The sequence below is a fragment of the Methylobacterium sp. Leaf399 genome, assembly GCF_001424525.1.
Taxonomy (GTDB): domain Bacteria; phylum Pseudomonadota; class Alphaproteobacteria; order Rhizobiales; family Beijerinckiaceae; genus Methylobacterium.
This window is the reverse complement of sequence record NZ_LMQK01000030.1, coordinates 56,852-111,837: the sequence shown is the minus strand read 5'-3', so window position 1 is coordinate 111,837 and position 54,986 is coordinate 56,852. Positions and strand designations below refer to the sequence as shown.

Here is a 54,986-nt window from a genome sequence, read left to right as displayed (position 1 = left end):
CGATCTGGATCGACCTGAACGACCCGAGCGCGGAGGAGGCCAGGGCCGTCGAGGAGGCCACCGGCATCCGCGTGCCGTCCCGCACGGCACTCAGCGAAGTCGAGAACTCGAGCCGCCTGCGCCGGACCAAGGCCGGGCTGTCGCTCAGCACTCCGATGATCACCTTCGACAAGGTCGATTCGCTCTTGAAGCCCCTCGGCTTCGTGCTGACGCGCGACCGCCTCGTCACGGTGCGGTTCCACGACCTGCGCGCCTTTTCCGAGGTCAAGACGCGCATCGCCGAGCAGGACGGCCCGGCGGCCACGAGCACCGAGATCTTCCTTCTCCTGATGGAGGAACTCGTCGACAGCCTCGCCGACGCGCTGGAGGAGATGGGGGCCGACCTCGACACCCTCTCCACCCGCATCTTCGATTTCGACGTGAGGGGCGGCGGCACCGCCTCCGGGGCGGTCGTGCCGCGCCGTCGCGATCTCGCCCTGCGGCGGATCCTGCGCAGCATCGGCCGGCGCGGCAAGGCGCTGGGCAAGATCCGCGCGACCCTGCTTGGCCTCGAACGCATCCTGCCGTTCGTGGCCGGCGAGTGCGAGGGCGTCCTGGGCGTCGAGCAGGTGCCGCGCTTCGAGACGATCCGACGCGACATCGCCTCCCTCGCCGAGTTCGAGATCCGGCAGTCCGAGAACGTTCAGTTCCTGCTCGACGCGACCCTGGGGCTCATCAACATCGAGCAGAACAACACCTTCCGGGTGCTCACCGTGGTCTCGGTGGTGGGCGTGCCCCCGACCCTGGTCGCCTCGATGTACGGCATGAACTTCAAGCACATGCCGGAACTCGACTGGATCTACGGTTATCCCTACGGCCTGTCGCTGATCGTGATCAGCGCCCTGCTCCCGCTCCTGTACTTCTGGCGGCGCGGCTGGTTTTGAGATCCAGTTGCGGAGTGCTCGGGCTATACACCGACGATCTCGCAACTTTTAAGGGCGAACTCCAGGGCCTCCCACGCTTGGAGGGCTGCCTCCCGCGGTGTCAGGGCCCGGTGTTGAACTGCAAGTTGCAGAACCGCCAGATTTGCGCCACAGATTCGGGCCGCATTGAGGCTGACTTCGCCAGCCAGCGTTCTCTGGAGTAGCTCGCGTTGAAATAGTTCGACAAGGGTAGCGCCTTGCTTGAAATGATTATCCGACGAGAACATTTGTCGATACCTTCGATAAGGCGTGGCAATAGATATGTGCGTTTTATTTTGATCAATAATTTGCTGTGTTTTATTGCTATTCAGATAAATATAATTATCTAAAAATATTATATCGATATCATATTTCATTCATTGATGAAAATAAAACAACAAGATTAAAATTTATAGGTGATGATTACTGGACTAGAACGGCCTGATCGCAGCGGGTGCCGTCGACGGTGACGTCGGCGTTCCCGAGGCGGAGACCGAGCGTCCGCAGGGTGCTGTTGAGAACCCCGTCGAGAGCTGGGGCGACCGTGCCGAGGACGGTCGCGACGGTGCCTGTGAGGAGACCCGGCGTCAGGATGCCGATGCCACTCACAGAGAGGTCCAGGTTCTGAATCAAGCTGGTGACGGCCGATTGCGTGAGGCCGTTCGAGCTCACGGTCTTCACCGTATGCCGTGCGATGTCGTCTTCGCCGAAGGTCACCGATTGGGCATACGTGCTTCCGATGGAAAGCGAGGAGCGGCCGCTGACAACGAGGCTGGGCGCCACGCGCAGGAGGGTCGCCGGCTGCGAAAAACTGGGCGTTGCGGCCGTCGGATCGATCGAGGCCTTGGGGATGGTGGCGACGGCCAGGTCGGCCAGTCCCGGCTGCGCGTCGAGGACGACCTGGCGCTGACCTTGATCGGACCATGGGCAAGTGGTGGAGCGCAAGGTCGCCTTGGCCTGGGCCGCTTGAACGTAGATCGGCAGGGTCAGCGAGCCGAGATTGAGGGGAAGCGTGATGTCCGCCTCGATCAATAGGCGCACCTGTGCGGTCGTCACCGTCGCGGCGGCGCTACCCGGCCGGACGTACCCCGAACTCTGCCGGCGTTCGCCGATCGCGAGCGTCAGCTTCGTCCCCGTCACTCCGGGGATCGATGCACCGATGTTCACGGAGACCTGGCGTTGCCCGTTCGCAATGACGACGGCATCGGACAGCGTATTCATCAGGTCGATCGTCGGGCCCCGCGAGCCGGCGCCCGGATTGAGCGTGCCCGCATCCCCCAGGTCGACGATCTGATCGACCCGGATCGGCATCCCGCTTCGCAGGCCCGAGGCGATCTGACGGAGGGCAGAGGCGGCGACCGCGCCGTTTGCGGTTCCGTCGGCTGTCGCTTTCAGAGCCAAGACGACTTGCTCGATCGTCGCCGTGGACCGGACGATGTCCTGATAACTGCCGGCCTGAAGAGCGAGGCTCGGCGCCAGGGCATCGAGAAAACGGAAGGCGTCCACCCGCGTGGAAAGGATGGCGTTGTAGTCCATCACCGACAGGCTGACCGGCTTGCCGAGCATGGCGGTCAGAATGGCGTTGGCGACACCCGGATTTAACGAGGCCAAGCCTGAGCCAACGGTAAACGCGGCAAACTGCGCCGAAGCTGCGGTTCCCCTGACCGTGATGTCGACCTCGCGGTTCAGGCCCAGCGCCGGTGCGAAGAAAGTCGGCGTCGAGGTTGTCATGGCGACCCGCACGGCACTGGCGAGCGCCGAGTCGGCACTGAACCGTGCATCGAGGGAGACTTTGGCGTCGGCGGAGTAGCTGCCGGGCTGCACCGTGATGAGGGCCGACGCGTAACCGTTGTCAGCGAGGGACCGGCGGGCCACGGGGTCGGCCTTGGCGGGGTTCGCGGCGGCAAGAGTCGCGGCGAGATCGACGGCGCCCTGTGCCTTGCGCCGTGCCAGGACCATGGAACCGAGATCGATTCCCACGGCCGCGGCGGCCATCAGGACCGTGAGGCCGAGGGCCGTCAAGACCGCCACTGCCCCATGCCGGTCTCGACCGAACGAGCGACCGTGCATCACAGGCCTCCACGGCGGACGGTGACCTTGCTCGTGATCAGGTCTGGCGGGATCGGGATGAGGCCGGACAGACCGGAGAACCCCAGGGACTTGGTGTCGAAGCTCAATGTCACAGTATAGATATTGTTATCGTCCGGGTCGGCCCCGACCTTTACATCCACTGTCCCCGGTTTGAACATCGCGTTATCAGCGAGGGCGCTGTTCACCCGCTGGAATGCCAAGTCGGCTCGCTCCTGGTCGCTCAGGCCGGCGATCGACGCCCGTGCCGCTTCGGACGCAATCTGGCGAAGGTTGTGACAGGCTCCAAGATAGATCCCGAACACGACGATGCCCGAAAACAAGGCAAGGAGGACAGGCACGACAAGTGCAAATTCGACCGCGGAACTCCCTTGCGCGCAATCTACAATCTTCGTGATGTTTTTTATGCGATTTAGTACAAATGTCATGAAATCAATCCTCCTAAGAATTGAGTCTCATCTAGGCTTACAAACATATGTTGGCGCCGACTCTCTAATGGAACGTTTAAGTGAATACAAAATGCTGATATATGATCGTGGTATACCAATATAGAATCGATTTTGGGACCCTTGTCGTTGCGCTGAACGCAACCCCGCGGACAACGACAGTGCGCGTGCGGTAACGGCCTCTGCGGGCGCGTTCGATCAAGCGTCGGATTTAAATTTCCCGCTCTGTGCTCGCTGCGGTCTTGATCCGTGTCGGGCGGATGGCTCGAAGTTCATGAAACCGGGCGCGAGAGGGCGGCATTAGCGGAATCTTCGCACCGCGCGCCTAGACCGGGACGGTCGCGCGGGTTCGGGGCAGGGAGCCATGGCCGTCATCGTCGCCTTCCTGCTGAACGCCGGCCTCAACTTCGTGGTCGGCCTCTTGGTGGCCAAGCTGCTCGGGCCGGCGCAGTTCGGCGTGTTCGCCCTGGCCTCGGCTGGTGCTGTCGTCCTCAACACCCTGCTGTTCGAATGGCTTCGCCTGTCCGCGACCCGGTTCTATTCCGGCCGGGTGCGGGTGGAGGAGCCGTGGATCCGCCAGGGGCTCGACCGGGCCTACGCCGTCCTGGCGCTGGCCATGATCGGGCTGGCACTCCTCTATGGCGGCCTCGACCTCTGGGGCGGCAACGCCCCCCAGAGTCGGGCCGCGGTCACGGCCGGAGCGGCCCTGGTCGCCGTGGGCATCGGCCTGTTCGACTACCATGCCGCCCTGGCGCGGGCGCGGTTCGACGGCGGCCTCTACCTGCGCCTGGTCGCGGTCAAGAACGTCCTCACCTTCGTGAGCATGTCGGCCGTCGCTTGGTTCTACCCGGAGCCGGTCTACGTTCTTCTGGCCGGCGGCCTCAGCCAGGCCGTGGCCGTCCTCGTCCTGCGCGAGCCCCTGCGTGACGCCCCGGCACCGAGGCAGCGCCTGCGCCTGTCCGAGACCCGGCGCCTGTTCCTGGTCTACGGCCTGCCCCTGATCGCGGCCAACGGCCTCTACCAGCTCCTGCCCTTCCTCAACCGCTGGTCGATCGCCGATCAGGCCGGCTTCACCGAGGCCGGCTATTTCTCGCTGGCCGCCGACGTGGCCTCGCGCAGCCTCGGCACCCTCGGCACCGCCCTCGACCTGCTGCTGTTCCAGCTCGCCGTCCAGGCCGAGGAGCATCAGGGCCGCGCCGCCGCGGAAGCGCAGATCGGGCGCAACGCCGCCATCGTGGTGGCCCTGATGCTGCCCTGCGCGGCCGGCTTCTGGGTGGTGCTGCCCGCCCTCCAGGACCTCGTCGTGCCCGAGGCCTTCCGGGGGCCCTTCGTCACCTATGCCGCCATCCTCATCCCGGGCCTGTTCTGCCTCGCGCTCACCAATTTCGCCCTCAACCCGGTCTTCCAGATCAGGCGGCGCACCCTGCCGGTGATCGGCGCGGCGCTGCTGGGGCTCGCGGTGAACGGGGTCGGCCTCGTCGTACTGCCGCGCCTCGTCGGGCCGGCCGGGGTCGCCATGGCGCAGAGCCTCGGCATGGCCGCGGCGATGCTGGTCCTGGCGGTGCGGGCTCTGACCGGGCGGGACCGGATCGCCCTGCCGTGGCGCGACATCCTGGCGGCGAGCGGCGCCAGCCTCGCCATGCTGGTCTGCCTGCTGCCGCTGCGGCCGCTCCCGGCCTGGCAGGCCCTCGGCCTGTCGGTGCCGGCCGGGATCCTGCTCTACGCCGGCCTCGTCTGGGCCTTCGACATCGCTGGCCTGCGCACCATCGCGGTGGAGCGCCTGCGCAACCGCGCGCCGGTGCCGGCCGGCTGAGGCATCGCCCGCGAAACCCGGATGCATTCCGGCCGCAAGCCTTTTAGAACGGTCCCAAGGATGCGCGGCCACAGCGCACGCCAGGGCGGGAAGCGATGCGTTCATACGAGCCTCACGACGAGGATGCGGCTACCGACGTGGTGCGCGACGCCGCTGGCCGCGGCGAGCGGCTGCGCCTTGTCGGCGGCGGCACCAAGGCCGGAATCGGCCGGCCGGCGCAGGACGAGGCGACGCTCTCGGCCCGCGGGCTCACCGGGATCACGCTCTACGAGCCGGCCGAGATGGTGGTGGCCGCCCGCGCCGGCACGCCGCTGGCCGAGGTCCAGGCGCTGCTCGCCGAGCGCGGCCAGATGCTGCCGTTCGAGCCGGTGGACTACCGCCCGCTGATGGGCTCGGCCGGCGAGCCGACCTTCGGCGCCGTGGCGGCGGCCAACACTGCCGGCCCCCGCCGCATCAACGCGGGGGCCGCCCGCGACAGCCTGATCGGCGTGCGCTTCGTCAACGGGCGGGGAGAGGCGATCAAGTCCGGCGGCCGGGTGATGAAGAACGTCACCGGTCTCGACCTCGTCAAGCTCATGGCCGGCTCGTGGGGGACGCTGGGTCTCCTCACCGAGGTCACCTTCAAGGTGCTGCCGGTGCAGGAGCGCGTCGCCACCCTGGTCTTTGCCGGCCTCGACGACGCCCGCGCCGTCGAGGCGCTCGCCACGGCGCTCGGCTCGCCCTTCGAACTGACCGGTGCCGCCCACCTGCCGGCGGGCGTCCACGGCCCCGAGCCGCGTACCCTGATGCGGCTCGAAGGCTTTTCCGTCTCGATCGACTATCGCCTGGGCGAACTGCGCCGCCTCCTCCAGCGTTTCGGCGCGCCGACGGTGGTCGAGGATGCGCAGGGCGCCGCGCTCTGGTGCGCGGTCCGCGACGTCGTGCCCCTGGCCGAGCCGCGCGAGGCCGCGGTCTGGCGGATCTCCACGGCGCCGAGCCACGGCCCCGCCGTCGCCGCGGCCATCGCCGAGCGACGCGAGGCCCGCTGGTTCTACGACTGGGGCGGCGGCCTGATCTGGCTGTCCACCCCCGCCACGGGCGATGCCGGCGCCGAGGCGATCCGCGCGATCCTCAAGGTCCACGGCGGCCATGCCACCCTGGTGCGCGCCCCCGATCCTTTGCGCGCCGCCGTCCCGGTGTTCGAGCCCCTGTCCGAGCCGCTGATGCGGATCACGGCAGGCATCAAGGCGGCGCACGATCCGGCCGGGGTGTTCAACCCCGGGCGGATGTATGCGGGGGTGTGAAGGGAGCGGGAAGCGGCTTCAGATTTCCTCGGCCGGTCCCGTGGGCAGACCGTCCAGGCTGCGCGTGTTCTTGAGCTTTCGGTAGGCCTCGATCTCCTCGTCGGTCTTCGCGTTCGCCCAGCGATCGAGGGAGTCGCGTTCGCCGACGAAGTCGAAGAGCGGCACCCCGAAGCCGCAGGAGGTCTGGACGAGGTCGACCGCGAGCCGCACGATCTGTCGCGCGCCCCTCGGCTCATCGCCGCCGAAGGCTTCCGCCAGGAGCGTGCGATAGGGCGCGCCATGGCGGGGCAGCACCTCGCCCCGCCCGTAGAGCCGCAGGATTCGCGGCGCCCCCTCGAAGGCGCAGAACATCACGCTGAGGCGCCCATCGGCGAGAAGGTGGGCCGCCGTCTCGTTGCCGCTGCCGGTCCGGTCGAGATAGGCCACCGCGTTCGGTCCGAGGACCCGGAAGGCATCGGTGCCGCGCGGCGAGAGGTTGACCCGCGTTCCGTCCGCCGCCGATGCCGTGAAGAAGATCCGCTGGCGCGCGATGAAGGCCTCGTGCGCCTCGTCGATGCGGTCGAACTGCTTGCCCACGCCCTCGTCTCCTTCGCTTCCGCCTGCCCCGGTAACCCGCGAGGCCCGCAGCCGCCTCCTCGCACGAATTTTGGTGTAGAGGTACGTCAGGGAAGAAACGAAAAAGAGCTCCGGGACAACGCCGTGCAAACCAGTTTCACAGCCACCCAGCTCGCCGACCCGGCGATGGCGACCTCCGAAAAGATCCTGCGGACCTGCGTCCATTGCGGGTTTTGTACCGCGACCTGCCCGACCTACCTGCTGCTGGGCGACGAACTCGATAGCCCGCGCGGACGCATCTACCTGATCAAGGACATGCTGGAGGGCGGCAAGCCGGCGACGCCCGAGGTGGTCAAGCACGTCGACCGCTGCCTGTCGTGCCTGTCGTGCATGACGACCTGCCCCTCGGGCGTGCACTACATGCACCTCGTCGACCATGCCCGCACGCATATCGAGGAGACCTACCGGCGCCCCCTGAGCGACCGCCTCCTGCGTAGCGTGCTCGCCTTCGTCCTGCCCTATCCGAACCGGTTCCGGCTGGCCTTGCTGGGCGCCAAGATCGGCGGGCCGTTCCGGCCCCTCGTCGCCCGCCTGCCGCGGGTGGGCAATCGCCTGGCCGCGATGCTGGACCTCGCGCCCGCGCTCCTGCCCAACCGCAACCCCTCCGACCGGCCCGGCACCTTCCCCGCCGACACCCGCGCGCGGGAGGCGAGCGCCCTGCTCCAGGGCGAGCCGATGCCGGGCAGGGCCGGCCGCGTCGCCCTCTTACGCGGCTGTGCCCAGAGCGTGCTGCGGCCGGACTTCAACGAGGCGGCCATTCGCCTGCTGACCCGCCACGGGGTCGAGGTGGTGCAGGCGCAGGGCGAGGGCTGCTGCGGTGCCATCACCCACCACATGGGCAAGGCGGACACGGCGCACGCCACCGCCAGGCGCACCATCGACGCCTGGATCGCCGAGATGGACGGGGCCGGCCTCGACGCCATCGTGGTCACGGCCTCGGGCTGCGGCACCACGATCAAGGACTACGGCTTCATGTTCCGCGACGACCCGGCCTATGCGGCCAAGGCGGCGCGGGTGTCGGCCATCGCCAAGGACGTCACCGAATACATGGCGGGCCTCGGCCTGATGCCGCCGATCGTCACGAGCGACCTCGTGGTCGCCTACCATTCCGCCTGCTCGATGCAGCACGGCCAGGGCATCCGCACCGAGCCGAAATCCCTGCTCAAGACGGCGGGCTTCACGGTCAAGGACGTGCCGGAGGGCCACATCTGCTGCGGCTCGGCGGGTACCTACAACATCCTGCAGCCGGAGATCGCTGGCCGCCTGCGCGACCGCAAGGTCGCCAACATCGAGCGGATGCGCCCCGACGTCATCGCCACCGGCAACATCGGCTGCGCCACGCAGATCGGGAAGGGCACCGCGATCCCCATCGTCCACACGGTGGAACTGCTGGACTGGGCCACCGGCGGCCCAAAGCCCGCGGTGCTCGAGGAGGCGCATGTCCTCCACGCGGCCGAGTGATACCGCGTCCGCGCGATTCGCGCGGGAAGCGTGTCACCGAGCCCGCGCGGTGCCCGAAGATGACCGACATCCGCACGGCGAAGCCACCAACGGATGTCGTAGGATCACGGGTCGAGCTGGTAGCTGACGGGAATCCAGCGGTACCCCGTCCCCATGGCCACGACGTAGCCGAGGGAGGGAAACGAGGTGTGGTAGCCGGCCACCAGGATCTCGTCGGCCGCCGCCATGCCGTAGAGGTCGCGCCGTGTCGCGGCACCCATGGCCTTGTCCATGTCGAACAGGGCGTGCCAGTCGGGGCGGGCGAGGGAGGCGACCTCGTGATGGGCGCAATCGCCCCAGATGAGCATCCGCCGGCCCGCACTCTCGACGTGATAGGCGAGATGGCCCGGCGTATGCCCCGGGGCGGCCACCGCCGCGATGCCGGGCACCACCTCCTCCCCCGGCCGGATCGTGCGGATCCGCGCCACCTGGGGCACGAGGTGGCTGCGCACGACGAGCGCCGACGTGTGCTCGTTGCCCTCCGGCGCGGAACCGAGGCGCGCGTCCTTCGTCCAGAAATCGAGCTCGGCCGCTCCGACGGCGATGGTCGCGTTCGGGAAGGCCGGGCGTCCGGCCTCCATCAGGCCGCCGATATGGTCGGTGTGGCAATGGGTGAGGACGACGTGGTCGATGCCGCCGGGGTCGTGGCCGGCCGCGCGCAGCCGCTCGGCGAGGCGCCCGCCCGCCGGCCGCTTCACGAAGCCGACCTCGCCGTTGCCGGTGTCGAACAGCACGCGCTCACGGCCAGTGTCCACCAGGATCGGCGTGAACCCCGGCTTGAAGCGGTCCGGCGGCAGCCGGTTCTCGCGCATCAGCGCCTCGACCTCGGTGCGCGGGCGATCCTCGCCGACGATGGGCCAGGGGCCGTCGATCATCGCGGCGGCATCGAGGATCGCCGTGACGGTGAAGGCTCCGAGGGTGAAGCGGTAGAGGCCGGACGTATCGGACGGATCGCCGGACAGCGGCGCCGCGCCGGCATTGCGCAGGAGGGCGGGAGCGGCCAGGATCGCTACGCCCGATGCGGCGAGCCGCCGCCGTGTCCATCCGGTCATGTCCAGGGTGTCCCTTATCGCCGGGCCGGATCACGACGAGCCGTGCCGGCCTCCGATGGCGGTAGCATCCGGGGGAGCGGGTCCGCTTGTACGAACGTGCTGACCCTCGGCCCCTCGGTCCCCTCTGGCACGTGCAGGGGGCGCACACCTTCTTCGCCGGGCCGTTGTCGTACAACGCCAGCCACCGGCACGGGGCGCCGGTCTATCTCGCCGGGCTCTACGACCGCTTCCGGATCCGGGTCGGCGAGGGCGCATGGACCGCGTGCCGCACGGCGATGATCCCCGCGGGTGTCGCCCACGAGCTCGACGTGCGCGGCGACCCCATCGCGGTCCTCTACCTCGAACCCGGATCGGGCGGCGCGCACGGGCTGTCGCCGCTGGTGGACGGCGGGCAGGAGGCCGGCGGCGTGCTGCTGGGCGCGGGCGGGGAGATCCGCGCTTTTCGCGATCTCCACGAGAGCCGGGACGGCGTGCGCGAAGCCGGTGCGGCGCTCGCCGATGTCGTGCGGTTCTCGTGCGGACGCGCCAGGCGGTCGGTCGATGCGCGGATCGCTCGTGCCGTGACACTCCTCCACGACGACCCGGCGATGGGCGCGGGCGCCCTGGCCGCCGCCGTCGGGCTGTCGTCGTCGCGGTTCCAGCACCTTTTCACAGCGCAGGTCGGCGTGCCGTTCCGCCGTTACCGCGCCTGGCTGCGCATGCGGCGGGCGATCGCCGCCGTCACCGCCGGCGACAGTTTCACGACGGCGGCCCATGCGGCCGGCTTCGCCGACCAGCCGCATTTCGCCCACGACTTCCGCAAGACCTTCGGCGCACCCGCCTCGGGCAGCCTCCTGGGCCTGCGGCGCTGAGGATCCGCAGGAGGCGCCCGGTCACACGACGAAGATGACGTCAGCCGAGAGGGCGGCCCTGTTCTCCAGGATGGCGAACTGCACCGCCGCCAGGGCGCCCGATCCGTCCGCGTCGTAGGCCAGCCCGCCCGTGGCCCCGTCGTAGAGGATGCGGTCGTCGGCATCCACGGCCTGGGTGCCGATCACGAACATGCTGGCCGAGAGCGCGCCGGGCTGCGTGCCCGACGCGGTGGTCAGCATCGTGAACACATCCTTCTCGAGGTAGATCAGGTCGAATTCGTTCGCCGCGAAATCGGCGATCCGGTCGACGTTGCCGGCCCCGAGGGCGGCGGTGAAGGAGAAGGCGTCGTTGCCGAACCCCCCCACGAGCAGGTCGGCGCCGCCACGCCCGTCGAGGAGGTTGCCGGCGCCGTCTCCGGTGAGCGTGTCGGCGAAGGCCGAGCCGGTCACGCCCTCGATCCTGACGAGCGTGTCGGCTCCATCGGCTCCGGCCGCGGTCCCGGTCGCGAGGTTCACCGTCACGCCGCCTGCGGCCACCTCGTATTCGGCGAAGTCGAAGCCGCCGCCGCCGTCGAGGCTGTCGTTGCCCGTCAGACCGTCGAGGATGTTGGCGCCCGCATCGCCCGTCAGGACGTCGCCGAAGGAGGAGCCGACGAGGCCCTCGATGTTGCGTAGGGTGTCGGTCCCGTCCGCACCGCTGGAGGTTCCGGCGGCGAGACTGACGGTGACCGCGCCGACGGCGTTGAAGTAGAGGGCGAAATCGAGGCCGTCGCGGCCGTCGAGGATGTCGTTGCCGGCGAGGCCGGTCAGGTAGTTGGCACCGGCGTCGCCCGACAGCGTGTCGCCGAAGATCGAGCCGGCGACGCGCTCGAAGCCGACCAGGATGTCGGCGCCCGCGGCCCCGCTCGACAGGCCGGTGGCGAGGTCGACCGCCACCGCCCCCGTGGCCTCGCCGTACCAGACCGTGTTGAGTCCGGCGTCGCCCGTGAGCGTATCGGCGAAGGCCGAGCCCTGCACGCTCTCGATGCCGACCAGCGTGTCGTTGCCGTCCGCCCCCGAAGAGGTGCCGACGGCGAGGTTCACGCTCACGGCCGCGAGCGCGAGGTGATAGCTCGCCACATCGTCGCCGGCGCCGCCGTCGAGGCGATCGTCGCCGGTGAGGCCGGTGAGGACGTTGGCGACCGCGTTGCCCGTGAGCGTATCGGCGAAGGCCGAGCCGACCACGCCCTCGATGCTCGTGAAGGTGTCGGCGCCCGCGGCCCCGCTCGCCCTGCCGGTGGCGAGGTTGACGGCCACCGCGCCGAGCGCTGCGGCATAGGAGAGCTGGTTGAACCCGGTGCTGCCGGTGATCGTGTCGGCGAAGCGCGAACCCTGCACGCCCTCGATGCCGATCAGGACGTCGTTGCCGTCGGCACCCGTGGCCGTGCCGGCGGCGAGGTTGACCGAGACCGCGCCGGTGGCCGCGCTGTAGTCGGCGAAGTCGGAGCCGGCACCGCCATTGAGGGTGTCGTTGCCGAGGCCGCCCGCCAGCTGGTTGACGAAGGCATCGCCGGTGAGCGTGTCGGCGAAGGCCGAACCGCGGACCGCCTCGATGGCGCGGAGGGTGTCGGACCCGGCGGCCCCGCTCGCCGTACCCGCGGCGAGGTCGACCGTGACGGCGCCCGCGGCGGCGGCATAGCTGGCCTCGTCGAACCCGGCCCCGCCGTCGAGGGCGTTGGCGCCGGCATTGCCGACAAGGACGTTGTGGAACGCGTTGCCCGTGAGGCCGATCGCCGTCGTGCCCGCCGCGCTCGCCGTCTCGAGCCGCTCGATCTCCTGGCCGGCCGCCAGAGTGTAGGTGACGCTCGTCAGCACCCGGTCGGTGCCGCCGCCCGCCGCCTCGATCACCCGGTCGCCGATGTCGTCGACGCCGTAGGCGTCGTTGCCGAGCCCCCCGATCATGGTATCGGCGCCAACGAGGCCGTTGAGGACGTTGGCGGCCGCGTTGCCGGTCAGCACGTTGGCGAGCGAGTTGCCGGTGCCGTTGAGGCTCGCGGTGCCGGTGAGGGTCAGGTTCTCGAGTGCGGAGCCGGCCAGCGAGTAGCTCACCGAAGCGTAGACGAGGTCGGTGCCCGCGGCACCGTTGAGCTCGATCGCCCTGTCGCCGGCATCGTCGACGTAATAGGTGTCGGACCCGGCCCCCCCGATCATGGTATCGGCGCCGGTCAGGCCGTCGAGGACGTTGGCGGCCGCGTTGCCGGTCAGCACGTTGGCGAGCGAGTTGCCGGTGCCGTCGATCGCTCCGGCCCCGGTGAGGGTCAGGTTCTCGAGCTCCGAGCCGGCGAGCGCGTAAGTCACCGTGGCGTAGACGAGATCGGTGCCTGCGGCGCCGTTGGCCTCGATGGCGCGGTCGCCGACGTTGTCGACGTAATAGGTGTCGGACCCGGCCCCGCCGGACATCGTATCGGCGCCGCCCAAGCCGTTGAGGACGTTGTCGCCGCTGTTGCCGGTGAGAACGTTGGCCAGGGAGTTCCCCGCGCCGTTCAGGTTTGCGGTGCCGGTCAGGATCAGGGTCTCGAGTTCCGATCCGCCGAGCGCGTAGGACACCGCGGCGTAGACGCGATCGGTGCCGGCGGCGCCATTGGCCTCGATGGCGCGGTCGCCGACGTCGTCGACGTAATAGGTGTCGGATCCGGCCCCGCCGATCATGGTGTCGGCGCCCACCAGGCCATTGAGGACGTTGGCCGCGGCATTGCCGGTGATCACGTTGGCCAGCGCGTTGCCGAAGCCGTTGATCGCGGCCGTGCCGGTGAGCGTCAGGTTCTCGACGTTGGCCGACAGCGTATGGCCGGCCGAACTGCGCACGAGGTCGGTCCCGGCGTTCGCCGCCTCGATGATCCTGTCGCCGCCATCGGTGACGTAGGTGTCGCTGCCCAGCCCACCGCTCATCGTGTCGGCGCCCGTTCCGCCGTTGAGCACGTCGCCCAGGCCGCTGCCCACCAGGGTGTCGGCGCCCGATCCGCCGATCACGGTGCCGATCACCGTGCCGAGCGCGATGGCGATGTTGTTGACGAGGCCGCCGGCGCTGCTGAAGGTTCCCGGCTCCAGGGAGACGGTCGCTGCCTGGGTGTAGCCCGAGAGGTCGAGGACGTTGCCGAGCCCCTTGTTGTACAGGGTCACGATCGGCGCCGTGTTGGCCGTGAAGTCGAAGAACTCCCTGAGGACGCCCGTGACGGTGGTGTTGAAGCCGTAGGTCTGGCCTCCGGCGAAGGTGGCGGTCTTCGAGGTGCCGTAGAGCTGCTGGATCGCTTCGATGTCGGCCATCATCGCGGTGTGCGGCGCTTCGCGCATCGCGCCGTCGGCGCTCGACCCCCAGTTCGTGCCGGGGAAGGGATTGGCGGCCCGGTACTTGGCGGTCCCGTTGATCCACGAGAGGTAGGACATGATGCTGTACTGGCCGTCGTCGAAGGCGCTGAACTGCTGGGTCGCCGGGTCGACCTTGCCGTTGTAGTTGCCGCTGTGCCCGAGCCCGATGGCGTGGCCGATCTCGTGGATGATCGTCGACAGTCCGTAGCCGCCGGCGACTTCGAACGAACCGGAGAGGTCGAAGCCGGCGGCCGACGTCTCCATGTTGATCATCGACTGCCCGGTCACGCTGCCGAGGCTGCTGCCGCTGCCGATCGTCTGGGGCGTGTTGGCGAAGGCGCCCGAATTGGTCTCGCCGCGTACCAGCGTAATGCCGCGGATCGTCGTGCTCAGCGTGAAGGTCACGTCGGCGATGGCCGACCAGATCGCCAGGGCCTTGACGAAGGTCGCCTTCTCCTGGGCCGTGAACGCGGAATCGACGTCGAAGGTGTAGCCGATGGTGGCGCCCGTGCCGGCGGTGGACGACCCCCACTTGAAGGCCGAGCCTTCGTTGAAACCCGCGAACGACTCGTCGGACAGCGTCCCGTCCGGGTTCAGCCCGCTGATGAAGGTCACTTCCTGTGCGAAGGTCGGCCCGGACGAGGAGACGGGAATGCGGTGGGCGGGCATTGATGCGGATGCCTTCTGCGCCATCATCATCGGCATGCCGGCGCCGAAGTCCTCGTCCTCGTTACCGAACCGAATCGCCATGACTGCCCATCTCCGATCAACACGGAGTGCGCTACTGCAGGCCGGTTACTAAACGGTCAAGGTTGCAGTCTCGGGCCTTTGTCGCGACGGATCCAGCAGGTCATCGGTGCCGTCGCGAGGCTATGGTTGCCCGATTGAGCAATCCCCCCGTACGGCGTCGAGGACGAAAACCCGGATCGCCGAGGACAGGTTCTGGGCACCGCGCACAGCGTCGATCTCGCCGATCAGGGCCTGGACCGATCGCCGGCGCGCCCCGGCGATGTCGCGCAGGGCGGCCCAGAACGGGTCCTCCAGCGAGACGCTGGTGCGATGGCCGGCGATCATCACGGAGCGTTTGGTGATGCCGGTGCTCATGGCGAGGACGTCTCATGTCCTCGTCGCGGGTCGTTTCTTCGTCGCGGGTCCTCTCCTCGTCGCGGGTCTTTTCCTCGTGGCAAGGTATCGACGTCACACATCCGGCGATCCTCGCGACCCGGAACGCGCCACCGACAGGGGCGGAGACGGGGTCGTCATCCCTCCTCGTCCCGCCCCACGAGCTTGTGGCCCTCGTGGCGGGAGACCTCGATGGCCTTCTTGGCCTCCGCCAGGGTCCTGGCCTTCTTCGGGCGGCCGAAGAGGATGCGGTTGCCCTTGGCCGTCTCCTCCTTCTCGCCGCGCGCCTTGGCCTTGCGCGCGGCCCGCAGGTTGATGATCTCGGCCATGGTTCACTCGGCGCCGGGTGCCAGCATGGTTTCGGGGCGCACCACGCGCTCGAACTCTTCCGCCGTGACGTAGCCCAGGCGCAGGGCCTCCTCCTTCAGGGTGGTGCCGTTCTTGTGCGCGGTCTTGGCGATCTCGGCGGCCTTGTCGTAGCCGATCGAGGGAGCCAGCGCGGTCACCAGCATCAGCGAGCGGCTCATGAGGTCCGCGATCCGGTCCTCGTTGGCCTTGATGCCGACCACGCAATTGTCGGTGAAGCTCACGGCGGCGTCGGCCAGGAGCCGGATCGACTGAAGCACCGCGTTGGCGATCACCGGCTTGAACACGTTGAGCTCGAAATGGCCCTGTGAGCCGGCAAAGCTCACCGTGGTGCCGTTGCCGATCACCTGCGCGCAGACCATGGTCAGCGCCTCGCACTGGGTCGGGTTGACCTTGCCGGGCATGATCGAGGAGCCGGGCTCGTTCTCGGGCAGCGAGAGTTCGCCCAGGCCCGAGCGCGGACCCGAGGCCAGAAGGCGGATGTCCTGCGCGATCTTGAACAGGCCGGCGGCCAGTGCGCAGAGCGCGCCCTGCGTGAACACCAGGGCGTCGTGGGTGGCCAGGGCCTCGAACTTGTTGGCGGCCGAGGTGAAGGGCAGGCCGGTGAGTTCGGCGACCTGGGCCGCGAACTTCTCGGCGAACTCCGGGTGGGCGTTGAGGCCGGTGCCCACCGCCGTGCCGCCCTGGGCCAGGGCCAGCACGCCCGGCAGCGTCGCCTTCACGCGCCCGGCACCCAGCGCCACCTGCGCCACGTAGCCGGAGAACTCCTGGCCCAGCGAGACGGGTGTCGCGTCCTGAAGGTGGGTGCGGCCGATCTTGACGATGGCGGAGAACGCCTCGGACTTCGCCTGGAGGGCGTCGTGCAGGTGCGCGAGGGCCGGCAGCAGGCGGTCGTTGATCTCGCGCGAGACCGCGATGTGCATCGCGGTGGGAAAAACGTCGTTGGAGGACTGGCCGCGATTGACGTGGTCGTTGGGGTGGACCGGCGACTTGCCGCCGCGCTTGCCCCCGAGCCGCTCGTTGGCGAGGCTGGCGATCACCTCGTTGGCGTTCATGTTCGACTGGGTGCCCGAGCCCGTCTGCCACACCACCAGCGGGAACTCGTCGTCGTGCTCGCCGGCCACCACCTCGGCCGCCGATGCGGCGATGGCGTCGGCCACCTCCGGAGCGAGACCGCCGAGATCCCGGTTCACCAGGGCGGCCGACTGCTTGACGAGGCCGAGCGCGTGGACGAGGGGCGCGGGCATCCGCTCGGTGCCGATCTTGAAGTTCTGGATCGAGCGCTGCGTCTGCGCGCCCCAGTAGCGATGGGCGGGCACCGCGATAGGCCCGAAGGTGTCGGATTCGGTGCGGGTGGCTGAGGTGTCCTGGTGTGTGTCCTGGCGTGTGCCCTCACGCATATCCTGGGGCGTGTCCTGCGGCGACATCGTGGCCTCTTCGGTCAGGGATCGTGGGACCCTACTTATCGGGTGGCGGGCGCCAGGGCGATGGCGCGAGGGCGCCGCGCCGCAACATCGGCGCGTTTCCGTCGCCCTTTGTCCGTCACGCGCGTGGCCGGACCATTCGAGGATCTCGACGATGACGGCCAGCACCGACCTTCGCGACGATCCCGCCCTTCGCTTCCGGCCGGTGGTGCCGCGCCCCTTACGCGAACAGCCGGGCCTGTTCGCCTTCCTCAAGGCGGCCCGGGCCAACCCGATCACCACCTGGCTCGAGGAGCATTTCATCCGGCCGGTGGTGGCGGGGGAGGGGGCGCTCGGCCGGGTGACGGTGGTCAGCGACCCCGCCCTGATCCGCTACCTCTACGTCGACAATGCCGCCAACTACCGCAAGGACGACCTCCAGCGCCGGGTCCTGGCGCCGGGCCTAGGCAACGGCCTCCTCACGGCGGAGGGCGAGGAATGGCGCCTGCAGCGGCGCACCCTGGCGCCGATCTTCTCCGCCCGCCACGTCGTCGATTTCGCGGTCGCGATGAACGGTGCGGGCGCCCGCATCGCCCGCCGCCTGTCCCGGCGCGACGGCACCACCATCGACGTGGCGCTGGAGATGACCCGCGTCACCCTCGACGTCCTGGAGAGGACGATCTTCACCCGCGGCCTGTCGAGCGACCCCGATGCGCTCGGCCGCGCCATCACCCGCTTCCTGGAAGCGGTCGGGCCGATCGACCCCCTCGACGTGTTCGGAATTCCCGCGTTCGTGCCGCGCATCGGCCGCATCCGGGCGCAGCCCGCGATCCGCTATTTCGAGGAGGTGGTGGACGAGCTGATCGCCCGGCGCAAGGCGCTGATCGCGGGCGGCGACGCGCCTGCCGACCTCCTGACCCTGCTGCTTCGGGCGCAGGACCCCGAGACCGGCAAGGGCCTCACCGACCTCGAAGTGAAGGCCAACATCGTCACCTTCATCGCCGCCGGCCACGAGACCACCGCCAACGCCCTGACCTGGGCCCTGTACTGCCTGTCGCAGGATCCCGAGAGCCTGCGGCGGCTGGAAGCCGAGGTCGATGCGGCGGCCGGGGAGACAGGCGACTTCGACGTGGCGGACCTGCCCTTCACCAAGGCGGTGCTGGAGGAAACGATGCGGCTGTTCCCGCCGGTGCCCTTCATGAGCCGCCAGGCCATCGCCGAGGATCGCATCGGCCGCATCAAGATCCCGCGCGGGTCGCTGGTGATGGTGGCGCCCTACGTGCTCCATCGCCATCGGACCCTCTGGGACGACCCCCAGGCCTTCGTGCCGGACCGGTTCCTCGGCGAGAACCGGGCCGCGATCCCGCGTTTCGCCTATCTGCCGTTCGGGGCGGGGCCGCGCGTGTGCATCGGTCAGAGCTTTTCGCTGCAAGAGGCGTCGCTGGTGCTCGCCCACATCGTCCGCTCGGTGCGGCTCGCGATGGCGGCGGATCATCCGCCGGTGGTGCCGCTTCACCGCGTCACCCTGCGGCCGGAAAGCGGCCTGCGCATGGGCGTGGCGGCGCGCCGGTAGGAAAGGGCCTCGGAAGGCCCCTGCCTTCCGTCAGCTCTTCTTCCCTCAGCTCTTCTTGCGGAACGCGTCGAGGCTCACGACCTCGGCGCTGCCTTCCGCCGGGGGCGCGGGAGGGGTGTCGCCGCTCGCGTCCGACTTCTTGAGAAGGGGTCTGGCGGCCTTGGACGCCTCATTGGGCGCCTCGGCGTTCTGGGCGGCGGCCGGCAGGAGCTTGGGAGCCCCGCCGATCGTCGTCAGGCCGCCCTGGCCCGGAGTGTTGCCCTGGCCGGTGATCCGCGGCTTGATCTCGGTGGGCTCCGAGGCGGCTCCACGCGGGGCGCCCTTCTGGACCATCCCCTGGGCCTCGTCCGCCTCTGCGCTCTCCTCGACGCCGTCGTTGAGGTCGAACTTCAGGCCGAACTGCACAGAGGGGTCGAAGAACCCCGTCAGGGCCTCGAACGGCACCAGCAACCGCTCGGGCACGCCGGAGAACGACAGCCCGACCTCGAAGGTGTGCTCGGTGACGCCGAGGTCCCAGAACTGGTGCTGGAGGACGATGGTCATGTCCTGCGGGTACTTCTCGCGCAGGCGCTGCGACATCCGCACGCCCGGCGCTTCCGTCCGGAACGACACGTAGAAGTGATGCTCGCCCGACAGGCCTTCGCGCGCCGCATCGGTCAGCACCTTTCGGACCACCCCGCGCAACGCATCCTGCACCAGAAGATCGTAGCGGATGAGATCGTCTGCCATCTTCGGTCGCCCTGCCGGTGCCCGCCGGTCGTTCCGCGCTGTCGGGCGCACCGGGTCGCTCAGAATTCTAAAGTGGAGGCTTCTGTTGCCAGGTGCCTCCGAACCCCGCCTATCCGATGCTAACCGGTAGGACTTTGGTTTGGTATTGGGGACCGCTTACGCAGCCACCGCCACCGGAGCAAAGTTGTCATTGGCAACTATTGCAGAGGCCCGATAACGGCGGAACCATGCCGAGCGAAAGCTCTACCTTTACGCCCTCGTCGATCCTATTTCGCCCCCGCCGAAACCCAGGCAACCCGCCCTTTTGCGGACGTTGCGTCCAAAGGCCCTGGGTCTTGGTGGAGGCGCCGGGTACCGCCCCCGGGTCCGATAGGTTTATTTCGAAGACCGTTTATCGCCATAGCCGGTCTTGCGACCGGCAGAGGTAACATAGAGGGAGTCCGGCCGGTTTTGAAGCCCGATCCTCGCACGATCATGCCCGATGATGCGGCTGTTGCCCGAAACGCGCAGGCACCAGGCCCGCCCGACGTCCCGCAGCGGCGCGAGGTCGCATCGTTCGGGGGCGTGATCCTCGGTCTGGCCGGGCTCGCCCTGCGGGCGCTCCTCTACCTCGCCGTGGCGAGCCTGCTCGCCGTCGTGGTGGTGCGCGTCGGCGCCGACCTGCTGGCGGGGATCGACCCGTTCCTGTCGCCGGACCGGCGACCGCGCCTGCCGCCCCGGCAGCTGGCGATGCGCGAGATCGCCCTCGACCTCCTCCGGCAGGCGCTGCTCGCGGCCCTCGTCGTGGGGGCGGTGTGGTGGCGGGACCGGGACGGCTGGCGCCGGACGCTGGCCCTGGCGCGGGCCGAGGAGCCCGGCCTTCGAGGAGAGCCGGACCTACCTCGAGCGACGGGTCTTCCCGCCTCGCGCCTCCTCGTCATCCTCCTGGCCTGGCCGGTGGTCCACATCCTGTGGGTCACCGCCACCGCCGAGATGTTCTCCACCTCCTTCGGCCGGCACGTGTCCCTGGCCCCCGGCATGCCGCTGGTCGCCGCGGCGGCCTGGCTCGCCTATGCGACGCTGCTGGCGCCGCTGGCCGAGGAGCTGCTCATGCGCGGCGAGATCTTCGCCAGGGCGCGGGCCTTCCTGGGACCCGCGGCGGCGATCCTGGCGACCGGCCTGCTGTTTGCCGTCGCGCATGTGTCGCAGGCGGGCTGGGCGCGGCCGGTGTCGCTCCTGCCCCTGGCCCTGATGCTCGGCTGGCTGCGCTGGCGCACCGGCCGGCTCTGGCCCTGCATCGCCCTGCACGCCTGGAGCAACCTCGCCGTCCTCGTCTACGTGCTGTGGCCGAGCGCGACCTGATGGTCTCGCGCCGCCTTTCGCGCTATCGCCACGGGCCGAAACGAGGCCCGCCATGATCCCCTACCACCAGCTCCTCGCGCGCATCCTCGACTCCGGGGTCGCCAAGGACGACCGCACCGGCACCGGCACCCTCTCCGTGTTCGGGCACCAGATGCGGTTCGACCTCGCGCAAGGGTTTCCCCTGGTCACGACGAAGCAGCTCCACCTGCGCTCGATCGTCCACGAATTGCTGTGGTTCCTCTCCGGCGACACCAACGTGCGCTCGCTCCAGGCCAACGGCGTCACGATCTGGGACGAGTGGGCGGACGAGCACGGCGACCTCGGCCCGGTCTACGGCCGGCAGTGGCGCTCCTGGGCGACGCCCGACGGCGGCGCCATCGACCAGATCGCCTGGGTGCTGGCCGAGATCCGCCGCAACCCCGACTCCCGCCGCCTCGTGGTCTCGGCCTGGAACCCGGCCGACCTCGACCGGATGGCGCTGGCGCCCTGCCACTGCCTGTTCCAGTTCTACGTGGCGAAGGGGCGCCTCTCCTGCCAGCTCTACCAGCGCTCGGCCGACGTCTTCCTCGGCGTGCCGTTCAACATCGCCTCCTACGCCCTGCTCACCGCGATGATGGCGCAGGTCACCGGGCTGGAGCCGGGCGACTTCGTCCATACGCTGGGCGACGCGCACCTCTATCGCAACCACGAGGACCAGGCCCGGCTCCAACTCACCCGCGAGCCGCGCCCCCTGCCGCGCCTCCACCTCGACCCTTCGGTGACCGACCTGTTCGCCTTCCGGTTCGAGGACATCGCGATCCGCGATTACGTGCCGCATGCCGCGATCCGCGCGCCGATCGCGGTCTGAGGAAAGGGCCGCCATGACACCGAGCCGTCCCCGTATCGTCGTCGTCGCCGCCGTCGCCGGCAACGGCGTCATCGGCCGCGACAATCAGCTGATCTGGCGGCTGCGCAGCGACCTGCGGCGCTTCAAGGCGCTCACCATGGGCAGGCCGCTGCTGATGGGGCGCAAGACCTTCCAGTCGATCGGCCGGCCGCTGCCGGGCCGCCGCACCCTCGTCCTCACCCGCGACCCCGGCTTTGCCGCCGAGGGCGTCGAGGTCGTCCACGGGTGGGAGGCGGCCCTGGCGGCGGCGGAGGGCGGCGAACTGATGGTGGCCGGCGGGGCCGAGATCTACGCGCTGGCCCTGCCGCAGGCGGACGCGATCCACCTCACCGAGGTCGAGGCGGCGCCGGACGGCGACACGGTGTTCCCGGCCTTCGACCGCTCGGCCTTCCGCGAGGTCGGGCGCGAGGCGCACCCGGCGGCCGAGCACGACGACCACCCCTTCGCCTTCGTCGACCTGATACGTGTGGCGTGACCCTGTCATCCGGCCCCGCGACCCATTGCGCAGAACCGGCCCGGCCGGTTGCCTTTGCCCCCGGCGATGCCCACTTCCGAGCCTTGACAGGACGGAGCGGCCGCACGCAGTGCTTACCGTCACCGGTTCGGCCCGCCTTGAGCGGGGTGGTGCTTGAGTAGGAGAGATCGGCCAGCATGCCTTGGAGCAATCAGAGCGGCGGCGGTGGCGGCAACGGGGGAGGGCCCTGGGGGCGCGGCGGCGGCGGCAATGGCGGTGGCCCCTGGGGCGGCGGCGGTGGCGGCGGTGGCGGTAAGACGCCCCCCGATCTCGAGGATCTCCTGCGGCGCGGCCAGGATCGCCTGCGCGGTGTGATGCCCGGCGGCTCCATGGGCGGCGGGCGCGGCGTGCTCGTGGCGGCCGGCCTCGCCGTCGTCGCCTGGCTCGCCACCGGTATCTACAAGGTCGAGCCGCAGCAGGTCGGCATCGAGACGATCTTCGGCCGCTACACCACCACGACCGGCGACGGCCTCCATTACAACTTTCCCTATCCGATCGGCGGCGTCGAGAAGCCCAACGTCGGCCAGATCAACACCGTCGCCATCGGCTACCGTGCCGGGGTCAGTGCGCAGAGCCGCGGCCGCGACGTGCCCGAGGAAAGCCTGATGCTGACCGGCGACGAGAACATCGTCGACCTCGACTTCGAAGTGCAGTGGCGCGTGAACGCGCTCAAGGCGTCCGACTACGTGTTCAACCTCGCCAACCCCGAGGGCACCATCAAGGCGTTGGCCGAGAGTTCGATGCGCGAGGTGATCGGGCGTCGCAACATCCAGCCGATCCTCACCAACGAGCAGTCGAGCGTCGCCCAGGAGGTCAAGGAGATGACCCAGAAGGCCCTCGACGAATACGGTGCCGGCGTCTCGATCGTCGTCGTGCAGCTCGTGAGCGTGAACCCGCCGCCCGAGGTCCGCCCGTCGTTCATCGACGTGAACGCCGCCCAGCAGGACGCCGAGCGCGTGCAGAACGAAGCCCGTACCTACGCCAGCAGCGTGGTGCCCCAGGCACGCGGTCGCGCGTCGCAGATCGTCCAGGCGGCCGAAGCTTACAAGACCCAGGCGACCGCCGAGGCGACCGGTCAGGCCGCCCGATTCCAGCAGGTCTACGAATCCTACAAGACCGCGCCGGTCATCAGCCGCGAGCGCATCTTCCTCGAGACGATGGAGCGCGTGCTCGGCTCGGTGAACAAGGTCATCATCGACCAGGGCGGGGCCGGCGTCGCCGGCGGTGCGGCCGCGGCCGGCGTGCTGCCGGTTCTGCCCTTGACGGAATTCGGGCGCCAGAGCCCCGGCTCGACGGCGGGGGGAGTCGCACGATGAACGGCCAGGTCATTCGCACGGGCGCGGCCATCGTCGCCGCCGCCGTCGCCGTGGCGCTCTACGCCTCGGTCTTCACTGTCGGCCAGATGCAGCAGGCGCTCGTCCTGCGGTTCGGTAGCGTCCGCGCCGCCCTCAACCAGACCGGCATCGACAAGCCGGGCCTGTATTTCAAGGTGCCGTTCTTCGAGAACGTGGTCTTCTTCGACAAGCGCGTGCTCGACCTCGACCTGCCGGTGCAGACGCTCTTGACCGCCGATCGCCAGAACCTGGAGGTCGACGCCTTCGCCCGCTACCGCATCATCGATCCGCTGCGGTTCTACCAGTCGGCCAACAACATCCCCCGCGCCAATACGCTGCTCGCCAGCTTCGTGAACTCGGCCCTGCGTAACGTCCTGGCCCGTTCGACCCGGGACGCCATCGTGCGGACCGGCCGCGCGGCGCTGATGAACGAGATCCAGGAGGACGTGAACCGTCAGGCCAAGGATCTCGGCGTCCAGATCGTCGATCTGCGCATGACCCGGGTCGACCTTCCCGCGGCCAACTCCACGGCGGTCTACGAGCGGATGAAGACCGAGCGGAAGCGCGAGGCGGCCGACATTCGCGCCAACGGCGAGCAGATGGCGGTGTCGATCAAGGCGAAGGCCGACCGTGACGTCACGGTGCTGCTGTCGGAGGCCAACCAGTCCTCCGAGACCCTGCGCGGTCAGGGCGACGGCGACAAGAACCGGATCCTGGCCGAGGCCTACGGCAAGGACGCCGACTTCTTCAGCTTCTACCGGTCGATGCAGGCCTACGAGGCCGGCCTGAAGGGGTCCGACACCCGCCTCGTCATCAGCCCGAACTCGGACTTCTTCCGCTACTTCAGCGATCCGCAGGGCCGGGCACCCGGCACCGCGCCGCGGGCCGCCCGCGATCCCGGCGCCACGGGATCGACGGCTCGGTAAGACGAGTTACGGCCGGCTCCGTTCTCCACGAGCCGGCCGCCGATGCGGCCAAGCGCCCGAGCGGCATCCGATGCCCTTGATCGGCGCACGCCCCGGACGATCTACCACCCTCCCCGCCATTCGAGAGGTCGATCCATGGTTTCCGTCGCGAGCGCCGTGAAGATGCCCCGTGTCCGGGCCATGCTGGCCAGTGCCGTCATCGGCGCCTCGGTCGCTGCGGCGGCCCTGCCGTTTCCGGCCCTCGCCAAGGGCCCGGAATCCCTGGCCGACCTCGCCGAGCAGGTGACCGACGCGGTCGTCAACATCTCGGCCTCCACGACGGTCGAGGCGCGCCCGCCCACCAGCCGCACCCTGCCGCAGCTGCCGCCGGGCACGCCGTTCGAGGATCTGTTCGAGGACTTTTTCAACAAGCGCGGCCAGCGCGGCGGTGGTGACCGCAGCGAAGGCGAGAACAGCACGCCCCGCCAGCAGCGCAAGTCGAACTCCCTGGGCTCGGGCTTCATCATCGACGCCTCGGGCATCGTGATCACCAACAACCACGTCATCGGTGATGCCAACGACATCCAGGTGATCCTGCACAACGGCTCCAAGCTGAAGGCCGAGATCATCGGCAAGGATCCGAAACTCGACCTGGCCGTGCTGCGGGTGAAGCCGGAAGCCGACAAGCCGCTCAAGGCGGTGCCGTTCGGCGATTCCGACAAGATGCGCCCCGGCGACTGGGTGATCGCCATCGGCAACCCGTTCGGCCTCGGCGGTTCGGTCTCGGCCGGCATCGTCTCGGCGCGCGGCCGTAACATCGAGTCCGGCCCCTACGACAACTACCTGCAGACGGACGCGGCCATCAACAAGGGCAACTCCGGCGGGCCGCTGTTCAACATGAACGGCGAAGTCATCGGCATCAACACCGCCATCCTGTCGCCCACCGGCGGCTCCGTGGGCATCGGCTTTGCCGTCCCCTCGGGCACCGCCGGCCCGGTGATCCAGCAGCTGCGCGACTTCGGTGAGGTCCGCCGCGGCTGGCTCGGCGTGCGCATCCAGAACGTCGACGACGTGACCGCCGATGCACTCGGCCTCAAGGGCGGCGCCAAGGGTGCCCTCATCGCCGGCATCGACGAGAAGGGTCCGGCCAAGTCCTCGGGTCTCGAGGTCGGCGACGTGATCACCCGCTTCAACGGCACCGTCGTCCAGTCCTCCGCCGACCTGCCGCGCATCGTGGCGGCGACGCCGGTGGGCAAGACCGTCGAGGTCCTGGTCGTCCGCAAGGGTCAGGAGGCGACCAAGTCCGTCACCCTCGGCCGGCTCGAGGACAACGAGAAGCCCCAGCTCGCCAACGTCCGCCAGCCCGAGGCCGAGAGCGTCGCCCGGCAGGTCCTGGGCCTCAGCGTCTCGGGCATCACCGACGAGCTGCGCCGCCGCTACAGCATCAAGGACACCCTCAAGGGCGTCGTGGTGACCAAGGTCGACGCCAACTCGGCCGCGTCGGACAAGCAGATCAAGCCCGGCGAGGTCATCGTCGAGGTCGGTCAGGAGGCCGTCGCCACCCCCGCCGACGTGACCAAGCGTGTCGACCAGATCAAGAAGGAGGGCCGCAAGTCGGTGCTCCTGCTCGTGGCGAGCGCCACCGGCGACGTGCGGTTCGTGGCGATCGGCCTCGAGTAGTCGTTTCGCGCGAACCATCGTCGGGCGGCTCACGCACCGGTCCGTGAGCCGCCCTTTTGCCATCTCATCACAGAAACGCTTGCTGCCTGCGAGGTCTCAGGTTTGCGATCCGTGACCACCGGCTTCGGCCGTCGTCCCTGAAGGAAACGCGACGACGTTCCGGGAGCCTGAATCCCCGCGTCGGGTGATCCGGGACGCGGTGAGGGAAGCGGCGCGTCGTAAGGGTGGACCATTCCGGATCTAGTCGCCGGATCTAGTCGCCGGTGTAGCCCAGAGCCCGCGCGGCCTCCCGCAGGCGGGCGAAGGCGATGGCGTAGCGGGTCCGGCGATCCTCGCCGTCCGGCAGGGTGCGCTCGGGACTCAGGTTGTCCTCGGTGTCCGACATCTTGATGAGGATCGCGCCGAGGTTTCCGCTCTCGACGATCCGGTCGATCGCCTCTTCGTAAGGGGGCTTGCCCGGCGGCTTGGTGAGCAGCACCACCTTCGCGATCACGGCGTCGGCGAAGCCGCGCACGCGCAGGTCGCTCGTGGTGGTCGCCGTGTCCTCGATCACGTCGTGGAGGATGGCCGCCTGCATCACCACCATCGGGTCGATGTCGAGGTGGTCCACCGCCCGCGCGTGCCCGGCCCGCCCGACGGCGGCGTTGGCCACCCGTTCGAGGTGCCGGATGTAGGGCTGGCCCCCCTTGTCGATCTGGCCGGCGTGGGCGACGACCGCTAGGCTGTGTGCGTCGAAGATGGATGCCATGGTGCCTTGGTCCCGGCCGGTGGGTTGCCCCTATTCCCGAAGCGGCCGCGCCTCGAGGATGGCGGCCCGCACGAAGGGGAGCCGCATCTGTGGGCCGGCCCTGCCGTTATTGACGATGTCGTTGGCGCCCGGATGACGCCGCACCGCCTTGGCGAGGTGCAGCCGGTAGCCTTCCCGGAATACGAACGGCGGCGCCATCGGGTTCGCCATGAAGGCGGCGACGGCCGCGTTCACCTCGTCCTCGGAGATCAGGTTGAGGTCGCGCAGGGCGGCGACGGTGAGGGTCTCGGTCATGGCCGCCAGAGTGGACGCCCGCGGCGCCCGCCGCAACCGGGCCGACCACGATCGGTGCGTCGGTCCGGCATCGCGATGGCGTCGCACCCCTCGCCGAGGGGGCGGTTGGTCCGTGGCATGGCTTCACGTATCCCACGTCGCACATGGGGGCGGGACGCGGCCGGCCCGGTCGAAGGATCCGCGGACGGGGAGCGGCGGTGGAAGAGGTGATGCTGCGGTGGATCGGCCAGACGGCCGCGATCCGTACCGACATCCTGTCCGTGGCGGGGATCTGCCTCGCCGTGGCCGTCACGGTGCACGTGCTCCTGCGCAAGCGCGAGGTCGGGGCGGCGATCGGCTGGATCGGCCTCGCCTGGCTGTCGCCGTTCCTGGGCGGCAGCCTCTACATCCTGTTCGGCGTCAACCGCGTGACGCGCCGGGCCAGGCGCCTGCGCGTCAAGCCGTCGTCCCCGGGACAGACCCGGGAGGGGGGGCAAGCCACGGCCGAGGTCGCGGCCACCGCCGTTCTCGCACCCCTCGACCGGGTGGTGGGGACGATCACCCAGCTTCCCCTGTCGCCGGGCAACGCGGTGACGCCCCTGCGCCACGGGGACGAGGCTTATCCCATGATGCTGGCGGCGATCGGCGCGGCGCGGCGGTCGGTGGTCCTTTCGAGCTACATCATGCGCGACGATCGGATCGGGCGCACCTTCGTCGCCGCCCTGGCCGGGGCGAAGGCCAGGGGCGTCGAGGTCCGCGTCCTGATCGACGGCATCGGCAGCGGCTACCTGATCTCGGGCATCCATCGGCGCCTGCGCCGGGCCGGCGTGCCGGTCGCACGGTTCATGCACTCGGCGCTGCCGTGGCGGATGCCCTTCCTCAACCTGCGCAGCCACAAGAAGCTGATGATCGTCGACGGCGAGATCGCCTTCACCGGCGGCATCAACATCGCCGACGCGAACTGCCTTTCCGCCCGACCGTCCGACCCGATGCGCGACACCCACTTCCGCCTCGTCGGGCCGGTGGTGGAGCAGCTCGTGGCGGCCTTCGCCAGCGACTGGGCATTGGCCGACGGCGAAGACCTCGACGGTCCGGTCTGGTTCGCACCGCCTTCGGCCGGCGGCCCGACCTCGGCCCGCGTGGTCACCTCCGGCCCCGATGCCGACCTGCGCAAGATCGAACTCGTGGTGCTGCAGGCGGTGGCCTGCGCCCGGCGCAGCATCCGGCTCGCGACGCCCTATTTCCTGCCGAGCGAGGTGCTGTCGAGCGCCCTCGCGCTCGCCGCCGGCCGCGGCATCGCCGTGGACGTGATCGTTCCCGAAACCAGCGACCACCGCCTCGTCGACTGGGCGACGCGGGCGCATGTCGATCCCCTGCTGGCGGCGGGGGTGCGCATCTGGCTCGACACGCCGCCCTTCGACCACTCGAAGATCCTGGTGGTGGACGAGGTCTGGTGTTTCGTCGGCAGCGCCAATTGGGACATGCGCAGCTTCCGCCTCAACTTCGAACTCAACGTCGAGATCTACGACGCCGACCTCGCCCGCTGGCTCGGCGCCGTCATGGACGAGAAGACCGGTGCCCTCCTCACCCGCGAGGATCTGGCGCGCCGCTCCCTGCCGATCCGCCTGCGTGACGCCAGCGCCCGCCTCTGGCTACCGTATCTCTGATCCTCGATCCGCCCGGGCTGGAGCCGGATCACAACCCCGCGCGGCGCTTCAGCGAGGCCGAGATCCGCATCGCGAAGCGATCGATCGGGTTTCTGCCGCGCGCCCGCTCCTCGCGCGGCTGCGGCGCCGGAGCGAGGTGGACGACGATGGGCCGATGGTCCGAGGCCCCGCGTGGCAGCACCGCCCCGCCCTGGCAGACCAGCCCGCGCACGAGGCAGCGGTCGAGGCGCAGGGGAACCACCCGGCCCATGGCGTGGGTCGGCCGGCGCGGGCCGGCATCGGTGAAGCCCGGCAGCAGCGGCGGCCCCACCAGGTTGAAGTCGCCGATGACCGCGGCGCGCTCGGGCAGGCTCAGGGCGATGCGGCGCAGCTGGCGCCGGTTCAGGACCTGCCCGTGGGAGAGGTGCACGTTGGCGACCCCGAAGTCGCCGAGGTCGAGCACCTGGCAGACCCGGTCGATCAAAGCGCCGGACGGCAGGGCGATGACCTCCGGCCGCGTCACGAACGGCGTCCGGCTCCAGATCGCCAGGCCGTGGATGCGGCCCGGCAGCTGCGCCCAGGCATAGTCGCCGCCGAGCCGGGCCTTGAGGCCGTCGATGTCGCGGGTGGCCTCCTGCATCAGCACGAGGTCGGGCTGTTCGCGCTCGATCAGGGTGGCGATGCCGGCGACGTTGGCGCCGACCCGCCGCAGCAGGTTCCAACTCAGGATCTTGCGCTGGCCGGGATGGGGGAACGCCGTGGTCGAGAGGCGGTGGTCGGCGAGACGGCGGTCGTTGAGCATGACGCGATTAAGTGGGACGCCGCGCCCGGTTGGAAACCCCGGCGGGGCGAATCGACGGTCTCCCGACCGACCCGCCCCGCTGCCTCAGGCGCCGCCCCATTGCATGGTCAGGCCGCCATCGACCACGAGGGTGTGCCCGGTGACGTAGTCGGCGGCCTCGGAGCACAGGTAGAGGATGGCCTTGGCGATCTCGTCGGGCTGGCCGGCGCGATGCCACGGGATCCGCTCGAGGGATTGCGCGAGCTTCTCCGGGTTCTCGAAGCGGTCGCTGGTCATCGGGGTCTGGATCAGGCCGGGGGCGACGATGTTGACGTTGATCCTGTCCTCGGCGAGCTCCCGCGACAGGCTGCGGCACAGAGAGCCGACACCGGCCTTCGACATGCCGTAGGGGGCGCTCTCGGGGGTCGGCAGGTGCTGGGCCACCGAGGACACCAGCAGGATCTTGCCGCCGCCGCCGTTGGCGCGCCGCACCTTGATGAAAGCCCGCGCGCAATAGACCGGCGCCATCAGGTTCACGCGCAGGATGCGCTCCAGGGTGTCGTCGTCCATTTCGGCCACCGGCATGCCGTTCATGGCCTGGCCTGCGTTGTTGACGAGGATGTCGAGGACGCCGAGGTCCGCCGCCACCTGGGCGAAGGTGGCCTCCACCGAGGCCGGGTCCGACACGTCGTTGCGGATCACCAGGCAGCGCCGCCCGGCCGCCTCGACCCGGCGCGCCGTCTCGCGGGCGCCCTCGGCATCGGTGTTGTAGGTGATCGCCACGTCGGCGCCCTCGCGGGCGAAGACCTCGGCGGTGGCCTGTCCGATTCCCGAATCGGCCCCGGTGATGAGGGCGCATCGTCCTTGCAAGATCATGGTCGGCCTGTGTTCGAAGGGCGGAAAGCGCCGCGGGTAGCGGCGACACGCCAACGTCAAGGTGACCCGGCGAGGGTGTGTTCCGCCCCGCCGGGCTTCCGGACGGTCGCAGTCGCTCCGGCCGGAAGGGCGTCAGGGCGCGCAGCCGTTGAGGCGTTCCTGGCGCTGGATCTCGGCGATCTTGGCGCGGACGCGGCTGGACAGCGGCACGTCGCCGATCTCGTCGTAGCGGCACCCGGCGTTGCCGAAGGCGCGGATCGCCTTGGGCGTCTTGAAGCAGTAGCCCGCGTCCTTGTAGGCGGCGTTGCGCTCGCCCCAGAGTTCGTCGCAGGGAAAATCCGCCCGCGCCGACCCGGTCCCTACGCACAGGGCCAGCCCTGCGATTGCCAAACGAACCATGGTGCGACGGCTCCCCTCCCGGCCGGCGGTGGGCCGGCCTCCGCCCGATCATAGCCACTCCCGTGCGGCGGGAGAATCCGCAGTCGCGGTGCGTGGCGTCGGTCGGGGGGAACCGAAGGCCCCCGCCGCGGCATCCTCACGGCAGGGTTCGCAAACGGGGGCACCGGTTTTGCGGCAGGAGCCCGCCTCGGGTTCGGGGACCGCCATGACCATCCGCCTCCACCTCGCGTTCGCTCTCGTCGCCGCCTCGGTCCACGCCGGCCCGGCGCTGTCGCAGAACATGGCGTTGACGCCGCCCGGCCACGTCGATGCGGCGCCGCCCCCGCGCGCCTGGCCCGAGCCGCCGCCGCGTCCCAGCCTGCTCGTCCCGGATACGTCGCTGCCCAACCAGCGCACCGGGCCGCCGCGCCCGCCTCGCGTCGTGCGCGACATCTGCATCGGGTGCGATCGCTGACCGGCGCCGGCCTGTATGGACGCCCGATGGAGGGTGACTTCGCGAAGGGCCCGCCATAGGGATGGGGCATGCCGATCCTCAGCCTCGATGCCGCCCGGACCCTCGCCGTCGAGACGCTCGTCCGTTGCGGCACGGCGCCGAGCGCGGCGGCCAGCACCGCCGCGGCCCTCGTCGGCGCGGAGGCCGACGGCCTCAGGACCCACGGCCTGATGCGCCTCCTCGCCTACGGCGAGCAGGTGAAGGCCGGCAAGGTGGTGGGGCACGCCGAGGTGACGACGGCGCGCCCGCGCCCGGGGTTGCTGGCGGTCGATGCCGCCCACGGCTTCGCCTATCCCGCCCTCGACGTCGCGGTGGACCTGCTTCCCGAGATCGCCCGGTCGCAGGGCGTGGCCGCCGCCGCCATCCGCCGCTCGCACCATTGCGGCGCGGCGGGACGCCCGGTGGAGGCCCTGGCCGAGCGCGGCCTCGTCGCCATCCTGTTCGCGAACGCGCCCGCCTCGATGGCGCCCTGGGGCGGGTCGCGCCCGGTCTTCGGCACCAATCCCGTCGCCTTCTCCTGCCCGCTGCCGGGCCTCGATCCTGTGGTCGTCGACCTGTCGCTGTCGAAGGTGGCGCGCGGCAACATCATCGCCGCCCACCAGCGCGGCGAGGCGATCCCGGAGGGCTGGGCCTTCGACGCGAACGGCGAGCCCACCACCGATGCGGCGGCCGCGCTCGCCGGTACCATGGTGCCGCTGGGCGACGCCAAGGGCACCGCCCTGGCGCTCATGGTCGAACTCCTGGCCGCCGGGCTCACCGGCGCGCGCTTCGCCGGCGAGGCTTCGTCCTTCCTGGATGCGCAAGGCGACCCGCCCGGCACCGGCCAGCTCATCGTGGCGTTCGACGCCACCGCTTTTGCCGGCGACGCCACCGAGCGGTTCGCCTGGCTCGCCCGCTCGATCACGGATCAGGAGGGGGCCCGCCTACCCGGCGCCCGCCGCGTCGCCGCCCGTGCCCGCGCCGCCACCGAGGGCGTCACGATCTCCGACTCGCTCCTGGCCCAGATCGAGGGCCTGTGAACCCCATGCCCGGGAGACGCCCATGACCGCCCGCAGCTTTCCCAGCCCCTGGACCGTGGTGGAGGGGCCGGGGGCATTCTGCGTCGAGGACGCCGAGGGCGGCCGCATCGCCTGGACCTATTTCGACGACGATGCCGGCACCGGCGCGATGACGCGCGAGGAGGCCCACCGCGTCGCCAAGGCGATCGCCATGGTGCCCGAGATGCGCACCATCATCCGGTCGCTGCAGGACGGGCTGGCGCAAGCCGAGGACGATGCGCCCACGGCCTGAGGCACGCGCGGCGGCTCAGGTGATCCGCGACAGCGAGAACGGGGTCAGGTCCACGGTGCTGCGACCCGTCGTCATCACCTGGGCGACCGCCTCGCCGATGCCGGCGGAATGCTTGAAGCCGTGGCCCGAGCAGGCGGCCACCACCAGGACCCGGTCATGGACGGGATGGCGGTCGATGATGAAGCCGCGGTCGGGGGTGACGGTGTAGAGGCAGGCCGCCGCCTGGACCACCTGCGGTGTCGCGCCCGCCAGCCGCCCCGCGACATGGCGATCGTACATCGCGGCGGATTCCTCGGGCCTGACCACGCGGTCGAGGGCGTCGGCGGTGGTCCAGCCGTCGTATTGCTCCGTGGCCACCTTCAGCCTGGGGTCGCCCGGCATCGGGGGGAAGCCGTAGAGGTAGTCTGTGTCGGTGGCGCCGTGCATCCAGATGAAGACCGGCGCATCGGCGCCGTAGGCGCTCGTGTCGTCGAGGGCATACCAGTGCAGCAGCTGCCGGTTGACCTTGAGCAGGCGGTCGAACGGCCGGCCGAGCAGGGGAGCCGTCCAGGCGCCGGCCGAGACCACCGCCTGGGCCGCCCGCACCGTGCCGCCGGTGGTGGTGACGACGACGCCCTCGGCGTCCTGGGCGATCGCCAGCACCTCGGTGCCGGTGCGGATCTCGGCCCCGAGTTCGCCGGCGCGTGCCAGTTGGGCGGCGATGCAGCGCTCGGGCCGGACATAGCCGCCGCCGGGCTCGTAATAGGCCTTTTCGTCGCCCTTCAGGCCGAGGAACTGGGGAAACCGCGCCCCGACCTCCACCCCCGACAGCACCTCGTGCGGGATGCCGAAGGCCTCGGCGCCGGCGATGGAGGTGGCCACGAAGTCCCGCTTGCCGTGGTGCGAGGCGCCGCCGGCCGGGGCCATCACCACCACGCCGCAGGCGTTGAGCAGGTCCTCGCCGGTCTCGGCCTCGAGCTCGCGCCAGATCCGGTGCGAGGCCAGGACGAGGGGGACGTAGTCGCGGCCCTCGCCCACCGACTGGCGGGTGATGCGGCTCTCGCCGTGGCTCGACCCATTGGCGTGGGGCGGGGCGAACCGGTCGAGGCCGATCACCCGCGCGCCGCTCCTGGCGAGCTGGTAGAGGGCGGCGCTGCCCATCGCGCCGAGACCCACCACCACGACATCCGCCCGCCCGCTTGCAGCAACAGGCGTCTCGCGCTCGCTGGTGACGACGGACGTTTCGCGTTCGCTCATGACGACTGCCTCTCCTCGAAGAGGCGGTCAGCCTCGGCCCGGATGACCACCGCGGCCCGCTCCACCTGCGCGCGGCTCACGTCGAGATGGGTGGTGACGCGGATCTGATGCCCGCCGATCGCCCGCACCCGGACGTCGTGGGCGAGGCAGGCGCGGGCGAAATCCGCCGCCGTCACGCCTAGCCCGCGCACCGAGAAGCACAGGATGTTGGACTGGCCGGCGGTGGGCTCGAAGCTCAGGCCCGGCGCGTCGGCCACGACCCCGTGCAGGAGCCGGATGTGGGCGTTGTCGGTGGCGAGCTGGTCGAGGTGGTGGTCGAGGGCGTAGAGCCCGGCCGCCGCCAGCACGCCCGACTGGCGCATGGCGCCCCCGAGCCGGTACTTCCAGCGCCAGGCCTCCACCACGAAGTCGTTCGTGCCGCACAGGACCGCACCGACCGGGCAGCCCAGCCCCTTGCTGAGGTCGATCCAGACGCTGTCGAACCCGCGCGCGTAGTCGGCGGCCGAAATCCCGGTGGCCATGACGGCGTTGAGGAGGCGGGCGCCGTCGATATGCGCCTTGAGGCCGCGGGCATGGGCGATGTCGCGGATGCGGCGCATGTCGTCGAGCGCCCAGATCGAGCCGCCGCTGAAGCTCGTGGTCTGTTCGATCGACACCAGCGCCGAGCGCGGCGCCGTGCGGGCCGGCGGCCGGATCGCCGCCTCGAACGCCGCCACGGAATAGACGCCGGCCGGGGTCGCGAGCGGCGCCACCGAGACGCCGCCGATGGCCGCCGCCCCGGCGGCTTCGGTGTTGTAGATGTGGGACTGGTCGTCGACGATGATCTCGTCGCCGGCCCGGGTCTGCACGAGGATCGCGGCGAGGTTGCACATCGTGCCGGAGGGCATGAACACGCCGGCCTCCTGGCCGAGCATCGTGGCCACCCGTTCGCACAGCGCCAGGGTGGTGGGATCGTCGTTGGACTGTTCGTCGCCCACCACCGCGCGGGCCATGGCCTCGCGCATGCCGGGCGTCGGCCGCGTCTGGGTATCGCTGTAGAGGTCGATGGTCACGTCGCGTTGTCCGGTCGGGTGCGAGGCGGGAGGCCGGGGAATCGGACCGGTTTCATCGGGATGATCCGATCCCAGACCTGAGGAGCGAGAGCGTCGGGTCGGATATCCTGTCCGGTCAGATGCAAGAGGTTTTAAAGTTTGATGGCTCCCGGCGCCAGGGGCGAGGCCCGCTCCGGCGATCCGTGCCATAAGCCGGCCCGTCCCATGGCCTCCACCGACCATACGCCCGCCGCCCTCACCATGCTGACGCCTCGCCCCCATCAGGTCGCGGCGCGGGACGCGATCCTGCGCGCGCGGGCCGCCGGGCGCAGCGGCTTCCTGCTCGGCGACATGACCGGGCTCGGCAAGACGCTCTCGGTCTGGAGCGCGCTGGCATCGATGCCCGAGGCGGAGGTGCTGATCGTCTGTCCGAAAGGGGCGATGCCGCAGTGGCGCCACACCATCGCCCGCTCGGGCCTGGCCGCCAAGACGGTGACGCTGATCAACTACGAGCGCACCAAGTCGCTGATGGCGCCCTCGGCCGCCGTCGTCCGTCGCTCGACGCGGGCGAAGAACAACGCCCTGGCCAAGCACGGCGCCCTCAAGCGGTCCTGGCCCCTGGTGGTGTTCGACGAGAGCCACCGCCTGCGCAACCCTCAAGCCCAGCAGAGCCTGGTCTGCCGCCAGATCGCGGAGGCTGCCGCCTTCACCATCTACATGAGCGCCACGGCGGGGCAGGCGCCGCACGAATTGTCCTACCTCGGCCGCCTGCTGGGCGAAGCGGCCGGCCGGCCGGCCGGGACGCTGGCCGAATTCCGTGCCCTGATGCAGCACCTGGCGATCGGGCGGGCCAAGGGGCGCTGGGTGAACTGGTCGTGGCAGGCCAACGCCCACGATTGCGCCGTGATGGCCGGTCTCCTCTATGCCGGGCCCGACGCCATCGGCCTGCGGCGGCGGCCCGGCGACATCGCCGGCTGGCCGGAGGTGCAACGCGAACTCGCCGCCACGGCGCTCGGACGCGACGAGCGCCGGCTCTACGACGCCACCTGGCGCGAGTTCCGCCGCGAATGGGGCTTAGCCGGCGGCAGCACCCGCCGGCCGGTCGGCTGGGCGGCGGACCTGCGCTTCCGGCAGAAGGCGAGCCTGCTGCGGGTCTCGGGCACCGCCGATTTCGCCGAGCTGTTGCTGGAGGACGGCCAGCAGGTGGCGGTCTCGGTGGCCTTCCTCGAGACCCGCACGGCGCTGTGCGAGGTTTTCGCGGCGCGGGGCTGGCGGGCCGGTGCCATCGACGGCACCCGGTCCTCCGAGGTCAACGAGGCGACGCGCACCGCCTTCCAGACCGGCAATCTCGACGTGGTGGTGTTCACGGTGACCGAGTCGATCTCGCTCCACCGCAACGAGATGCCCGGCGGCGAGCGACCGCGCAGCCTCGTCGTCCACGACCTGCGCCACAGCGCCATCCAGCTCGCGCAGATCGAGGGCCGCTGCCACCGCGACGGCGAGGCGGCGACGATCGTCTACGCCTTCGCCGAGGACACGGTGGAGGAGGCGATCGCCGCCACGGTGCTGCGCCGCATGACCGCCATGGACGCCATGGCCGGCGAGGACACTGCGATGCTCGACGCGATCGTCGCCTGCCTCGACGCCGAGGTGGGCGAGCCCGTCACGGTCTGACGGCGGGCGTCTCGATGGGCAGGGGGGCTGCCCGGTCCATCAGGTAGCGTTCGAGGGCGACGAACTCCGCCGATCCGTAGGCGAAGGGCTCCGCCCGCATCCCCGTCATGCAGTTGCGCAGGCGCCGCTGCACCGAGCCGAGGCCCTGCCATTCGAGCCGGTAGAGCGGGTAGCCGGTGGGATGGCCCTGCGGAATCGTCGCCGCACCCAGGCGCCGGCCGTGGTTGTCGTCGTGGCAGGCGGCGCAGGACAGGCCGAGCTGGCCGATCCGTTCCCGGAACAGCGCCGCGCCCTGTGCCCGCGCCGGATCGAGGCGAGGGTCGCGCGGCGGTGCGATGGGAAGGCCGCGCGATTGGAACCCGAGGTCGGCGGAGAGCGCCAGCAGCTCGCGGCTCTCGTGACCGTAGGGAGGTTCTCCCTGGTGCTCGCGCCGGCAATGGTTGATCCGGCCCTGCAGGTCGATCGCAGCGCCGCTCGCTTCGTCGAAGGCCGGATAGCGGGCGGCGACGCCGCGCAGGGTCGCGGCCTCGCCGTGGCAGCCGGCGCAGGCGGGCCGGCCGGAGGCGGGCGCCCTGGTCCAGAGGTCGGCGCCGTCCTGCACCCAGAGCAGGCCGGGGTTGGCCGTGTCGTCGACCTGTATCGCGCGGGTCTCGGCGCTCATGGCGTCGAAGCCCGAGCGGCGCTCGGCCGGCGGGATCTCGTCCGCCACGGCCGCGAGCGAGGCGAAGGCGCCGAGGGCGGCCGCAGCGAGCCGTCTCACGTCACGGTCAGCGTCGCGGTCTCGGTCTGCGAAAACCCGTTGTCGCCGCGCCAGGTGAAGGTGAGCGGGCCGGTCGCCTGCGCCACCAGGGTGAAGGTGAGATAGGGGTTGGCGGCGGTGGCCGGAAACAGCTCTGCGCGAAACACCTCGCGCCCGTCGTAGTGGCAGGCGAAGTCCGTGATGATGTCGCGGGCCATGATGCGGCCGTCGGCGCCGGGGCGGAAGCCCGTCTCCATGGGGTGCGAGATCAGCGTCTTGATGGTGACGACCTCGCCGGCCTTGGCGGATTTCGGCACGTTGATCAGGGTGCGGGCCATCGGCTCAGCCCTCCAGGCAGGCGGCCAGCGTGACGATCGCGTCGGCGCTGGTGGACCAGTAGCGCCCGTCGCTGGTCTCGGCGATGGCGGTGATGCGCTGGGTGTCGGCCAGCCGGATGCGGGTGGTCACCGCCGCGCGGCCGGAGGCCGGCCCGAGATGCACCGTGACCACGTTGGGCTGCGGGTTCTTGTCGTTGAACACCGCGATGCGACGGACGTGGTCGTCGGCGGTCATCGGGCTGTCGACGGTCACCGTGATGGTCACGGCGTTGCCGTTCTCCACGAGGGGGGGCAGGTCGAGGTGGATCCGCCCCGGCGTGATCGCCGCCTCCCCGGCGAACCGGCGGATCGCCTCGGCCGTGCTCTCGGTGCGCACCGCGGAGGCCGCCGCGACGGGACGCACCGTGATGGCCAGGACGGCCGCCGCCCCGGCGGCGAGGAGGTCGCGGCGGTTCCGGGTTCCGGCGGAGGGCGTCATCGGGCTGGTCCTTCCCTGGTGTCGTCGCGCAGCGTGGCGAGGTAGGCGACCACGTCTTCGATCTCCTGGGCCTCCAGCACCGGCTTGCCGCGCCAGGCCGCCCCGACGCGCGGGCTCGGGTCGACCCGGTGATAGGAAGGCATGATCGTGTCCGGGTTCAAGGCCCGGCCGTCGACCAGGCGCAAGCGAAGCTGTCCCGCCGTGTGGCGGCTGCCGGCGCCCGACAGGTCGGGGCCGAGGTCGCCCTGGAACCGTTCCTCCGGGATCGGCCCGGCGTGGCACAGCAGGCACAGCCCCCGGGTGCGGTCGGCGATGATCGCGCGGCCGCGCGCGGGGTCGCCGGGGGTGTCGGTGAGGGGGGCGGGAATGGCGTCGCCGACGATGGCGATGGGAGGGCGGCGGGTGTCCGTCGCGCCCGCGAAGGATGCATCGACTGCCAGAAGGCACCCGGCCGTAAGAACGAGGCGCGTGGCCTTTCCGGCGGTCTCATGCGGCCCGGTCCGCCTCACCCGAACACCCGCCGGGTGATAGTCCGGTACCAGTCGGCGGCATACGCCGCCTCCTGCTCGCGCAGGGACGCCGGGGCGTCGAGGGGGCTGATCCCGCCCGCGCCCTCGACGTCGGCCAGGACGCCGCCGGACGGGCGGTAGACCCCTGCGATGGAGATGCCGTAGCCGGGTGCCACGAGGCTGTAGCAGGTGTTGATGAGCTTGGGCTCCTCGGGCGCGCGCCCGGCCAGGAGGTCGATCACGGCGAGCGCACAGACCTGGGCCTGCGCGTCGGCCGAGAAGGCGGATTTCGGCATGGCGCCGGCGATGGCCGCGTCGCCGATCACGTGGATGCCCGGCACCAGCCTGGATTCGAACGTCACCGGGTCGATCGGGCACCAGCCAGAACGGTCGGCGACCCCGGCGGTGACCGCGATGCGCCCGGCCCGCTGGGGCGGGATGATGCAGGCCACGTCCGCCTTGTACTCGGAGAAATCGGTGCGCACGGTCATGGTGGCCGGGTCGACCCCGGTTACCTGCCCGCCGCCCGCCAGGGGCACGTATTCGAGGATGGAGGGGTAGAGGGAGGCCCAGGCCGCCTCGAACAGGCGCTGCTTGGAAAAGACGTCCTTGGCGTCGAGGACGATCAGTTTCGCGCTCGGCTTGCGGGTCTTGAGCACATGCGCGATCAGGCTCGCGCGCTCGTAGGGCCCCGGCGGGCAGCGGTAGGGGTTGCCCGGCACCGACAGGACGACGGTGCCGCCCTCCGGCATCGCCTCGATCCGACGCCTCAGGAGCTCGGTCTGCACCCCCGCCTTCCAGGCATGGGGCATCACCTCGGCCGCCGCCTCGTCGTAGCCGGGGATCGCGTCGAAGCGCAGGTCGATGCCGGGCGACAGGACGAGGCGGTCGTAGGGCAGCGTCGCGCCGTCCGCGAGGGTGACTCGGCGCCGGTCGGCATCGATCGCCGCGGCCACCGCATGGACCACCCGGACCCCCGATCCGGACACGCCGTCGTAGCCGAAGCGCTGGGCCTCCATCGGCTGCAGCCCGGCGATGACCTCGTTGCTGAACGGGCAGGCGGTGTAGGTGGCGTTCGCCTCGACCAGGGTGACGTCGAGGCCGCCGGCCAGAAGCGCGCGGGCCGCACTGGCGCCGCCGAACCCGCCGCCGACGACGACGACCTTGGGCTTGCCCTGGGCGAGGCTGGGCTTCGGGAACGCCAGGACGGCCCCGGCGGCGCAGATGAGGTCACGACGGGTCGGGGCGGTCATTCCGGCGGCCTGCGCGAAACATACGCCGCGATGGCCCGGCTCTCCGCCTCCGAGAACCCCTTGGCGATGCGGCCCATCACGCTCGCCGGCCTGGCGCCCGAGCGGTACTCGGCCAGGGCGGTGGCGATCTCCGCCTCCGGCCGTCCGGCGATGGCCCCCATGGCCGCGCCGGCCGCGTGACAGCCGGCGCAGGAGGAGGCGCCCGGCGGCGGCCGCATGTCCTGTGCGGCCGCCGCCGGCATGTCTTGCGCGGCCTTCGGCGAAAGGTCTCGCGCGGCGGCCGGCACGGCGGCGAGCAGCAGGAACGCGGCTCCGATCCCCCTCACGCCCGGCGCAGGTCCGTGTTCTTGAGCGGCATCTGGCGCACGCGCTTGCCGGTGGCGGCGAAGACCGCGTTGAGCACGGCAGGCGCCGCCACGGCGATGGTCGGTTCGCCGACGCCGCCCCAGAACCCACCCGAGGGCATGACGATGGTCTCCACCACCGGCATCTCGTCGAGGCGCATCACCGGGTAGCTGTCGAAGTTGGTCTGCTCGATACGGCCGTCCTTGACGGTGCACTCCTGGTAGAGCGCCGCCGAGAGTCCGTAGACGAACGATCCGCCGATCTGCGCGTCGATCTGCTGCGGATTCAGGGCATGGCCCGGATCGGTGGAGGCCACGATGCGGTGGACCTTGACCTTGCCCTCGTCGGTCATGGAGATCTCGGCCACCGCCGCCACGTAGCTGCCGAAGCCCATCATCTGAGCGAGGCCGCGGAACACCCCCGGCGCGGGCTTCTCACCCCAGCCGGCCTTGTCGGCCACCGCCTGCAGCACGGCGCGGTGCTTGGGGTGGTTGCCCATCAGCTTCAACCGGAAGGCCAGCGGGTCCTGCCCCGCCGCGTGGGCGAGCTCGTCCATGAAGCATTCGAGGTAGATGGCGTTGGGGTTCATGTTCACGCCGCGCCAAAACCCCGGCAGGATGTGCGGGTTGCGCATGGCGTGATCGACCAGGATGTTGGGGATCGTGTAGCCGATCGCCGCCTCCGCGCCGCCCGGGTTGAGCCCCTGGAACACCACCGGGTCCTTGCCGTCCACCATCCGGTTGGGCGCCACCGAGGCGAGGATCGACTGGCCGGAGATGCGCATGTGCAGGCCGGTGAGGTTGCCCTGCCCGTCGAGGGCGGCGCGCATCCGGCACTGGGTGATCGGGTGGTAGCGCCCGTGCGCCATGTCCTCTTCGCGGGTCCAGATCAGCTTGACCGGGGTGCCCGGCATCTCGCGGGCGATCAGCACGGCCTGGCGCAGCCAGTCGTGGGTGGCGCCGCGGCGCCCGAAGCCGCCGCCGAGGTGGATCTTGTGGACGTCGCATTGCTTGGCCGAGAGCCCGGACGCCTCGGCCACCGCGGCCAGGGCCGCCTCGCCGCTCTGGGTCGGCGCCCAGGCCTCGCAGCGCTCGGGCGTCCAGCGCACCGTGGCGTTCATCGGCTCCATGGTGGCGTGGTTCTGGAACGGCACGCCGTAGGTGGCCTCCACCACCTTGGCGGCACCCTTGAGGGCGGCCTCCACGTCGCCGCCCTTGTTGCCGACATGGGCCTCGGTGGCGTCGAGGCCCTCGCGCAGCATCGCCGCGATGGTGGCGCTCGACACGGTGGCGTTCGGCCCCTCGTCCCAGACGATCGGCAGCGCATCCAGCGCGGTCTTGGCCCGCCAGAAGGTGTCGGCGATCACGGCGACCCCCGTGTCGCCGACCTGCACCACGCGCTTCACGCCCGCCATGCCGGTGACCGCCTTGGCGTCGAAGCTTTTCACCGTGCCGCCGGTGACCGGGCAGTCGCGGATCGCCGCGTTGAGCATGCCGGGCAGGGTCAGGTCGATGCCGTAGACCTGGCTGCCGTCGAGCTTTTCCGCCGTGTCGAGGCGCTTCACCGGCTTGCCGGCGATGGTCCAGTCCTTGGGGTCCTTGAGCACCACGTCCTTGGGCGGCGCGATCTTGGCCGCCTCGACGGCGACCGCGCCGTAGGTGGTGGTCCGGCCCGAGGCGGCATGGGCGATCACGCCCCTGTCGGCGCGGCACTCGCCCGGCGCCACGCCCCAGCCCTTGGCGGCCGCCTCCACCAGCATGATGCGGGCGGCGGCCCCGCCCTTGCGGACGAGGTCGTGCGAGTCGCGGATGCCGCGGCTGCCGCCGGTGCCGAAATCGCCCCAGACCCGGCCCCGCGCCAGGTTCTGGCCCGGCGTCGGATACTCGGTCACCACGCGCGACCAGTCGCAGCCGAGCTCCTCGGCCACCAGCTGGGCGAGGCCGGTGAGCGTGCCCTGGCCCATCTCGGAGCGGGCGATGCGGATCACCACGGTCTCGTCGGGGCGGATCACCACCCAGGCGTTGACCTCGGGCGTGATGGTGGCCGCGTCCTGCGCCATCGCCTCGCCGGCGAAGGGAACGTGGAAGCCGAGGCTGAAGCCCCCGGCGAGCGCCGCCACGGAGGCGACGAAACCGCGGCGCGACAGGGCGGCGGCGGGGGTCGGGCGATAATCGGTCATGGTTGCCCCCTCAGCCGCGGCCGGCTTCGCCGCGCTCGGCGGCGAGCTTGATGCCGGCCAGCACCCGCGTGTAGGTGCCGCAGCGGCAGATGTTGGTGATCTCGGAGCGGATCTCGGCCTCGCTCGGGCGCGGGTTCTGCGCCAGCAGCGCGGCCGAGGCCATGATCATCCCGGGCTGACAGAAGCCGCATTGCGGCACGTCGAGCTCGCCCCAAGCCTTCTGCACCGGGTGCGAGCGGTCCGCCGACAGGCCCTCGATCGTCACGATCTTCTGGTCCGCCGTCACGCTCGACACCGGCATCGAGCAGGAGCGCACCGCCGCCCCGTCGATGTGGACCGTGCAGGCCCCGCATTGGGCGATGCCGCAGCCGTACTTCGTGCCGGTGAGGCCGGCCTGCTCCCGGATGACCCAGAGGAGCGGCGTTTCGGGTTCGGCATCGACCTCGCGGACGACACCGTTCAGGTTCAGCCGGATCATGCTTCGTCTCCGCGCTCGGCCCCAGACAGGCTCTTCGATCACACCAGTAGATGGGCAACGCGAAGGTTTTGCAACGCCGCCTGGCGACGCAGCCGCTCAGGCCGCCGTCACGAACTCGCTCGCCGCGAACCCCTGCAGGTAGAGCAGCGCCGTGAGGTCGCCGTGGTCGATCTGGACGCGGGCGGCCGCCGCCACCTTGGGCTTGGCCCGGAAGGCGACACCGAGCCCGGCCTCGGCGAGCATGTCGAGGTCGTTGGCGCCATCGCCCACCGCCAGGGTCTCGGCCGGGTCGAGGCCGAACCGCGAGCGCAGGGCGATCAGCGTGGCCCGCTTGGTCTCCCGGCCGACGATGGGTTCCTCCACGGTGCCGGTGAGGCGTCCGTCGCGCACCCCCAGCGTCGTGGCATGGGCCTCGTCGAAGCCGATCGCCGCCGCGATCGGTCCGGCGAACAGGGTGAAGCCGCCCGAGACGAGGCAGGTGTGGACGCCGTGCGCCTTCAGGGTTCGAACGAGGGTGAGTGCGCCCGGCGTCAGGGTGATCCGGTCGCGGATCAGCCCTTCGATGGCGGCGAGCGGCAGGTCGGCGAGCAGTGCCACGCGCTCGCGCAGCGCCGGCTCGAAGGCGATCTCGCCCCGCATCGCCCGCTCGGTGATGGCCGAGACGCGGGCGCGCAGGCCGATCGTCTCGGCGAGTTCGTCGATGCACTCCTGCTCGATCATGGTGGAATCCATGTCGGCGAGGAACAGGCGCTTGCGCCGATGGCGCCCCACGGGCAGCACCGCCACGTCGAACGGCTCGGCCGCGAAGGCGGCGCGCAGGCGCCGTGCCAGGGCAGGGGCCGCCGCCGCCTCGCCCGGGATCAGCAGTTCGGCGGCGATCTCGCCGTTGAGGATGCGCGGCTGGTGCTCGGTGGCCATCACCGCCCGCGCCTCGGCCAGGACCGCATCGGTGATGGCGGGCCGGGATTCGTTTGCTATCAGGGTGGCGACGAGGGTCATGTCGTGAGCGTCCCCACCTTGCCGACCCGGAACGGACCGGCCGCGATCCTCATTGCAGGGCCCACCGCCTCGGGCAAGTCGGGGCTGGCCCTCGACCTGGCCCGCCGGCTCGGCGGGGTCGTGGTCAACACCGATTCGATGCAGGTCTACGCCGACCTGCGCCGGCTCTCGGCGCGCCCGAGCCCGGCCGAGGAGGAGGGCGTGCCCCACCGCCTCTACGGGCACGTCGACGGCGCCGTGAATTATTCCGCCGGGCACTTCGCCCGCGATGCCGCGTGTCTCCTGACGGAGTTGGAGGCAGTGGGGACCCTGCCGGTCTTCGTGGGCGGCACCGGCCTGTACTTCCGGGCCCTGGAGGAGGGCCTGTCCGATCTCCCGGCGGTGCCGGACCCGGTGCGTGCCGCCATCCGCGCGCGGGCCGAGGGATGCCCGACCGAGGCGCTCCATGCCGATCTCGCCGGCGTCGATCCGGCCGGGGCCGCGGCGCTTCGCCCGAGCGACCGCGCCCGGATCATGCGCGCCCTGGAGATCCATGCCGCCACCGGCCGGCCGATCGCCGCCTTCCACGGCGAGCGCAGGCCCGGGCCGCTGGCCGGCCGGCCCCTCCTCAAGCTGTTCCTGTCGCCGGAGCGCGAGACCCTGCGCCGGCGCATCGACGACCGCTTCGTGGCGATGATCGCGGACGGCGCCCTCGACGAGGTCGCGACCTTGCGCGAGCGCCGCCTCGACCCGCTCCTGCCGATCATGCGGGCGCACGGCGTGCCGGGGCTGATCGCTCATCTCGACGGCGAGATCGGGCGGGACGAGGCGATCCTCCGGGGGCAGGCCGACACCCGCCGCTACGCCAAGCGCCAGTTCACCTGGTTCCGCCACCAGATGGGATCGGAGTGGCTGTGGACGGACCCCGAGGCGGCCCTCGCCCTGGCGCTGGCCCGCCTCAGCGCTTGAGGCGGGCGAGGAGGCTCGAGGTGTCCCAGCGGTGGCCGCCCATGGCCTGCACGTCGGCGTAGAACTGGTCGACGAGGGCGGCCACGGGCAGCTGCGCGCCGTTGTGGCGGGCCTCCGCCAGCACGATGCCGAGATCCTTGCGCATCCAGTCGACGGCGAAGCCGAAGTCGAACTTGGCCGCGTTCATGGTCTTGCCGCGGTTCTCCATCTGCCAGGAGCCGGCCGCCCCCTTGGAGATCACGTCGAGGACCGCTTCCACGTCGAGCTCGGCGGATTGCGCGAAATGGATCGCCTCGGCGAGCCCCTGCACGACGCCGGCGATCGCGATCTGGTTGACCATCTTGGTGAGCTGGCCCGAGCCGGCCGGCCCCATCAGCCGCGAGGCCTTGGCGTAGGACAGGATCGCCGGTTCGACGGCCGCGTAGACGGCCTCCTCGCCGCCGCACATCACGGTGAGGGTGCCGTTCTCCGCGCCGGCCTGACCGCCGGAGACGGGTGCGTCGACGAAGCCGAGGCCGGACTTTTCCGCCACCGCCGCCAGCGCCCGGGCGATCTCGGCCGAGGCGGTGGTGTGGTCGACGAAGGTCGCGCCCTTGTCCATGCCCGAGAAGGCGCCGTCCTCGCCCATCGTCACGCCGCGCAGGTCGAGGTCGTTGCCGACGCAGGCGAACACGATCTCTTGGCCCTGCGCCGCCTCGTAGGGGGTCGGCGCGGAGCGGCCGCCGTGCTGGGCGACCCACGCCTCCGCCTTGGCGGCGGTGCGGTTGTAGACGGTGACGTCGTGGCCGTGCTTGACGAGATGCCCGGCCATCGGGCCGCCCATGACACCGAGACCTAAGAACGCGACCTTGGCCATGACCTGCTCCGAACGGTAAAACTACCGCAGCGGTCTAAGCCTCATTCCACGGTCTGTCATACGGTCGACCTGAAAAAATCCGTGCTCAGCCGCCGGTCACGCTCATGTGGCGGGGCACCGCCGCGGGCCGGGCCCGTTCGATGACGAAGTCGTGGCCCTTGGGCTTGCGGGCGATGGCGTCGATCACCGCCTGGGTGACCAGCGCGTCGTCGGGCGAGGCGCGCAGGGCCGCGCGCAGGTCGGCCGCGTCCTCCTGCCCGAGGCACATGTAGAGCTTGCCGGTGCAGGTGAGCCGCACGCGGTTGCAGCTCTCGCAGAAGTTGTGGGTCAGCGGCGTGATGAAGCCGAGGCGGCCGCCGGTCTCCGCGATGCGGACGTAGCGGGCCGGGCCGCCGGTGCGGTCGGGCAGCGGCACCATGGTGAAGCGGCTCTCGAGCCGCGCCCTCGCCACCGAGAGCGGCAGGAACTGGTCGGTGCGGTCGCCCTCGATCTCGCCCAGCGGCATCACCTCGATCAGGGTCATGTCCATGCCGTCGCCGTGCGCCCAGGCGATCATGTCGGCGAGTTCGTCCTCGTTGACGCCCTTGAGCGCCACCGCGTTGATCTTGACCTTGAGGCCGGCGCGGCGCGCCGTCTCGATCCCGTCGAGCACCACCTTGAGGTCGCCGCGGCGGGTGATCGCCTTGAACTTGGCCGCGTCGAGGGTGTCGAGCGAGACGTTGACGCGCTTGACGCCCATCGCCGCCAGGTCGCCGGCGAAGCGCCCGAGCTGGGTGCCGTTGGTGGTCAGCGTGAGTTCGTCGAGGGCGCCGCTGTCGAGGTGGCGCGAGAGGCGGCCGAACAGGTGCATGATGTCGCGGCGCACCAGCGGCTCGCCGCCGGTGATGCGCAGCTTGCGCACGCCGCGCCCGATGAAGACCGCGCAGAGCCGGTCAAGCTCTTCGAGGGAGAGCAGGTCGCCCTTGGGCAGGAACTGCATGTCGTCGGACATGCAATAGACGCAGCGCAGGTCGCAGCGGTCGGTCACCGAGATGCGCAGGTAGGTGATCGCCCGCTGGAACGGGTCGATCAGCGGCATCGCCACCGGTGCGGACGGACGGGAGACGGCGTGGGGAGCGTCCATGCTGGACTCGCGACTGGAACCTGGGGACAGGGTATCGGTATTGCCGCGTGACGAACCTGGCATGCCACGCCATATGATGCGTCGCGGGCCCATGAGCAAGCGCGCGCCTCGGCGCGCCGGGGTTGTCGCGGCCGCAGGCCTGCTGGGCAGGCCTTTCTGGGCAGGCCTTCTGGGGATGACCATGACCGATCAAGCGACGCCCCGGCCGATCGTCGAGCAGCAGGTGTCCGGCGGCACCGAACGCTGGCCCACCGAGATCCGCCTGTCGGGCGACAAGCGCACGCTCACGGTGGCCTTCGAGGACGGCGGCCGCTTCGCGCTGCCGGCGGAATACCTGCGGGTATCCAGCCCGTCGGCGGAGGTGCAGGGGCATTCGCCGGCCGAGCGCAAGGTGATCGGCGGCAAGGTCGACGTGGCGATTCTGGCGGTGGAGCCGATCGGCAACTATGCCGTGAAGCTCACCTTCGACGACATGCACGACACCGGCCTGTTCGGCTGGAGCTACCTGTACGACCTCGGCCGCGAGTACCGGAAGCGCTGGCCGATCTACCTCGCCGAACTGGAGGAGCGCGGCCTCACCCGCGAGCCGGCCAGACGGTCGGCGGCCAAGCCGACAGCTGCCAAGCCGGCAGCGGCCAAGCCGGCCACCGACGAGCCCGCGGGCGGCGGAAGCTGCGGCAGCGGTTGCGGCTGTCATTGAACCGCAAGCCCGGCGAATGCCCCGGCGTGTTCCGATCCCACGAGTCCCCGCTCCCGAGATTGACCCGGCCCGAGCCTGGCGGCACAACCCCGCCAGTTCTGTCGCCGTCGGATGAGGACATAGCCGTGACGATCCAGCCATCGAGCCGTCTGCTGGCCCTTGTCCTGTCAGCCGGTGCCCTCGCGGGGTGCCAATCGACGGCGAGCGCCCCGCCACCGGCCGCAGTGGCGGCGGCTCCGGCCGCCGTCGTGCTGCCGCAGGGGTCAGGGTGCGGCCCGGCCATCGCCAGGACGCAGGCGGTGGTGGAGAGCGATGTGGCGACCGGCAACCTCAACAAGCCGGTGGGCGACCGCTTCCAGGCCGACCTGAGCGTGGCGGCCCAGGCCTGCGCCGCCGGCCGCGACCGCGACGCCTCCGGCCTGCTCGCGGCGGCCAAGGCCCGCTACGGCTACCCGTAAGGGGCATCGTACCATTTCCGGGTGATCACTTCGTGATGCGGACATGGGCTTCGCTCAGGTGCCGCGCGGGCTCGGTGATACGGTTCCCGCTCGATCCAAGCGGAAACCGTATCACCCACCGAAGGCGTGGCCGAGCGCGGCCCGTACGAAGCCCGGCATCCGCGCGGGATCGATGTCGCCGGTCCTGCGCGCGATCGTGAAGCCGGCGAGTTCCGGTGCGGCTTCCGCCCGGCGGTGGCGGTCCATCCTGGCCACCAGCGTATCGGCGTCCTCGGGGAAGTCGATCTCACGCAGGAACGCGAGTTGGCCGTCGCCCTGCCAGAGGGTCCAGTGCTCGGGCGCGCCGTCTGGCACCGCCATCCCGGTCTCCTCGGTGAGCTCCCGCGCGGCGCTGCCCGCGAGATCGACGCGACCGTCCGCTCTCAGATCGTCGAGGTCGGGGGTGCCGCAGGGGAAGTACGCCTGGCCGGCATTGGCGGTGTGGCCGCCCATGATGCCGAGGATCACGGCGCCGTCCGCCGAACGCGGCACGACCGCGGCGAAGACGTTCTTCACGCCGCCATCGGGCGAGCCGGCGTCGCGGTGCCCGAGGAAGCAGGCGTAGCGCGTCTCGAACAGATCGAGCCGGCAGGCCCCCTCCGTCACTTCCCAGCCGCAGGCGAGGAAGACCCGGCCGTCGAAGATGCCCGGCCGCTCGGCCATCCGGCGCGCCCAGTTCCGGGTGACGAAATCCGCCGCCTCGCGCGCCCACGGCCAGTCGTGGGCGACGCGGCGCGCGGCGATGCGGCTCACGGCGTGCCGGGTGAACGCCTCAGGCATGCAGGGTGCCTTCGGTCACGACCACCGCCGAGCCGGAGATCTCCACCGTGCGCAGGGCGCCCGACGCGATCGTGAGCTGCACCCCGATCGCGCTCGGCCGCCCCATCGCCACCCCTTGCGTGATCGCCACGTCGTGGGTGCCGTCGCCGAGCGGCTCGAACTGCATCATCACCCCGGCGAAGGCCGCCGCCGCCGAGCCGGTGGCCGGATCCTCCGGCACCCCGAGGTGGGGCGCGAACATCCGCGCGAGGTAGCGATGGCCGATCCCCTCCGGATCGACCGCGTAGAGGTAGAGGCTATCGACCGTCTCCAGGGCCGCGAGGCCCGCCGGATCGACCGTCGCGGCGTCGAGGGCGGCGCCAGTGGCCACCGGCACGAAGGTGAAGCCGTGGCCGATGCCGTGCCGGCTCGGGACGTGGAGACCGAAGCCGATGTCGGAGGCCGATAGGCCGAGGGCCGCGGCCAGGGCCTCGCGGGCCGGCGCCTCGCCGCGGTACTCGGGCATCACCGGCAAGGTGAAACGGGCGCGCCCGCCGTTCGCGCGGGTCTCGACCACGCAGGAGATCACGCCGATCTCCTCCTCCAGGCCGAAGGCGCTGGCGTCGGCGAGCCCCGCCCGCCCGTCCTGCAGCGCCAGCAACACGGCCGTGCCGATGGTGGGATGGCCCGCGAACGGCAGTTCCCGCGCCGGCGTGAAGATGCGCAGCCGCGCCCTGCGCCGGGGCTCGTCGGGGGGCAGCACGAACACCGTCTCGGAGAGGTTGAACTCGCGCGCGATCCTCTGCATCGCCGCCCCGTCGAGCCCCTCGGCCTCGAGGACGACGGCCAGCGGATTGCCGGAAAACGGCGCCTCGGTGAAGACGTCGAGGGTAACGAAGCGGCGTGCCATGGGCTGTCCTTGCGGCGAGGTGGCGGATCGGGCCGCAGGATAGCCTGCCCTCGCCCCCGGCGCATGCCCCGGGCGAGGCCTCCGATCGCCACCGCAGGCCGGTCGTCTCAGGCGGGCGGGCCGTTCTCGGCCGTGTCGCGGCCCGCGTCCCGCGACGCCTCGGCCCGGCCCTGCTCGCGTGCGGCCGTCATCAGCGCGGCGATCTGGCTCGCCGTCGCCTCGTACGTGGCGGTGCCCTCGACCCTGCGAAACCCGTGGAGCAGCGCGCTCTCGATCAGGGCGTTCTCGGCCTCGCTGCCGGGCGCCGGCGACGCCGGGGGAATGCGACCGGTGTCGCGGAAAGTCCTGGCGCGGCGCAGGCCGACGTAGATCTGTTCGATGAGGACATGGCCGCTCCAGTCGTCGTCGATGGTGATGACGCTGGCGCCGTGGTGGATCGCGATGGGAAAGGTCATGCCGGCTCCGGCCCCTCGACGGGCGTCTCGTGAACGCTCCGGTCCGGTCCATGGACGTGCGCTCCTGCCCGGGCAAGCGCCGGCGCGCGGGTTGAAACCCGCTGCCCGGACCGGTATCGCCGTCGTGGCGATTCCGTCTTCGGCCCAGGGCTCCCGCGGACCTCGGCGCTTCGTCCCGTGACAGCCGGGCGATGTCGAGGCACCGGTGCCGATGGACGGCCCTCACGCGCAGGTCAGTCCCATGTCGGTCAGTCCCATGTCGGTCAGCCCCACGTCGGTCAGCCACTTGTCCGAGATCCGCCCGCGTCGCAGCGTGCTTTCCATGCCGGGCTCCAACGCCCGCGCCCTGGAGAAGGCCCGGACCCTTCCCACCGATGTCGTGATGATCGACCTCGAGGATGCCGTCGCCCCCGAGGTGAGGACGCAAGCGCGTGCCGCCGTGGCCGCGGCCGTCGCCGCGCGCGGCTTCGGGCGCCGCGAGGTGGTGGTGCGCATCAACGCCCCCGACACTCCCGCCGGCGAGGCCGATCTCGCCGCCATCGCCCCGGCCGGCCCCGACGCCATCGTCGTGCCCAAGGTCTCCGGCCCCGACGTGCTGGTGAGCGTCGGCTCGCGCCTGCGGCGGCTCGGCGCCCCCGACCGGACCCGGCTGTGGGCGATGATCGAGAGCCCGATGGCGATCATCGAGATCGGATCGATCGCCAGCGCCGCGCGCGACGTCGATTCGCGCCTCGCCTGCCTGATGGTGGGTCCCAACGATCTGGCCAAGTCCAGCCGCCTGCGCCTGGGCGTGCCCGGCCGGGCGGCGCTGCTGCCCTGGTTGATGACCGCCCTGGTGGCCGCCCGCGCCTACGAGATCGACATCGTCGACGGCATCTACAATTCCTTCACCGATGCCGAGGGGTTCCGGGCCGAGTGCGAACAGGGCCGCGATTGCGGCTTCGACGGCAAGATGCTGATCCACCCGAGCCAGATCGAGCCCGCCAACGCCATCTTCGGCCCGACCGCCGAGGAGATCGCCGAGGCCCGTGCCATCATCGCCGCCTTCGCCGCGCCGGAGAACGCGGGCCGCGGCGTCATCCCGTTCCGGGGGCGCATGGTCGAGCGCCTGCACGCGGTCGAGGCCGGCCGCACCGTGGCCATGGCCGAGGCGATCGCGGCCCTCTCGGCGTGACCGGGGCGCCGCCGGATCTGCGCATCGCGGTCCGCCTTCACGACGCGCGGCTGCGGGACTGGGGCTTTCCGCGCTGGGGCTCGGCCGGGGCCGCGGGCCTCGACCTGCATGCCTGCCTCGACGCGCCTGTGACGTTGCTGCCGCAGGCGCCCCCGGTGCTGGTGCCGGCGGGGTTCTCGGTGCGGATCGGCGATCCGGACTGGTGCGCCCTCGTCGTCCCGCGCTCCGGCCTCGGGCACAGGAGCGGCCTCGTCCTCGGCAACACGGTGGGCGTCGTCGATGCCGACTACGAAGGCCCGCTCCTGATCTCGGCCTGGAACCGCAACCCGCCCGGTGCGGCGGATGCCGACATCGTGATCGCGCCGGGCGACCGCATCGCCCAGCTCGTCTTCACGCGGGTCGTGCGCCCGCAGATCACCATCCTGGACGGCGGTTCCGGCGGCGAGGCGCCGGGCACGCGGGGGACCGGAGGCTTCGGGTCCACCGGAATTCGCCCTTGACCGTTGCCGGCTCGCGACGACTTTCAGCCTCGCTTAACCGGTCGTGAGCCAAGGTCTCACGGTGCCGCAGCCTCTCGGGCCCCATGCGGCGCGGCGCGATCCGTGGCGGACGGTTTCGGACAGGCAGGCATGGCGGCAGATCCCGAACCCTCGCAGATCGCCATCGTCTGCGCCGCCACGCCGACCGATCTCGTCCTGGCCCTGCGCCCCCTCGACGCCGCCCTGCGGGTCATCGAGGGAGCCGGCACCGCGGCGGATCGCCTGCGCGACCCGGCGGTGGACGTGGTCGTCGTCGAGCACGGCACCGGCCTCGACGGGCTCGGCCTCGCGGCGGCGCTGCGCGGCGAGCCCGATCTTGAAGAGACGCCCATCATCCTGATCGTCCCGGCCGAGGGCGGCCCGTCGCGGCGGGAGGGCATCGCCGCCGGCGCCACCGACGTCGTCCTGGCGCCCTACGATGCCTTCGACCTCCAGATCCGCACCCGCAACCTCGCCGCCCTGTCGCTGGCGCGCCGGCAGGCGGAGCGCCAGGCCCGGTCGATCCATCGGGTCGTGAACCGCGCGGTGGCGGAATCGGCCCAGCGCGAACGCGAGATCATCCGCCGTCTCATGCTGGCGGCGGAGTACCGCGACGACCAGGCCGGCGACCACCTGACCCGGGTGGCGGGCTGCGTCATCGCCATCGCCGAGGGCCTCGGCCTGTCGGAGGCGGACGCCAACGACATCGCGCTCGCCTCGACCATGCACGACATCGGCAAGATCAGCATCGCCGACGACATCCTCATGAAGGCCGGCCCGCTCACCCCGGCCGAGCGCGACGAGATGAACCAGCACGCCCTGCGCGGCTACCAGATGCTCAACGACAGCCCGTCCCACCTGCTGCAACTCGCCTCGGAGATCGCGCTCACCCACCACGAGCGCTGGGACGGCACCGGCTACCCGCAGGGGCTGGCGGGCGACGAGATCCCGCTCTCGGGCCGCATCATCGCGGTGGCCGACGTGTTCGACGCGCTGATCTCGGAGCGGGTCTACAAGCGCGCCTGGCCCGTGGACGAGGCGCGCCGCCACCTCGAGGACAACGCCGGCACGCATTTCGACCCGGCCTGCATCGCCGCCTTCGTCTCGCGCTGGGACGACATCGTGCTGCTCACCCAGGAGCGCCCGACCGTGGCGGCGACCGCGTCGGCGGCCTGAAGCGTCGGACCGAAGGGCGGCTGCCGGCCTTCGAAAAAATCCGGTGCGCTACAGAGCCCGCCTCACCCCGCATCCTGCCCCAAATCCTCGGGGCGCGGCATCGCGATGATGCTGTAGCCGGCATCGACGAAATGGACCTCGCCGGTGACGCCGCCGGAGAGGTCGCTGAGGAGGTAGAGGGCCGAGCCGCCGACCTCGTTGAGGCTCACGGTCCGCCGCAGGGGCGCATGCGCCTTCTGGTGGGCGAACATCGCGCGGGCGTCGCCGATGCCGGCACCGGCCAGCGTCCGCATCGGCCCGGCCGAGATCGCGTTGACGCGGATGCGGTCGGGGCCGAGATCGGCCGCGAGGTAGCGCACCGAGGCCTCGAGGGCGGCCTTGGCCACCCCCATCACGTTGTAGTTGGGCATCACACGGGTGGCGCCGCCGAAGGTCAGGGTCAGGAGCGCGCCGCCTGGCCGCATCATGGGTGCGGCGCGCTGGGCCACCTCCGTGAAGGAGAAGCACGAGATCGTCATCGTGCGCGAAAAGTTCTCGCGGGTGGTGGCGTCGACGTAGCGGCCCTTGAGCTCGGCCTTGTCGGAGAAGCCGATGGCGTGGACCACGAAGTCGATGCCCTCGGGGAAGCGCTCTCCCAGGGCGGCGAACACCGCGTCGACGCTGGCGAGATCCTCGACGTCGCAGGGCAGCACGATATCCGACCCGACGGAGGCGGCCAGCGGCGCCACGCGCTTGCCCAGGGCCTCGCCCTGGTAGGTGAAGGCCAGTGCCGCCCCGTGGGCGTGTAGCGTCCTGGCGATGCCCCAGGCGATCGAATGGTCGTTGGCGACGCCCATGATCAGGCCGCGCTTGCCTGCCATCAAACCCGTCATGCGTGTCCTCTCGTGGCCGATCCGGTTCTGAACGACCGGATTCGCCGGAAGTGTCGTTAAGCTCGGGGGCTCGATCAGTCCTTGGGCATCGCCGACTGGATCAACCGGTCGGAGCTCAAGTCTTCCTCGTCGTAGCCCAGGAGTTCGGCGAGGCGCCCGCGGGCGCGGCTGACCCGACTCTTCACGGTGCCGACCTTGCAGCCCATGATCGCGGCGGCCTCCTCGTAGGAGACGCCCTCGGCGCCCACCAGCACCAGCGCCTCGCGCTGGTCGGGCGGCAACTTGGCCAGCGCCGTCTGCAGGTCCTCGACGTCGAGGCGGTCGCCCTGGTGCGGGGCGGTGGCCAGGCGCGCGGCGTAGGAGCCGTCCTGGTCCTCGACCTCGCGCACGCGCTTGCGGTGGTCCGAATAGAAGATGTTGCGCAGGATCGTGAACAGCCACGCGTTCAGGTTGGTGCCCGGCTGGAAGCGGGCGCGGTGCTGCCAGCCCTTCAGCAGCGTGTCCTGGACGAGGTCGTCGGACCGGGCCGGGTTGCTGGTGAGCGAGAGGGCGAAGGCCCGCAGGGACGGCACGGCCGCGAGCAGGCCGTTGCGGAACTCCGGCTCGATCGCCTCGCCGCGGGCCTTGAGGGCCGCTTCCAGCTTCTCGATGAGTTCGGCGAATCGGCTCGGCTGGTCGTCCGTGGGCAACCGGTCGTAGATCGTGCGCAGGTGCTCGCCGAGGTGCGTCCGGATGGTCGCCGTCAGGTTGGGACGTCCATCGGCGGCGTCACCGCCGGTCGTCTCGATCACGTCGCGTGTCATGGCTCGTGGCGTTCTGATCTGGTCGGAAAGGGACCGGCGACCGGCTTCCCGGCGCGGGGTGAGGTATCGCGGCGGTCCGCTACCGGCCGGGATGCCCATCGTGTCGAAGAGGGTTGTAGCGCATCGCGGGCGGTGACGCACCCCGTATGCTCAAGCTCAAGCTCCTGCCACGGCGCCCGTCGCCACCGGCCGGACCGCGACCGCCCGCCGCGCCCCGGGCTTGAGCACCCGCACCGCCCCGTCGCGCAGGGACAGGACATGGCCGCGCTCCACATGCGTCCAGCACTCGTCGCGGGTCAGGGCCGTGGTGGCGACGACGGTGACCACGTCGGACGGTCCCGTCTCACGGGAAAAATCGACCCGCCAGTCCTCGTCCACCAGGGTGGCGGTGCCGAAGGGCGCGCAGCGGGTGAGGTAGCACAGGCGCTTGCCGCAATGGGCGTAGAGGGTGCGGCTGTCGGACAGCAGCATGTTGAACACGCCGAGCCCGTGGAGTTCGGCGCAGAGGTCGGCCACCGCCCGGTCGAGCTGGGCCGAGGTCGGCAGTTTCGGCCAGCGCGCCTGCAACTGGTCCATCATCCAGCAGAAGGCGTGTTCGCTGTCGGTGGAGCCCACGGGCTTGAACCAGGTCAGCGGCCAGCCC

At 70.8% G+C, this 54,986-nt stretch carries 56 protein-coding genes, 1 other RNA gene and 1 pseudogene (2 of these 58 running past the window's edge); 23 read left to right on the top strand and 35 right to left on the bottom strand.

The features are described 5' to 3' along the window. Positions 1–923, top strand: the 3' portion of a protein-coding gene (locus tag ASG40_RS13895) for a magnesium transporter CorA family protein (RefSeq protein ID WP_055886786.1). Its footprint begins 76 nt before the window's first position; 923 of the gene's 999 nt are visible here — the last part of the coding sequence; its start codon lies beyond the left edge, outside the window; its stop codon occupies positions 921–923. Positions 924–946: 23 nt separating this feature from the next. Here the strand turns inward: ASG40_RS13895 and ASG40_RS21285 are convergent, their stop codons facing one another. The 3 genes and pseudogenes from ASG40_RS21285 to ASG40_RS13885 form a co-directional block, all read right to left on the bottom strand. Then, the gene (locus ASG40_RS21285; protein WP_156387730.1) at positions 947–1,318 is read right to left on the bottom strand and encodes a hypothetical protein; all 372 of its coding nucleotides are present in this window, start codon (positions 1,316–1,318) and stop codon (positions 947–949) included. Positions 1,319–2,603: 1,285 nt separating this feature from the next. After that, a pseudogene (locus tag ASG40_RS22585) lies at positions 2,604–3,011 on the bottom strand (TadG family pilus assembly protein); the annotation flags it as partial. Next, positions 3,011–3,457 carry a TadE/TadG family type IV pilus assembly protein gene (locus ASG40_RS13885; RefSeq protein WP_055886779.1) on the bottom strand — a complete coding sequence of 149 codons (447 nt, stop codon included), beginning with the start codon at positions 3,455–3,457 and terminating at the stop codon, positions 3,011–3,013. The gene ASG40_RS13885 and the pseudogene ASG40_RS22585, both read right to left, overlap by 1 nt. A 382-nt stretch (positions 3,458–3,839) precedes the next feature. Between ASG40_RS13885 and ASG40_RS13880 the strand changes: the two genes are divergently transcribed. Together ASG40_RS13880 and glcE are read left to right on the top strand one after the other, a co-directional pair. Beyond that, a complete protein-coding gene (locus ASG40_RS13880; protein ID WP_055886777.1) occupies positions 3,840–5,288 on the top strand; it encodes a lipopolysaccharide biosynthesis protein in 1,449 nt (482 codons plus the stop codon). Positions 5,289–5,383: 95 nt separating this feature from the next. Further along, complete coding sequence (gene glcE, locus ASG40_RS13875) at positions 5,384–6,571, top strand: glycolate oxidase subunit GlcE (RefSeq protein WP_055886776.1); 1,188 nt, start codon at positions 5,384–5,386, stop codon at positions 6,569–6,571. An 18-nt stretch (positions 6,572–6,589) separates the two neighbouring features. Here the strand turns inward: glcE and ASG40_RS13870 are convergent, their stop codons facing one another. Continuing rightward, positions 6,590–7,147: a pyridoxamine 5'-phosphate oxidase family protein gene (locus ASG40_RS13870; RefSeq protein WP_055886772.1), complete on the bottom strand. Its 558-nt coding sequence runs from the start codon at positions 7,145–7,147 to the stop codon at positions 6,590–6,592. Positions 7,148–7,270: 123 nt separating this feature from the next. Between ASG40_RS13870 and ASG40_RS13865 the strand changes: the two genes are divergently transcribed. After that, positions 7,271–8,647, top strand: coding sequence for a heterodisulfide reductase-related iron-sulfur binding cluster (locus tag ASG40_RS13865; protein ID WP_055886768.1), 1,377 nt, complete (start codon positions 7,271–7,273; stop codon positions 8,645–8,647). 104 nt (positions 8,648–8,751) lie between these two features. On the opposite strand, the gene ASG40_RS13860 is transcribed toward ASG40_RS13865, so the two are convergent. Next, positions 8,752–9,738 (bottom strand): MBL fold metallo-hydrolase, encoded by a 987-nt coding sequence (locus ASG40_RS13860; RefSeq protein ID WP_055886765.1) that lies wholly within the window; start codon positions 9,736–9,738, stop codon positions 8,752–8,754. Between the two features lie 86 nt (positions 9,739–9,824). Between ASG40_RS13860 and ASG40_RS13855 the strand changes: the two genes are divergently transcribed. Continuing rightward, positions 9,825–10,589 carry a helix-turn-helix domain-containing protein gene (locus tag ASG40_RS13855; RefSeq protein WP_055886762.1) on the top strand — a complete coding sequence of 255 codons (765 nt, stop codon included), beginning with the start codon at positions 9,825–9,827 and terminating at the stop codon, positions 10,587–10,589. A gap of 21 nt (positions 10,590–10,610) precedes the next feature. Here ASG40_RS13855 and ASG40_RS13850 read toward each other — a convergent pair whose 3' ends face one another. The 4 genes from ASG40_RS13850 to fumC form a co-directional block, all read right to left on the bottom strand. Continuing rightward, positions 10,611–14,684 (bottom strand): beta strand repeat-containing protein, encoded by a 4,074-nt coding sequence (locus ASG40_RS13850; protein WP_055886758.1) that lies wholly within the window; start codon positions 14,682–14,684, stop codon positions 10,611–10,613. 120 nt (positions 14,685–14,804) lie between these two features. Then, complete coding sequence (locus tag ASG40_RS13845) at positions 14,805–15,038, bottom strand: ribbon-helix-helix domain-containing protein (RefSeq protein WP_055886757.1); 234 nt, start codon at positions 15,036–15,038, stop codon at positions 14,805–14,807. 155 nt (positions 15,039–15,193) lie between these two features. After that, a complete protein-coding gene (locus tag ASG40_RS13840) occupies positions 15,194–15,385 on the bottom strand; it encodes a DUF4169 family protein (RefSeq protein WP_055886754.1) in 192 nt (63 codons plus the stop codon). 3 nt (positions 15,386–15,388) lie between these two features. Continuing rightward, a complete protein-coding gene (gene fumC, locus ASG40_RS13835) occupies positions 15,389–16,822 on the bottom strand; it encodes a class II fumarate hydratase (protein ID WP_055886751.1) in 1,434 nt (477 codons plus the stop codon). Positions 16,823–17,000: 178 nt separating this feature from the next. Here fumC and ASG40_RS13830 point away from each other — a divergent pair, with 178 nt between their 5' ends. Continuing rightward, positions 17,001–18,398, top strand: a complete 1,398-nt coding sequence (locus ASG40_RS13830) for a cytochrome P450 (protein ID WP_055886748.1) — start codon at positions 17,001–17,003, stop codon at positions 18,396–18,398. Between the two features lie 45 nt (positions 18,399–18,443). Here the strand turns inward: ASG40_RS13830 and ASG40_RS13825 are convergent, their stop codons facing one another. Further along, positions 18,444–19,127, bottom strand: coding sequence for an SspB family protein (locus ASG40_RS13825; protein ID WP_055886745.1), 684 nt, complete (start codon positions 19,125–19,127; stop codon positions 18,444–18,446). 71 nt (positions 19,128–19,198) lie between these two features. Next, positions 19,199–19,586, bottom strand: a transfer-messenger RNA (tmRNA) gene (gene ssrA, locus ASG40_RS20695). Between the two features lie 105 nt (positions 19,587–19,691). Here ssrA and ASG40_RS13820 point away from each other — a divergent pair. The 6 genes from ASG40_RS13820 to ASG40_RS13795 all read left to right on the top strand — a co-directional run bounded on the left by ASG40_RS13820 (position 19,692) and on the right by ASG40_RS13795 (position 25,787). After that, positions 19,692–20,468 carry a CPBP family intramembrane glutamic endopeptidase gene (locus tag ASG40_RS13820; protein ID WP_244480620.1) on the top strand — a complete coding sequence of 259 codons (777 nt, stop codon included), beginning with the start codon at positions 19,692–19,694 and terminating at the stop codon, positions 20,466–20,468. Between the two features lie 52 nt (positions 20,469–20,520). After that, positions 20,521–21,315 (top strand): thymidylate synthase, encoded by a 795-nt coding sequence (locus ASG40_RS13815; protein WP_055886740.1) that lies wholly within the window; start codon positions 20,521–20,523, stop codon positions 21,313–21,315. Positions 21,316–21,328: 13 nt separating this feature from the next. After that, on the top strand, positions 21,329–21,829 hold the full coding sequence (locus ASG40_RS13810) for a dihydrofolate reductase (RefSeq protein ID WP_055886737.1): 501 nt from the start codon (positions 21,329–21,331) through the stop codon (positions 21,827–21,829). Between the two features lie 176 nt (positions 21,830–22,005). Next, entirely contained in the window at positions 22,006–23,184 is a 1,179-nt protein-coding gene (hflK, locus tag ASG40_RS13805; RefSeq protein WP_055886734.1) for an FtsH protease activity modulator HflK, read from the top strand. Continuing rightward, positions 23,181–24,128: a protease modulator HflC gene (gene hflC / locus ASG40_RS13800; RefSeq protein WP_055886732.1), complete on the top strand. Its 948-nt coding sequence runs from the start codon at positions 23,181–23,183 to the stop codon at positions 24,126–24,128. Before hflK ends, hflC begins: the two co-directional genes overlap by 4 nt. A gap of 135 nt (positions 24,129–24,263) precedes the next feature. After that, on the top strand, positions 24,264–25,787 hold the full coding sequence (locus ASG40_RS13795; RefSeq protein ID WP_055886727.1) for a Do family serine endopeptidase: 1,524 nt from the start codon (positions 24,264–24,266) through the stop codon (positions 25,785–25,787). A 253-nt stretch (positions 25,788–26,040) separates the two neighbouring features. Here ASG40_RS13795 and ASG40_RS13790 read toward each other — a convergent pair whose 3' ends face one another. Continuing rightward, entirely contained in the window at positions 26,041–26,535 is a 495-nt protein-coding gene (locus ASG40_RS13790) for a phosphohydrolase (protein WP_055886724.1), read from the bottom strand. Between the two features lie 30 nt (positions 26,536–26,565). Further along, positions 26,566–26,829 carry a hypothetical protein gene (locus ASG40_RS13785; RefSeq protein WP_055887378.1) on the bottom strand — a complete coding sequence of 88 codons (264 nt, stop codon included), beginning with the start codon at positions 26,827–26,829 and terminating at the stop codon, positions 26,566–26,568. Positions 26,830–27,026: 197 nt separating this feature from the next. Between ASG40_RS13785 and ASG40_RS13780 the strand changes: the two genes are divergently transcribed. Next, the gene (locus ASG40_RS13780) at positions 27,027–28,475 is read left to right on the top strand and encodes a phospholipase D-like domain-containing protein (RefSeq protein ID WP_055886721.1); all 1,449 of its coding nucleotides are present in this window, start codon (positions 27,027–27,029) and stop codon (positions 28,473–28,475) included. 28 nt (positions 28,476–28,503) lie between these two features. Here ASG40_RS13780 and ASG40_RS13775 read toward each other — a convergent pair whose 3' ends face one another. The 3 genes from ASG40_RS13775 to ASG40_RS13765 all read right to left on the bottom strand — a co-directional run bounded on the left by ASG40_RS13775 (position 28,504) and on the right by ASG40_RS13765 (position 30,510). After that, positions 28,504–29,256, bottom strand: a complete 753-nt coding sequence (locus ASG40_RS13775; protein ID WP_244475746.1) for an endonuclease/exonuclease/phosphatase family protein — start codon at positions 29,254–29,256, stop codon at positions 28,504–28,506. 84 nt (positions 29,257–29,340) lie between these two features. Further along, entirely contained in the window at positions 29,341–30,111 is a 771-nt protein-coding gene (locus tag ASG40_RS13770) for an SDR family NAD(P)-dependent oxidoreductase (RefSeq protein ID WP_055886717.1), read from the bottom strand. 132 nt (positions 30,112–30,243) lie between these two features. Further along, positions 30,244–30,510, bottom strand: a complete 267-nt coding sequence (locus tag ASG40_RS13765) for a YARHG domain-containing protein (protein WP_055886715.1) — start codon at positions 30,508–30,510, stop codon at positions 30,244–30,246. A gap of 205 nt (positions 30,511–30,715) precedes the next feature. Between ASG40_RS13765 and ASG40_RS13760 the strand changes: the two genes are divergently transcribed. The 3 genes from ASG40_RS13760 (at position 30,716) to ASG40_RS13750 (ending at position 32,293) form a co-directional block, all read left to right on the top strand. After that, a complete protein-coding gene (locus tag ASG40_RS13760) occupies positions 30,716–30,964 on the top strand; it encodes a hypothetical protein (RefSeq protein ID WP_055886712.1) in 249 nt (82 codons plus the stop codon). A 68-nt stretch (positions 30,965–31,032) separates the two neighbouring features. Continuing rightward, positions 31,033–32,022 carry an Ldh family oxidoreductase gene (locus ASG40_RS13755; protein ID WP_055886710.1) on the top strand — a complete coding sequence of 330 codons (990 nt, stop codon included), beginning with the start codon at positions 31,033–31,035 and terminating at the stop codon, positions 32,020–32,022. Between the two features lie 22 nt (positions 32,023–32,044). Further along, a complete protein-coding gene (locus ASG40_RS13750; RefSeq protein ID WP_055886707.1) occupies positions 32,045–32,293 on the top strand; it encodes a hypothetical protein in 249 nt (82 codons plus the stop codon). Positions 32,294–32,308: 15 nt separating this feature from the next. On the opposite strand, the gene solA is transcribed toward ASG40_RS13750, so the two are convergent. Then, positions 32,309–33,529 (bottom strand): N-methyl-L-tryptophan oxidase, encoded by a 1,221-nt coding sequence (gene solA / locus ASG40_RS13745; RefSeq protein ID WP_082524074.1) that lies wholly within the window; start codon positions 33,527–33,529, stop codon positions 32,309–32,311. After that, positions 33,526–34,581, bottom strand: coding sequence for a threonine aldolase family protein (locus tag ASG40_RS13740; protein ID WP_274533835.1), 1,056 nt, complete (start codon positions 34,579–34,581; stop codon positions 33,526–33,528). The genes solA and ASG40_RS13740 overlap by 4 nt, the downstream gene beginning before the upstream one ends. Before the next feature lie 204 nt (positions 34,582–34,785). Here ASG40_RS13740 and ASG40_RS13735 point away from each other — a divergent pair, with 204 nt between their 5' ends. Next, on the top strand, positions 34,786–36,234 hold the full coding sequence (locus tag ASG40_RS13735) for a DEAD/DEAH box helicase family protein (protein WP_244480619.1): 1,449 nt from the start codon (positions 34,786–34,788) through the stop codon (positions 36,232–36,234). On the opposite strand, the gene soxA is transcribed toward ASG40_RS13735, so the two are convergent. The 9 genes from soxA to serB all read right to left on the bottom strand — a co-directional run bounded on the left by soxA (position 36,224) and on the right by serB (position 43,552). Continuing rightward, complete coding sequence (gene soxA, locus ASG40_RS13730) at positions 36,224–36,994, bottom strand: sulfur oxidation c-type cytochrome SoxA (RefSeq protein WP_055886704.1); 771 nt, start codon at positions 36,992–36,994, stop codon at positions 36,224–36,226. The two genes, ASG40_RS13735 and soxA, sit on opposite strands and share 11 nt — an antisense overlap. Further along, positions 36,991–37,311 (bottom strand): thiosulfate oxidation carrier complex protein SoxZ, encoded by a 321-nt coding sequence (soxZ, locus tag ASG40_RS13725; protein ID WP_055886703.1) that lies wholly within the window; start codon positions 37,309–37,311, stop codon positions 36,991–36,993. The genes soxA and soxZ overlap by 4 nt, the downstream gene beginning before the upstream one ends. A gap of 4 nt (positions 37,312–37,315) precedes the next feature. Beyond that, a complete protein-coding gene (locus ASG40_RS13720; protein ID WP_055886700.1) occupies positions 37,316–37,789 on the bottom strand; it encodes a SoxY-related AACIE arm protein in 474 nt (157 codons plus the stop codon). Then, positions 37,786–38,298, bottom strand: coding sequence for a sulfur oxidation c-type cytochrome SoxX (gene soxX / locus ASG40_RS13715; protein WP_443136615.1), 513 nt, complete (start codon positions 38,296–38,298; stop codon positions 37,786–37,788). Before soxX ends, ASG40_RS13720 begins: the two co-directional genes overlap by 4 nt. Next, a complete protein-coding gene (locus ASG40_RS13710; protein WP_055886696.1) occupies positions 38,295–39,551 on the bottom strand; it encodes an NAD(P)/FAD-dependent oxidoreductase in 1,257 nt (418 codons plus the stop codon). The genes soxX and ASG40_RS13710 overlap by 4 nt, the downstream gene beginning before the upstream one ends. Beyond that, a complete protein-coding gene (locus ASG40_RS13705) occupies positions 39,548–39,877 on the bottom strand; it encodes a c-type cytochrome (protein ID WP_244472334.1) in 330 nt (109 codons plus the stop codon). Before ASG40_RS13705 ends, ASG40_RS13710 begins: the two co-directional genes overlap by 4 nt. Beyond that, entirely contained in the window at positions 39,874–42,075 is a 2,202-nt protein-coding gene (locus tag ASG40_RS13700; protein ID WP_055886694.1) for a xanthine dehydrogenase family protein molybdopterin-binding subunit, read from the bottom strand. The genes ASG40_RS13705 and ASG40_RS13700 overlap by 4 nt, the downstream gene beginning before the upstream one ends. 10 nt (positions 42,076–42,085) lie before the next feature. Next, on the bottom strand, positions 42,086–42,553 hold the full coding sequence (locus ASG40_RS13695) for a (2Fe-2S)-binding protein (protein ID WP_055886691.1): 468 nt from the start codon (positions 42,551–42,553) through the stop codon (positions 42,086–42,088). 96 nt (positions 42,554–42,649) lie between these two features. Beyond that, positions 42,650–43,552: a phosphoserine phosphatase SerB gene (gene serB / locus ASG40_RS13690; protein WP_055886688.1), complete on the bottom strand. Its 903-nt coding sequence runs from the start codon at positions 43,550–43,552 to the stop codon at positions 42,650–42,652. 3 nt (positions 43,553–43,555) lie between these two features. Here serB and miaA point away from each other — a divergent pair, with 3 nt between their 5' ends. Then, positions 43,556–44,500: a tRNA (adenosine(37)-N6)-dimethylallyltransferase MiaA gene (gene miaA / locus ASG40_RS13685; RefSeq protein WP_055886684.1), complete on the top strand. Its 945-nt coding sequence runs from the start codon at positions 43,556–43,558 to the stop codon at positions 44,498–44,500. On the opposite strand, the gene ASG40_RS13680 is transcribed toward miaA, so the two are convergent. After that, positions 44,490–45,356 (bottom strand): NAD(P)-dependent oxidoreductase, encoded by an 867-nt coding sequence (locus ASG40_RS13680; protein WP_055886683.1) that lies wholly within the window; start codon positions 45,354–45,356, stop codon positions 44,490–44,492. The two genes, miaA and ASG40_RS13680, sit on opposite strands and share 11 nt — an antisense overlap. 85 nt (positions 45,357–45,441) lie before the next feature. Beyond that, positions 45,442–46,479: a GTP 3',8-cyclase MoaA gene (gene moaA, locus ASG40_RS13675; RefSeq protein ID WP_055886681.1), complete on the bottom strand. Its 1,038-nt coding sequence runs from the start codon at positions 46,477–46,479 to the stop codon at positions 45,442–45,444. A gap of 181 nt (positions 46,480–46,660) precedes the next feature. Between moaA and ASG40_RS13670 the strand changes: the two genes are divergently transcribed. Together ASG40_RS13670 and ASG40_RS13665 are read left to right on the top strand one after the other, a co-directional pair. Beyond that, positions 46,661–47,179 (top strand): gamma-butyrobetaine hydroxylase-like domain-containing protein, encoded by a 519-nt coding sequence (locus ASG40_RS13670; protein WP_055886678.1) that lies wholly within the window; start codon positions 46,661–46,663, stop codon positions 47,177–47,179. A gap of 131 nt (positions 47,180–47,310) precedes the next feature. Further along, positions 47,311–47,637 (top strand): hypothetical protein, encoded by a 327-nt coding sequence (locus ASG40_RS13665; RefSeq protein ID WP_055887357.1) that lies wholly within the window; start codon positions 47,311–47,313, stop codon positions 47,635–47,637. 111 nt (positions 47,638–47,748) lie between these two features. On the opposite strand, the gene ASG40_RS13660 is transcribed toward ASG40_RS13665, so the two are convergent. From ASG40_RS13660 to ASG40_RS13650, 3 genes are all read right to left on the bottom strand, one after another. Then, on the bottom strand, positions 47,749–48,456 hold the full coding sequence (locus ASG40_RS13660; protein ID WP_055886675.1) for an NUDIX hydrolase: 708 nt from the start codon (positions 48,454–48,456) through the stop codon (positions 47,749–47,751). After that, the gene (locus ASG40_RS13655; protein ID WP_055886673.1) at positions 48,449–49,345 is read right to left on the bottom strand and encodes a PhzF family phenazine biosynthesis protein; all 897 of its coding nucleotides are present in this window, start codon (positions 49,343–49,345) and stop codon (positions 48,449–48,451) included. The genes ASG40_RS13660 and ASG40_RS13655 overlap by 8 nt, the downstream gene beginning before the upstream one ends. A gap of 107 nt (positions 49,346–49,452) precedes the next feature. Next, positions 49,453–49,800 carry a hypothetical protein gene (locus ASG40_RS13650; RefSeq protein WP_055886670.1) on the bottom strand — a complete coding sequence of 116 codons (348 nt, stop codon included), beginning with the start codon at positions 49,798–49,800 and terminating at the stop codon, positions 49,453–49,455. 286 nt (positions 49,801–50,086) lie between these two features. Between ASG40_RS13650 and ASG40_RS13645 the strand changes: the two genes are divergently transcribed. From ASG40_RS13645 to ASG40_RS13635, 3 genes are all read left to right on the top strand, one after another. After that, complete coding sequence (locus tag ASG40_RS13645; protein WP_055887354.1) at positions 50,087–50,974, top strand: HpcH/HpaI aldolase/citrate lyase family protein; 888 nt, start codon at positions 50,087–50,089, stop codon at positions 50,972–50,974. Further along, a complete protein-coding gene (dut, locus tag ASG40_RS13640; protein ID WP_055886667.1) occupies positions 50,971–51,474 on the top strand; it encodes a dUTP diphosphatase in 504 nt (167 codons plus the stop codon). Before ASG40_RS13645 ends, dut begins: the two co-directional genes overlap by 4 nt. Before the next feature lie 129 nt (positions 51,475–51,603). Continuing rightward, positions 51,604–52,668: an HD-GYP domain-containing protein gene (locus ASG40_RS13635; RefSeq protein WP_055886664.1), complete on the top strand. Its 1,065-nt coding sequence runs from the start codon at positions 51,604–51,606 to the stop codon at positions 52,666–52,668. Between the two features lie 62 nt (positions 52,669–52,730). On the opposite strand, the gene fabI is transcribed toward ASG40_RS13635, so the two are convergent. The 3 genes from fabI to ASG40_RS13620 all read right to left on the bottom strand — a co-directional run. Continuing rightward, positions 52,731–53,540, bottom strand: coding sequence for an enoyl-ACP reductase FabI (fabI, locus tag ASG40_RS13630; protein WP_055886661.1), 810 nt, complete (start codon positions 53,538–53,540; stop codon positions 52,731–52,733). Between the two features lie 74 nt (positions 53,541–53,614). Further along, positions 53,615–54,343: a sigma-70 family RNA polymerase sigma factor gene (locus ASG40_RS13625; protein ID WP_055886658.1), complete on the bottom strand. Its 729-nt coding sequence runs from the start codon at positions 54,341–54,343 to the stop codon at positions 53,615–53,617. Between the two features lie 156 nt (positions 54,344–54,499). Then, positions 54,500–54,986: the 3' portion of a class II glutamine amidotransferase gene (locus ASG40_RS13620; protein WP_055886654.1), read on the bottom strand. Its footprint extends 344 nt past the window's final position; only the last 487 of its 831 coding nucleotides appear in the window; its start codon lies off the right edge, out of view — the gene reads right to left on this strand; it ends in the stop codon at positions 54,500–54,502.

Coding starts and splice junctions, on each gene's coding strand:
- ASG40_RS21285 (WP_156387730.1), bottom strand. CDS start 1,318: ATGAAATATGATATCGATATAATATTTTTAGATAATTATATTTATCTG.
- ASG40_RS13885 (WP_055886779.1), bottom strand. CDS start 3,457: ATGACATTTGTACTAAATCGCATAAAAAACATCACGAAGATTGTAGAT.
- ASG40_RS13880 (WP_055886777.1), top strand. CDS start 3,840: ATGGCCGTCATCGTCGCCTTCCTGCTGAACGCCGGCCTCAACTTCGTG.
- glcE (WP_055886776.1), top strand. CDS start 5,384: ATGCGTTCATACGAGCCTCACGACGAGGATGCGGCTACCGACGTGGTG.
- ASG40_RS13860 (WP_055886765.1), bottom strand. CDS start 9,738: ATGACCGGATGGACACGGCGGCGGCTCGCCGCATCGGGCGTAGCGATC.
- ASG40_RS13850 (WP_055886758.1), bottom strand. CDS start 14,684: ATGGCGATTCGGTTCGGTAACGAGGACGAGGACTTCGGCGCCGGCATG.
- ASG40_RS13845 (WP_055886757.1), bottom strand. CDS start 15,038: ATGAGCACCGGCATCACCAAACGCTCCGTGATGATCGCCGGCCATCGC.
- ASG40_RS13840 (WP_055886754.1), bottom strand. CDS start 15,385: ATGGCCGAGATCATCAACCTGCGGGCCGCGCGCAAGGCCAAGGCGCGC.
- fumC (WP_055886751.1), bottom strand. CDS start 16,822: ATGCGTGAGGGCACACGCCAGGACACACACCAGGACACCTCAGCCACC.
- ASG40_RS13830 (WP_055886748.1), top strand. CDS start 17,001: ATGACGGCCAGCACCGACCTTCGCGACGATCCCGCCCTTCGCTTCCGG.
- ASG40_RS13825 (WP_055886745.1), bottom strand. CDS start 19,127: ATGGCAGACGATCTCATCCGCTACGATCTTCTGGTGCAGGATGCGTTG.
- ASG40_RS13815 (WP_055886740.1), top strand. CDS start 20,521: ATGATCCCCTACCACCAGCTCCTCGCGCGCATCCTCGACTCCGGGGTC.
- ASG40_RS13810 (WP_055886737.1), top strand. CDS start 21,329: ATGACACCGAGCCGTCCCCGTATCGTCGTCGTCGCCGCCGTCGCCGGC.
- hflK (WP_055886734.1), top strand. CDS start 22,006: ATGCCTTGGAGCAATCAGAGCGGCGGCGGTGGCGGCAACGGGGGAGGG.
- hflC (WP_055886732.1), top strand. CDS start 23,181: ATGAACGGCCAGGTCATTCGCACGGGCGCGGCCATCGTCGCCGCCGCC.
- ASG40_RS13795 (WP_055886727.1), top strand. CDS start 24,264: ATGGTTTCCGTCGCGAGCGCCGTGAAGATGCCCCGTGTCCGGGCCATG.
- ASG40_RS13790 (WP_055886724.1), bottom strand. CDS start 26,535: ATGGCATCCATCTTCGACGCACACAGCCTAGCGGTCGTCGCCCACGCC.
- ASG40_RS13785 (WP_055887378.1), bottom strand. CDS start 26,829: ATGACCGAGACCCTCACCGTCGCCGCCCTGCGCGACCTCAACCTGATC.
- ASG40_RS13775 (WP_244475746.1), bottom strand. CDS start 29,256: ATGCTCAACGACCGCCGTCTCGCCGACCACCGCCTCTCGACCACGGCG.
- ASG40_RS13770 (WP_055886717.1), bottom strand. CDS start 30,111: ATGATCTTGCAAGGACGATGCGCCCTCATCACCGGGGCCGATTCGGGA.
- ASG40_RS13765 (WP_055886715.1), bottom strand. CDS start 30,510: ATGGTTCGTTTGGCAATCGCAGGGCTGGCCCTGTGCGTAGGGACCGGG.
- ASG40_RS13760 (WP_055886712.1), top strand. CDS start 30,716: ATGACCATCCGCCTCCACCTCGCGTTCGCTCTCGTCGCCGCCTCGGTC.
- ASG40_RS13755 (WP_055886710.1), top strand. CDS start 31,033: ATGCCGATCCTCAGCCTCGATGCCGCCCGGACCCTCGCCGTCGAGACG.
- ASG40_RS13750 (WP_055886707.1), top strand. CDS start 32,045: ATGACCGCCCGCAGCTTTCCCAGCCCCTGGACCGTGGTGGAGGGGCCG.
- solA (WP_082524074.1), bottom strand. CDS start 33,529: ATGAGCGAACGCGAAACGTCCGTCGTCACCAGCGAGCGCGAGACGCCT.
- ASG40_RS13735 (WP_244480619.1), top strand. CDS start 34,786: ATGGCCTCCACCGACCATACGCCCGCCGCCCTCACCATGCTGACGCCT.
- soxZ (WP_055886703.1), bottom strand. CDS start 37,311: ATGGCCCGCACCCTGATCAACGTGCCGAAATCCGCCAAGGCCGGCGAG.
- ASG40_RS13720 (WP_055886700.1), bottom strand. CDS start 37,789: ATGACGCCCTCCGCCGGAACCCGGAACCGCCGCGACCTCCTCGCCGCC.
- ASG40_RS13710 (WP_055886696.1), bottom strand. CDS start 39,551: ATGACCGCCCCGACCCGTCGTGACCTCATCTGCGCCGCCGGGGCCGTC.
- ASG40_RS13700 (WP_055886694.1), bottom strand. CDS start 42,075: ATGACCGATTATCGCCCGACCCCCGCCGCCGCCCTGTCGCGCCGCGGT.
- ASG40_RS13695 (WP_055886691.1), bottom strand. CDS start 42,553: ATGATCCGGCTGAACCTGAACGGTGTCGTCCGCGAGGTCGATGCCGAA.
- serB (WP_055886688.1), bottom strand. CDS start 43,552: ATGACCCTCGTCGCCACCCTGATAGCAAACGAATCCCGGCCCGCCATC.
- ASG40_RS13680 (WP_055886683.1), bottom strand. CDS start 45,356: ATGGCCAAGGTCGCGTTCTTAGGTCTCGGTGTCATGGGCGGCCCGATG.
- moaA (WP_055886681.1), bottom strand. CDS start 46,479: ATGGACGCTCCCCACGCCGTCTCCCGTCCGTCCGCACCGGTGGCGATG.
- ASG40_RS13670 (WP_055886678.1), top strand. CDS start 46,661: ATGACCGATCAAGCGACGCCCCGGCCGATCGTCGAGCAGCAGGTGTCC.
- ASG40_RS13660 (WP_055886675.1), bottom strand. CDS start 48,456: ATGCCTGAGGCGTTCACCCGGCACGCCGTGAGCCGCATCGCCGCGCGC.
- ASG40_RS13655 (WP_055886673.1), bottom strand. CDS start 49,345: ATGGCACGCCGCTTCGTTACCCTCGACGTCTTCACCGAGGCGCCGTTT.
- ASG40_RS13650 (WP_055886670.1), bottom strand. CDS start 49,800: ATGACCTTTCCCATCGCGATCCACCACGGCGCCAGCGTCATCACCATC.
- ASG40_RS13635 (WP_055886664.1), top strand. CDS start 51,604: ATGGCGGCAGATCCCGAACCCTCGCAGATCGCCATCGTCTGCGCCGCC.
- fabI (WP_055886661.1), bottom strand. CDS start 53,540: ATGACGGGTTTGATGGCAGGCAAGCGCGGCCTGATCATGGGCGTCGCC.
- ASG40_RS13625 (WP_055886658.1), bottom strand. CDS start 54,343: ATGACACGCGACGTGATCGAGACGACCGGCGGTGACGCCGCCGATGGA.